The sequence below is a fragment of the Paraburkholderia sp. SEWSISQ10-3 4 genome, assembly GCF_030464785.1.
Lineage (GTDB): Bacteria > Pseudomonadota > Gammaproteobacteria > Burkholderiales > Burkholderiaceae > Paraburkholderia > Paraburkholderia aspalathi.
Genome location: NZ_JALPRI010000003.1, coordinates 1 through 57,671 on the forward strand (window position 1 = coordinate 1; position 57,671 = coordinate 57,671).

Here is a 57,671-nt window from a genome sequence, read left to right on the forward strand (position 1 = left end):
CCGATGATAGTGCGGATTCCCGTGTGAAAGTAGGTAATCGTCAGGCTCCCCAGCAAGTCCAGAAACCCCACCCCGCAAAGGTGGGGTTTCTGCGTTTACGCGGCAAAAACGTGGACGCAGAAAACATCGCCGCGGTGAGACTTTGCCCGAAGCGCTCCGGTTCTTCTGGTCTCACCCCTATCAGCAATACCTCAAAATCGCCGACGGTACTCCGCCCACCGTCCTGCATCATCTCATCCGTTTAAGCCCTTTTCCGCACCGGCGTCTGATACGACAAGCCTGCGGTGAAGCGGTCAAGCCGTTCACTGGCGTCGGTGATCGCCCAAAGGGGTGCGCTGTGCAGTTGCCGATCGTAGTTCGATGCGATTTCGGCGAAAAGCGCGAACCCTGCGCTGTCCAATCTCCACTCGCCGGTCTCACGGCCGATATCGAAAACCGCTGACACCGCTCTCTCCGCCGCACCGATCTGCTCGCCAGTCGTCGAGCCAAAACCCGATTCAGCCAGAAAACCCGTCAACAGCATGACCTGGGTAAGCGTTTGCGCATCGCTCGTGCTGCCGGCACCCCGGCGCAAGGCATCGAGCGCCAGATGCACGCGCAGGGCAAGGTCGTCGGCGACCTGCCGTGCGATGGGCAACAGCATGGCTTTGTCATGCCGAGCACGTGCAGCGCCAGTTTTGCGGGAAAACGGAATAGGTTGTGCCATGACGGTCCAGTGTTATGCCTGTGCAGATGCAATAACGGCGCGGGCGGTAAAAGGTTGAGTCCTTATTGCGCGGCTATCACACCCCAATTTGGTCGTCGAAAGCGGTGGGATGGCTGTCTTAAGCCAATTGGCATAAATTGACCGGTGCACCCGAGCTTTCATCTCGATTGCGCGGTTTTTTCCGATTCCTCTGGTTTGTCGCAGTATCGGATCGAACAGTCTCTGGAACTACCGGGTCCCGCATCATGGCGATTTCGGACATACCGGCACTGCCTGGTCGTCGAGTCCCGGCGGTTTGGTCGACCGTGGACACGCTGTTAGTAAACTTCCGAGCTAAGCCGAGCACATTCCGTTGTAGGCGCCACGCCGTCCAGCCGCAGCACCTGTCAAATCGGCTTCACTCCTGATCCGGCTCATCAACCGGCGCCACACTGCGGGCCCTCACGCGTCGGCGAATCTCCGAATCGAGAATCAGCCGGCCGCGCAACTTGCCCTTCATCCGCTTCACATAGCGAGGTGCTTCGGTCATGTGAACCACCATTAGCTCGCGCACCTTTTCCACATCGCGTTCACGCGCCGCTTTCGTGATCGCTTTGTGAATCTTCACGTTGGCGAGACCGAAACGTTCATGTTCGACCTGCGGCGTGTCGTTACGAAACTCGATCAATTGCCGGATCATTTCGTTGATCAACTCGCAACTGAAGCGCAGGAACGGATTGGGATTCGCCGCCGCGAGGATGTCGTGAAAATTGACGTCTTCCTGACGTTGCCGAACGATGTCCTGTCCGCCATGTGACGAAGCCGGCCGGTCGCAGCACGCAATGCTTGCTTCGAGCGCCTCGAAGTCCTGCTCCGTCAGATGCGGCACCGCACCCGCCGCTAGCTCCGGCTCCAGCAATTTACGCACGGTGTAAATGTCGTCGATCGATACGTCCTTGAAGAACAGGTAGTTCTGCAAGAGCTGTAGCGTGCGATCAAGCGGCACTTCAACCACCATGCCGCCGCCGCTTGGGCCCGTGGTCACCTTGATGAGACCTTGCACCTCGAGAGACTTCAGTGCCTCGCGAATCGTGCTCTTGCTCACCGAAAAGAGCTGCTGCAATTCCACCTCGCGCGGCAGGCGGTCACCCGGTTTCAGGTCTTTCTCTGTGATGAGCCGCTTGATCTCTTCGGCGACCAGATCGCCACGCTTTTGCTGCTTGATCTCAATCGCGGCGCCAGCCTTGGCGCGGTCGATGGCCATTTTCGTTACTCCCAGTTTTGTCCTGCGCGCTTTCGACGGGCCGCCGGGCCCGTCATGGCGCGGAAAGCCGCGCCGCTGCCGCCAGGAATTTTGCCTTATTGACACTCGAATTTATTGTACCTACGATCGAGTCCAACCTATTTATCATGATAAATAGAACAAAGCCGGTGTGGTGGAAAACTTCTCGGCGGCCAGCAAGCTTTCGTCGTCGTTCGCGCAGTCTTTCAGTTTCGCAGTCGGTCAGTGTGTGTCTCTTTCTTAAGGAGCGTCATTTTGAATCGCCGAAATATGTTGAAGCTGGCCGCGTTGTCGGCCGTTCCGGGGACGTTGGGCTCGCTGGTCGCGCGTAGCGCGTTCGCGCAGGCCGGCACCTTGCAGTTCGCCTGTCCGGTACCGATGTCGGGCCCGTTCGCGGCGAACGGCAAGTATGCCGACCTCGGCATGAAGCTCGCTATCGAGCAGTACGGCAAGGTACTCGGTCAACCGCTTGCGTACACGGTGCTTGACACGGAAGGCAAACCCGCAACAGCCGTGCGCCGAGTGCAGGAAATCGCGCAGCAGAAGAATGCACGCTTCTTTGCCGGCGGTATTTTGTCATCCGAAGCATTGGCAATGGGCAAGGAAGTCCAGAAAGCTGGCGGCATCTTTATCACCACTGCAGGCGCGGACGAAATCACCGGCAAGGACTGCAACGACGCGACTTTCCGCTGGTCCGTGCCGACTTACGGCGCGATCGAACAGACCGTGCGTCCGTTGATCCAGATGATGCCGAAAGCCAAGCGCTGGTACACCATCACGCCGCAATACGTATTCGGCGATGGTTTGCTATCGGCGGCCAAGGCGATTTTCAAGGAGAAGGGCATTGAGCACGTGGGCAATAGCTACCACTCGCTCAACGAGAAGGAATTCAGCGGCTATCTGACGAATGCAGTCGCCGCGAAGCCTGACGTCCTGCTGATTCTCAACTTCGGTTCGCAATCGTCCGATACGTTGCGCCAGGCCGTGAGTTTCGGCATGAAGAACAATTGCACGATTCTGCTCGCGTGGGCTTCCGGGTTGGAGCAGTTCGAATCGCTCGGTGCTGACCTGTGCGAAGGCGTCTATTTTGGCGCACAGTATTGGCACGACATCGACTCGCCGCTCAATCGCGATCTCGTCAAACGCAGCAATGCCGCGTTCAAGGCCAATCCCAACTACAGTCTCGCAGGTTCTTACATCTGCACAAAGATCCTGCTCGACGGCATCGTGAAAGCGGGCACAGTCGATCCGAAGAAGGTGGTCGCAACGCTCGAGGGGATGAAGTACGACGGCTTGACCGGTCCGGAGGAAGTCCGCAAGGGCGACCATCAGGTGCTGAAGAACTACTATTTGTTGAAGGGCAAGGCGAAGAACAAGATGAAAAACGCCGACGACTACGCGGATATCGTGAGCTCCGGCCAGTCGTTCCTCCCGCTCGACAAGACCGGCTGCAAGATGGCCTGATGCATCAGCGCCGCAAGCAACGCGGCACGCTCATTAGCGAAACTCCATCGCTACACCCTTTAGACGGACGCCATGAACGTTTATCTCCTGCAGATCGTCAACGGCATCGGAGTGGGAATGCTGTATTTCCTGCTCGCGGTCGGTTTGTCGATCGTGTTCGGCCTGCTGCGCTTCGTGAATTTCGCGCACGGCGCGTTCTATCTGCTCGGCGCGTACTTTTGCTATCAGGCCATGCAGTGGTCGATGAATTTCTGGACCGCACTCGTCGTCGTACCGATCGTCGTCGGTGCGCTTGCGTGGATCGTCGAGAAGCTGATTCTGCGGCACGTCTACGCGCAACAGCATGAGTTTCATATTCTGGTGACGGTCGGCCTCGCCCTCGTCGTGCAGGAATGTGCGATCCTGGTCTGGGGGCCGCTCGGCGACAACGTACCGGTTCCCGACATGCTGAACGGCGTGGTGATCTGGGGCAGTTTCGTGTATCCGAAGTACCGCCTGTTTGTGATCGGCTTCACGGCTGTGCTGGCTGCGCTGTTGTGGTGGGTGCTGGAGGGCACACGGCTCGGTAGCGCGGTGCGCGCCGGCAGTGAATCGACGGAAATGGTGTCGCTGCTCGGCATCAACGTGATGCGCGTTTTCAGTCTGGTGTTCGCACTAGGCGCCGCCACTGCCGCTTTGGCCGGTGTGCTCGCCGCGCCGATTCGCGGCGTCGATCCGTTCATGGGCATCGAGGCGCTCAGCGTCGCGTTCGTCGTGGTGGTAGTCGGCGGAATGGGCAACTTTCTAGGCGCGCTGGTTGGCGGGTTGCTGGTCGGCATCGTGCAGAGCGTAATGAGTACCTTGTGGCCGGAAGGCGCACGGCTGATGATTTATGTCGCGATGGCCGCCGTGCTGCTGCTACGGCCGAACGGCCTGCTTGGGAGAGCGGCATGATCGATACCTCGAAACCTGCTGTTCATGATGCCTCTTCCCGGCCGGCTCAACGCAGCTTGAAGCATGCGTTGCATCGCTATCGCTTCCTGTTGCTTGCGTTACTGGTCGTGTGCGTATTGCCGCTGACGTTACGTTCCGGATCGTTAGCCACAGAAGTACTCGTGTTCGCGCTCGCCGCGCTCGGTTGCAATCTGCTGCTCGGCCATACGGGTTTGCTCTCTTTCGGGCAGGGTATCTTCTTCGGACTCGGCAGCTATTGTGCGGGCCTCGTCCTGACCAAAACGGGCATGCCGATACCTGTGGCGCTGCTTGCCGCGATCGTGATCGGCGCGGCTGCCGCGGCGCTGGTCGGCTGGTTTTCGATTCGTCAACGCGGCACGTACTTCGTCATGTTGACGCTTGCATTCGGGCAGTTGTTCTACTTCCTCGCCTACACCACGCCCGATCTGACCGGAGGTGACAACGGCTTGCTCGACATCCCACGCCCGGCGCTGGGGTTATTCGGCAAGGCACTCTTACCGTTGACTTCGCCGTGGCAGTACTACGCTTTCGTCGCCGTGCTGTTCCTCGTGGTGTTCTGGTTGCTGATGCGTGTCTCGCATTCGGTATTCGGCCGCACGTTGCTGGCGATCCGCGACAACGAGGCGCGTGCGGCCGCAGTCGGCTATGACGTCAAACGCTTCAAGCTCATGGCGTTCGTGATCTCCGGCGCAGTGACGGGCCTCGCTGGCGCGTTGCACGCGCTGATGACCGGCATCGCGCCACTGTCCAATATCGATTACCACACGAGCGAGATGATTCTCGTGATGACGGTGATCGGTGGCACGGGCAATCTGTTCGCGTCGGTGCTGGGCGCGGCGTTCTATGTGCTGTTCGCCGACTGGTTGTCCACGCTATGGCCGCGCTGGCTGTTGCTGCTCGGCATCGTGCTGATCGCCGTTAGCCTTTTCATGCAGCGCGGGCTATGGGGCTTGGGCGAACGAATCTGGCAGGCGCTGCGGCGTAACTCATCCGCAGACGCTGACAACGATACTGGCAACCACGCAACTGAGGAGCGCATATGACCGAAGCGATTCTGCAAGCGAGCGACGTGGTGAAGCGGTACGGCAAATTCACGGCGCTCTCCGAAGTCAATCTGCGCGTTATGCCACGTACCGTGCATTCGGTAATCGGTCCGAATGGCGCGGGCAAGACGACGCTGTTTCACGTGTTGACGGGTACGTTGCCCATCACCGACGGGAAGATCATCTTCGACGGTCATGACGTCACACATGAACCCGACCATAAACGCGTGCGCCGCGGCGTCGCGCGTTCGTTCCAGGTGACGAGCCTGTTCGCCAATCTGAGCGTGCGCGAAAATCTGCGGCTTGCCGCGCAAGGTGTCGACGCGGTGCGTGCATTGAACGCATGGACGCCGCCGCATGGTGCACTCACTCACGCGGACACCGTTGACAGTGTGCTTGAACGCCTCGCATTGCAGCGCTTTAGCGAGGTGCCGGCGGGCGCGCTATCGCACGGCCAGCAGCGACGGCTTGAAGTCGGCATGGCGCTCGCAGCGCGGCCCAAGGCGATCTTTCTGGATGAGCCGACTTCCGGCATGGGCATCGACGACCTCGACGACATGAAGCAGTTGATCCGTGGCCTGCGTGACGATTACACCGTCGTGCTGATCGAACACAACATGGGCATCGTGATGGATATCTCCGACACGATCACCGTCATGCAACAAGGGCGCGTGCTGGTGGAAGGGCGCCCGGACGATATTCGCGGCGACGAGCGCGTACGCAGCGCTTATCTCGGCAACATGATTACCGGAGGCCGCGCATGATTCTCGACGTTCAGCAGATTCACGGCTTCTACGGCAAGAGCCACATCCTGCAAGGTGTCTCCTTGCAAATCAACGATGGTGAAACGGTCACGCTGTTGGGTCGTAACGGCGCAGGTAAGTCGACCACACTCAAGGCCATTGCCGGTGTTGTCACACCGCAGCGCGGTACGGTGATGTTCAACGGCACGACAATCAACGGCATGCCGCCGCACAAGATAGCTTCGCGAGGCGTGTGCTTCGTGCCCGAACATCGCGGCGTCTTTCGCCTGTTGACCGTCGAAGAAAACCTAAGGCTCGGCGCGCGCAAGGATTCGCCGTGGCAACTCGAAGACATCTACCGCATATTTCCACGGCTGAAAGAGCGGCGCACGAACGGTGGTGCACAACTCTCCGGCGGCGAACAACAGATGCTCGCGATCGGCCGTGCGTTGATGAATCATCCGCGACTGTTGATGCTCGACGAACCGGTTGAAGGCCTCGCGCCAGTGATCGTCGAAGAGATCGTCGCGCAACTCAAGTTGATCCGTGAAGCGGGCGTCGCGATTCTGCTGGTTGAGCAGAACCTGGAAGTCTGCACACAACTCGCGGATCGCCACTACATCATCGAACAAGGTGTGATCGTCTACGAAGGCGACAACGCTTCCTTCGCCGCCGACGATTCGATCAAGGACCGTTATCTGGGCGTGGGCGTCGTCTAACGCCCACGCTGTCTTCATTACGAGTACGAGGAAGCATCGATGCAAGTTCATGAATCAACAACCGTCGCGACGCTCGCTGATCTGCGTGTCGACGGTGCGCGGCTCTGGGACAGTCTCATGCAACTCGCGCAAATCGGCGCGACGGAAAAAGGCGGTGTATGCCGGCTCGCGTTGACTGACCTGGATCGCAAGGCGCGTGACCTCTTTATCGCGTGGGCAAAGGAGATTGGCTGCAGCGTGCGGATCGACGCGATCGGTAATATCTTCGTGCGTCGTGCGGGGTTGCGTGACGACCTGCCACCGGTGATGACCGGCAGCCACATCGATACGCAGCCCACAGGCGGCAAGTTCGACGGTAATTACGGCGTACTGGCTGGTCTTGAAGTGTTGCGCACATTGGCCGACGCCAACGTGCGGACGCTCGCACCGCTGGAGGTCGCGGTGTGGACCAATGAAGAGGGCTCGCGTTTCGTGCCGGTGATGATGGGTTCAGGCGTGTTCGCCGGTGCGTTCACATTGGAGCATGCGCTCGATCAACGCGATCGCGAGGGTATTTCGGTGCGCGACGCGCTCGCGGCAATCGGTTATGCGGGTGACAGTGGGAAGCCTCATGTAGTCGGCGCGTATTTCGAAGCGCATATCGAACAAGGGCCGGTGCTGGAGGCGCATGACACGACGATCGGCGTCGTACAGGGCGCGTTAGGTCAGCGCTGGTACGACGTGACAGTGCACGGCATGGAAGCGCACGCCGGCCCTACACCGATGGAACTGCGCCGCGACGCATTGCTCGCTGCGGCCGATCTGATTCACGCGGTGAATCGCATTGCCCTCGATCACGCGCCGCATGGGCGCGGCACGGTCGGCTGGCTCAACGTGCATCCGAATTCGCGCAACGTGATTCCAGGCCGCGTGACCCTGACGGCCGATCTGCGGGCCGCTGACGATGCCTCGCTCACAGAGATGGATGCCGCACTACGCGCTGCCTGTGCGACCGCCGGTGAGAAGGCCGGCATTACGGTCGACGTCGAACAAGTGGTGTATTTCCCGCCCCAACCGTTCGCGGCGGATCTGGTCGCCGCGGTTCAACAGGGCGCGGACACGCTCGGCTTTTCGTCGATGGACGTCATCAGCGGCGCGGGCCACGACGCCGTTTATCTCGCACGCGTCGCGCCAGCAGCGATGATCTTCGTACCGTGCAAGGACGGCATCAGCCACAACGAAATCGAAGACGCACGCGCGGACCATCTGGAAGCCGGCTGCAACGTGCTATTGCAGGCGATGCTGAACGCCGCGCAAACGGCGGGGGGCACGGAAGCATGAAAGTCCTGATTGCAAGGATGAACCACGAGACCAATACATTCTCGCCGGTGGCCACGCCGCTTGCAGCGTTCGGCCGCAATGGCCCGAGCTACGGCGAAGACGCGTTCAACGAAAACAAGGGCATGCAGACGGCAATGGCCGCGTTCATCGACGCAGCCGAGCGCGAGCATGCCGGGATCGTGACGCCCATTTCCGCATCGGCGAATCCGAGCGGACCGGTCGAAGCCGCTGCGTACGACGCGATCTGCGAGGCAATCGTTGCGGCCGCAACGGGTTGCGATGCCGTGATGCTTGACCTGCACGGTGCCATGGTCGCCGAAAATACGAACGACGGCGAAGGCGATCTGCTCGAACGCGTGCGCGCCGCGTTGCCGAACGCGCCGATTGCCGTCGCACTCGATCTGCATGGCAACGTCACGCAGAAGATGGTCGATAACGCCGACGTGATCGTCAGTTTCAAGACCTATCCGCACGTCGATATGTACGAGACCGGCGCGCATACGGCGCGTCTGCTGTTCGACCTGGTCCACGGCAGGGCGAAGCCGGTGATCGCATGGCGCCAGCCGCCGCTGCTCACGCATACGCTGCGCAGCGCGACGGCCGAAGGTGCGATGAAGCGCGCGGTAGACGCTGCACGCGCGGCAGAGGTCGATGGCGTGCTGGCTGTGTCGGTGTTGTCCGGCTTTTCGCTCGCTGACATCGAGGCGCCATGTATCAGCGTCGTCGTGGTGGCGAACGGTGACCGTGCGAAAGCGGAATCGGTAGCGGAGCGCATCGCGCGACAGATCTGGAACGAGCGCGAAGATTTCGTTTATCGCAGTGCGGCGCTGGCCGAATCTGTCGCACAGGCCGCGGCGCTCGCACAGGGCACGGACAAACCGGTACTGCTGCTCGATCACGGCGACAACTGCATGTCGGGCGGCACGTGCGACACGATGGACCTGCTGGAGGAAGCGCTCAAGCAGAAGCTCGAAGGGGTTGTGAGCGGCCCGTTGTGCGATCCGCAGGCCGTCGCGGCGCTGATGGCTGCGGGAGTCGGCAGCACGGTGACGGTGACGATCGGCAACAAGGTCGCAAGCAGCGCGGTGACGCCGCGGCCGCCGGTTGCCGTGACCGGCGTAGTGCGCGCGCTGACCGATGGCGAATACGTGATCAGCGGTCCGACCTACACAGGCCAGCGTGCATTCATGGGGCGCGCGGCCGTGCTCGACACCGGCACGGTCAAGCTCGTGATGACCGAGCGCACACACGAACCGTGGGACCTCGGCGTGTTCGAGAGCGTCGGCATCGATCCGCGCCGCGCGCGTTTCCTGTTGCTCAAATCACGCATGTACTGCCGGCCGGTTTTTGTGCCGATCGCCGCCGGCTTGGTGGAGTGCGACAGCCGTGGTGTGACGAGTTCGGATTACGGACTGTTCAGGTTCGAGCACGTGAAGCGGCCGGTGTTTCCGCTGGACGCGCAGACCGAATGGGCGTCGACAAACTGAAGCGGGTTGAACAACGATCCACACGACGAATCGACGGACATTCGCCCATGAACATACTTGTCCCGCAGGGCTTGTGCGACGCGTCCGGAGTCTCTATAATTCGCGCCTCTAAAGGCTCGTAGCTCAGTTGGTTAGAGCACCACCTTGACATGGTGGGGGTCGTTGGTTCGAATCCAATCGAGCCTACCAACGCATATGTGACGTAGACGAAGGCGGCTCCGCTTTCGTCTACTGTCATGTTCTCGCATCACATCGGCGCACTTCATCATCGTGCGGCTGTCCTGTCAGTTTATCCCCTTCGTATTGCCCGTATTTCGCCACAGCGTGATTCGTTCGCTGTTCGAATCCGTAAAACAACGCGGGGGTCGTGCATAGAATCGTGTCGACCATCGATGCGTCCAGGCCGAGTTCCAATAGCGTCGATAACGACTGGCCGTAGTTCATCACCTGCTCGTACTGAGTATGGGGCCAGTCGCTTCCCCACATCAGCCGCTCAGCGCCGAAGTGTTCGACAAGCAGGCTCGTCGCCTCACGCACAAAACCCGAACCCGGAACTGCACATCGGTACGCGCCCGAGACCTTGACCCACACGCGACCGGTTGCGCCATAACCGAGCAACCTCTTGAAGCCGGGATCGTGAATTCCTTTCTCAGGGTCGGGGCGTCCGAAATGATCGACGACCACGGGTACGCCAGCTTCGAGCAAGCGGTCGAGCATCGGTGCCAGGTCCTGCGCATTCCGGTGCAGTTCGACGTGCCAACCCAACCTCGACAATCGCTCAAGCAACGGCGTCCATGATTTCGCGCCCAGATCCGGCAATGCCTGCTCGATCAGATTGAGCCGTATGCCGGTTACGCCGCGACCATGTAGGTCCGCCAGCGTTTCCTCTGAAGCATCGGGCGCAACGACCGCTACGCCCCTTAAGCGGTGCGTATCTCGCGACAGTGCTTGTAGCAGGTAGCGATTGTCCGTCCCGAGAAAACTCGGCTGCACGAGAACCGCGCGCCCGATGTCGTGCGTGTTCAGCAGTTGCAAATACGTGTCGAGCGTGGCGTCGTAGCCCGGCGCGTAGCGCCGGCTATCCGTGAGCGGCAAACCTCTCTCGAAGACATGCGCGTGAGTGTCCACGCGGCAGGAGTGGGACTGGGCGACGGATACGGGAGCACTCATGATCAACCCCGCGGCGGGTCCAGGGTCAATCGCGCGTTGTCGACGGTATCGGGAGCCGATTCAGGCACCACGCCACGCAGACGTTTGCCGCGCGTCTCGGGCAGCAGCAATACAGCGAACATCGCGAGGCCGTAAGCAATGGCCGCGTCGATTCCGATTGCCATGCCGAGCGACATCGAATGACTCATGTAGCCGACGAGCACGGGGAAGCCCGCCGAGGCGATCCGTCCGAAGTTGTAGCAGAATCCGACGCCTGTGCCGCGCATGTCGGCCGGATACAGTTCGTTGAAAAGCGGGCCGAGACTCGCTGGAATGCCTGCGGCGAACAAGCCGAGTGGGAAGCCCAGCACGAGCATTTGCGTGTTGCTCAGCGGCAGCATCACGTAAGCGAGAACTGTAACGATGCAGCAGAACGCGAAGAGGGCGACATTGCGCCGACGGCCAATGCGGTCGAGCAGATAGGCGCTCGCCATGCAGCCGCACCAGAAAGCCACGATGACGACCGCCAGATAGCCACCGGTGTTCAGAACCGACAGGTGCCGTTCTTTGGCGAGGAAGGTGGGCAGCCAGGTCATGATCGCGTAGTACCCGCCATGTGCGCCAGTGCCCAGCACGGCGCCGATCACGGTGGTCCGGAGCACACGCGGCTGGAAGACCTGGGTTATCTGCCCGAGCACCGAGACCTTAGGAGCAGCGCTTGCCGGCGCGACGCGTGCCGGTTCCTTCAGATTGCGCCGGACGAATAGCACCAGGCCGGCGGGCACGAGGCCGACGGCGAACATCACGCGCCATGCGGTGTCCGACGGCAACCAGGAGAACGCCGCGGCATACACCAGCACGGCTGCGCCCCAGCCGACCGCCCAGGCGCTTTGCACGGCGCCCATCGCTTTGCCGCGGTGTTCGGTGCGAATGGTTTCCGCCATCAGTACCGCACCTGCCGCCCACTCGCCACCGAATCCGAATCCTTGCAGCGCCTTGAGAACCAGGAGTTGCGGGAAGTTTTGCGCGAACGCGCAGAGAAAGGTGAAACCGGCGAACCAGAGGATCGTTATTTGCAAGGTCCGGACCCGTCCGATGTGGTCCGACAACGCGCCTGCGATCCAGCCGCCGAGCGCCGAAGATATCAAGGTCACGCTGCTGATCGCGCCGGCCTGCGTGTGGTCGATGCCGTACGCGGCAATGATCGCGGGGATGGCGAGGGTGAACATCTGCACATCGAGCGCGTCGAGCCCCCAACCCGCAAAGCACCCCCAGAAGGTGTTGCGTTCGAGGGGCGTGCCTTGCTTGTACCACGTGAACATAGCCGTCTCCGTCGTGCTTATCATGTAGTCATATATATGACTGTATGAATGGTGGTCGCAAAGCCACCAAAAGTCATTGAGTATTAACCCTTGCTCACGTCGCCGCCGCGGGATGTTGTACAGTAGTTACTCCTCTGAACAACTATATGAATGCTATGGACGCAACCTCTTTCGTGACCAAGCCGGATGGTCGGTTGCCCCGTTATCAGCAATTGCGTGACGACCTGGTTGGCCGCATTGCCGCAGGCGAATGGGCGCTGGAGGAACCCATCGCCACGGAGGCGGAGTTGGGGCAGTTCTATAACGTCTCCACTGGCACGGTTCGTAAGGCGATCGATCTGCTCGTTGTCGACGGCGTGCTCACGCGCAGCCAGGGCAAGGGCACGTTTATTCGCCGGCCCCGTTTCGATTCGTCGCTGTTTCGTTTCTTCCGTTTCAAGTCGCGCGACGGCGAGCCGGTGCGGCCGACCGCGCGCGTGCTCAAGCGCGAGATCGTGAAACCCGGCGAAGAAATTCGCTCGACTTTGGGCATGAAAGCCTCCGAGAAAGCGATCCACCTCTCGCGTGTGCGCCTGATCGAAGGCCAGGCGGTTCTGTCTGAAGAAATCTGGTTGCCGCGTGCGCGTTTCGAACCCCTGGCCACGTTGCCGCTCGGTGATTTCGAGGACTTGTTGTATCCGTTGTATGAACGTCTTTGCAGGCAGATCGTGGCGTCCGCTACGGAAATCTTAAGAGTAGAACAAGCCACATCCGACGATGCCTCGCTTCTCGATGTAGCGGTCGGCAGCCCTGTCATCCAGGTCCAGCGTGTCGCATCGGACTTCGCGGGCACGCCGTTCGAATGGCGTAGCACGCGCGGCGCAGCCACGACGTTTCAGTACCAGGTGGAAATCCGCTGAGTCAGTGACCCGCTGGAATACCGCGGAACTGATCCGTCCCAACCTCACCTCGTTTTTTAAGCACCGCGGCTCCAGGATCGCTGGGGCTGCACGCGCCTATCCGGGTATCACCCCATGGTGTCCGATGCTAGTTCATATAAACATATATATGACTACATCAATCTGGCCGTTTCCCTGGGCGTAGCGGCTGCCATGCCGCGAAGCGAAAGGCGAAGGCGGCCGGCGAGAAAACCGGAGCGGACATGTCTACGCAGGCAGGATTTGAGCAGCAGGTAATGAGGAAGATGGCGTGGCGTCTGATGCCGCTTCTGATCGTCATGTTTCTGATTTCGTTTATCGACCGCCAGAACGTCGGTTTCGCCAAGCTGGAGATGGTGCATGCCCTCGGCATGACGGAGGCGTCATATGGCCTCGGCGCTTCGCTGTTCTTCATCGGCTACCTTATCTTCGAGGTGCCCAGCACGCTGGCATTGCATCGCTTCGGCGCGCGGACCTGGCTCGCGCGGATCATGATGACCTGGGGTGTGGTCACGGTGCTGATGGCGTTCGCGCGCTCGCTGCCCGTTTTCTATTCCTTTCGCTTCGCACTGGGCGTTGCCGAAGCCGGCTTCTATCCCGGCGTCATCTACTACCTCACGCAGTGGTTCCCGCAAAGCTATCGCACCAAAGTGCTGGGGTTCTTCACGCTGGGTAGCTCGCTCGCCAACATGCTGGGCTCGCTGGTCGGCGGTCTTCTGCTGACGTTAGGCGGCACGTGGGGTTTCGCGGGTTGGCAGTGGGTGTTCATCGCCACCGGCATTCCCGCCATTCTGATTGCGTTCGTCGCGCTCAAATTCTTGCCGAATTCGGTGCAGGAAGCGCCGTTCCTTTCGCAGCAGGAGAAGGATGTCGTCATCGCCGCGCTCAAGCGGGAAGCGTCGGATGATGCCAAGGCGACGCGGCCCTGGGGCGCGTTGCTCGATCCGAAGGTTCTCATGTTCGCGTTGACGTACATGCTGATGTCGACGTCGTTGTACGGCGTGACCTACTGGATGCCGACGTTGCTGAAAAGCGATGGCGTGTCGTCGTCGCTGAACGGTCTGCTGAACATGATTCCGTGGGCGCTCGCGACACTGCTTCTGCTGTGGCTGCCTGGGAAGCTCAAGCGTGAGCGCGTCGTGTTGAAGGCGATGAGCGTGGTGGCCGGGATCGGCGTCGCTTGCTTTGCGTCGAGCCTCGTTCTGCCGACCGCGTCGTTGCGTTTTGCGGCGCTGTGTCTGGGCGGGGCGTGCATCCCCTTGCTCTATCCGTGCTTCTGGTCGCTGCCCCCGCGATTCTTCTCTGGCGCAAGGGCCGCAGCGAGCGTGGCGGCGATCAACGCAATCGGCAATCTGGGCGGCTTTGCCGGGCAGAACCTGATGCCTTATGTCGGCAAGGTGGCGCACAGCCATGTTGCGCCGATGCTGGTGCCGACGGCGTGCCTGTTTGCGTTGGGGATCGGCACGGCTCTGGCCGCGCTGATCGGCGCGCGTCGCAGGATGACGCTCGAGTCTGCGACGATTCGTCCGACGTAGATCCCGTCAGGGACGGAGCAGGTCGAAGCCGGCCAGCACGACAACCCCGCTTACCACGATCAGCGCTACCGAATGCTGTCCGAAGTAAAGAAGGGCCGCGGCCGACCAGCTCGTCGCTGCAAATGCTGCAATACGTTTCATGCTTTAAAACCCCAATGCGATAGCCAGCAATCCGCTGACCACCCCGCAAACCACCACGGCCAGCGCCACGACCGTCAGCACGCGCCTCGGGAACGAGCGCCCAAGCATGGCCATCGACGGCACGCTGATTAGCGGCAGCGTCATCAGCAACGCGCCAGCCGGACCCGCGGCCATGCCGAATGAGAGCATGGCCTGAATGATCGGCACTTCGCCCGCGGTCGGAATTACGAACAAGGTTCCGGCGATCGCCAAAGCGACGATCCACAGCAGGCTGTTATCGATGCTGGGTCCGATGTGCGGGAACAGCCATGCTCGCGCGGCGCCGAGAATCAGCACCAGGACGATGTATTCGGGAATCAGCCGCAGCGTCATTGTTCCGAGGATTTTCACCCAGCGTGTGAACGCGGTGCCCGGGTCGTCGGTGGTGACGAGTTGTGCCATGGCTTCGCGCGACGCCTCGGCTTCCTTCGGCGTGACCATGCGGTTCACCAGATAGCCGAGGCCGAACACCATCACGAGGCCGAGGGCGAGCCGCAAGCCCATCCATTGCCAGCCGAGCACGAAGCCCATGAAAATCAGCGTGGCCGGATTCAAAGCGGTATTGCCCAGCCAGAACGCGATCGCCGCACCCGGTGCCGCCTGACGGGCGCGCAAGCCGGCCACGACTGGCGCCGCGCAGCACGTGCACATCATGCCCGGCAACGACATCAAGCCGCCCTTCACCACGCTGCTGAAATCGGTCCTGCCGAGCGCGCGCGCGACCCATTGCGGCGGAATCAGCGCCTGCACCGCCGAGCCCAGCAGAAGCCCTAGCACCATGGCTTGCCAGATTGCCTTGCCGTAGGCCAGCGCGTAATCGATGGCGGCCTGCCACGAGGCTGCAGGCGCGTTCGACGCCGTACCCATCAGGATCGACTTGCCGATGGAATGCTGACTTGCGGCGACGAACGCCCGGTTGTAGTACGGAAACCACTTCACATAGAAGAGCCCGACGACGGCGATCAGCAGAAACACGATCCAGCCGAGGGCGACGCGGGGCTGTCGAAGGGTTGATTGCATAGTGGATGGTCTTGAACGTTAATTTTTTTGGTCAGATGACGGCGAGCGCGCTGTTATCGAGTTGGGCAAGCAGGGCGTTGGCCTGCTCAACGACATCGGCGTCGTTGGGCCGAAAATTCATTTGCAACGCCTGCGGTAATTGCACGAAATGCTGATGGCTGCTGCGTGCATACGCCGGATCATAGTGCCGTTCGATCAGCTCGCGCGCGAGCTCGGCCCGGCTATTTTCATCGACGAGGTGTTGCCAGCCCGTGACACGTTCGCGGCTATGCAAACCGATCATCTTCTGCAACTGCGCTTTCAACGATTCAGGATCGTCGAACAGATGCGCATAGTCATGCAGCAGGAACGCCGCGCGGTCTTCGTGGCTCGATAGCACTTCGACGCAAGCGCCCTGATGAAACGTGTCGAGGAGCGCGAGCGGCAGTGCGATCGAACCGATCCGCCGGCTCTCCGCTTCGACGAACACCGGCCGTTTGGGATCGAATGTGCGCAGGGCGGTCACCAGCAGCGTGTCGAAGAGCTTTTGCGACGGCTGCTCAATGCCTGCCCATGCGCCGAGCAGCGAGCCCCGATGGGCAGCCAGCGCTTCGAGATCCAGCGTCTGCGCGCCCGCCTGGCGCAGCGCTTCGAGCAGGCGTGTCTTGCCGCTGCCGGTCGGGCCCACTAGCGCGATGTAGTTGAACTTTTTCGGCAGCGTCTCGAGGGTGTCCAGCGTTGCGCGCCGATAGCTTTTATAGCCGCCGTCCAGCTGACGTGCCGGCCAGCCGATCATATTGAACAGCGTCGTGACCGAACCCGAACGTTTCCCGCCGCGCCAGCAGTAGATGAGCGGCCGCCAGTTGCGCGGCCGGTCGGCGAAGGTGGTTTCCAGGTGGTGCGCGATGTTGCGCGCAACCAGCGCCGCGCCGATCCGCGTGCCTTCGAACGCTGAGACCTGCTTGTAAGTTGTGCCGACCAGAACACGCTCTTCGTTGCTCAGCACAGGTGCGTTGAGCGCGCCGGGGATGTGGTCTTCGGCGAATTCCAGAGGCGTGCGCACGTCGATGATTTCATCGAAATCACCGGCTTGATCGAGGCTGACGAGTAGGTTTTTCAAGGGGTTACGGACGAAACGGACCGGCGGGGGAAGCGAAATTATCGCATGCGGCGTGAATACCGGCTGGCGAGCCGCGCAGGCCTGCGTCCTGGACCTGCGTCTCGCCTTGCCTGGCCTGGCTTCGCCGATGAAACCCGCTTGCGCCTCAGCTAACCTCGACTCGCTTGTCTCCGCTGACCATTTCGCCGATCACGCACGCTTCGTTGAAACCGTCGGCGCGGAATAGGGCGAGCACCTCGTCGACTACTTCCGGCGCGCACGAAACCAGCAGGCCGCCCGAGGTTTGCGGATCGGTGAGCAGAGTACGGGCCGTCGACGGCAATGAGGAAGGCAAAATAATGTCTTTACCGTATGCGTCCCAGTTGCGCCCCGAGGCGCCGGTAAAAATGCCGGCTTCCGCGAAGTTGACCACGTCCGGCAGCCAGGGCAGATCCGCATAGCGCACGCGGGCGGTCAGATTCGAGCCGCGGGCCAATTCCAGCGTATGGCCCAGCAAGCCGAAACCGGTGATATCCGTGAGGGCATGCACGCCGTCGAGCGCCGACAGCGGCGCGCCCGGCCGGTTGAGCTTGGTCGTGGCAGCGATCATCGCGGCATAGCCGTTTGAATCGAGCCGATCCTTTTTCAACGCCGCCGACAGCACGCCCACGCCCAGTGGCTTGCCGAGGATCAGCACGTCGCCCGCGCGCGCACCGGCATTGCGTTTGACGCGCCGCGGATCGACCACGCCGATCGCAACGAGGCCGTAGATGGGTTCCACCGAATCGATCGAGTGACCGCCGGCGAGGGGAATGCCGGCTTCGGCGCAGACGGACTCGCCACCCTTTAACACCGCCGCGATCACGTCGTGCGGCAGCACATTGATCGGCATGCCGACGATCGCCAGCGCCATGATCGGTTTGCCGCCCATGGCGTAGACGTCTGACAGCGCATTGGTTGCGGCAATGCGGCCGAAGTCGAACGGATCGTCGACGATCGGCATGAAGAAATCGGTGGTGGCGACGATCGCCTGCTCGTCGTTGAGCCGGTAGACGGCGGCGTCGTCGGCGGTATCGTTGCCGACCAGCAGGTCGGGAAAGAACGGCAGCGGCGCGCTGCGCTTGAGCAGGTCGGCGAGCAGGCCAGGAGCGATCTTGCAGCCGCAGCCGCCGCCGTGCGACAGGCTGGTCAGGCGGGGCGAAGGGTTTGCGGCGGGGAGGGTGTCGGTCATGTGTGGCGCGGATTTCAGGCTTCGAATGACCACATTATGGCGGTTGTTCGAGCGCGGCGCAGGATAGCGGCCACCCACGGCGTGGGTCGTTGCGGACGCAATCAACTGATGCAAGAGGAATAGTGCTGCTTCCGTTAAACCGGCTGCGGCGCTTCATATTTAACAACTTTAAAGAGATGGGCAGTCTGGCTGCAGGACTTCATATCGGCCTCTATAATCGTTATTAGTATCCCAAAAAGAGCCGAGGCCATTACATGACCCACATGTCCCGGCGACAGTTTCTGAAGGTCTCCGCCACCACGCTCGCCGGATCAAGTTTGGCCCTCATGGGCTTCTCTCCGGCACCCGCGCTGGCCGAGGTTCGTCAGTACAAACTGTCGCGCACAACCGAAACCCGCAACACCTGCCCGTACTGTTCGGTGGGCTGCGGCATCCTGATGTACGGACTTGGCGACAACGCCAAGAATGCAAAGTCCAGCATCATCCACATCGAAGGCGATCCTGATCATCCGGTGAACCGCGGCACGTTGTGCCCGAAGGGCGCAAGCCTGATCGACTTCATTCACAGTCCGAGCCGTCTGAAGTATCCGGAGTACCGCGCGGCCGGATCGAATGAATGGAAGCGGATTTCCTGGGAAGACGCGCTCGATCGCATCGCCAAACTGATGAAGGAAGACCGCGATGCCAATTTCGTCGAGACGACGGAAGACGGCAAGAAGGTCAACCGCTGGCTGACCACCGGCATGCTCGCAGCATCGGCCGGTAGTAATGAAGTGGGATATTTGACGCACAAGACTGTCCGCAGTCTTGGCATGCTCGCATTCGATAATCAAGCACGTGTTTGACACGGCCCGACGGTGGCAGGTCTTGCCCCGACGTTTGGCCGTGGAGCGATGACGAACCATTGGGTCGACATCAAGAACGCGGATGTGATTCTCGTGATGGGCGGCAATGCGGCCGAAGCGCACCCGTGCGGTTTCAAGTGGGTCACGGAAGCGAAGGCGCATCGCAAGGCAAGGTTGGTCGTGGTCGATCCGCGCTTTACGCGTACGGCCTCGGTCGCGGATTACTACGCGCAGATTCGCACCGGCTCGGACATTGTGTTCCTGGGCGGGGTGATCAACTATTTGCTCACCAACGACAAGATTCAGCACGAGTACGTCAGGAATTACACGGATATGCCGTTCATCGTGCGCGAGGATTTCTCGTTCACGGACGGCCTGTATTCCGGCTACGACGCGGATAAACGCAGCTACGACAAGAGCACGTGGGACTACGAGATCGGCGACGACGGTTACGCCAAAATCGACCCGACGCTACAGCACCCGCGCTGCGTCTACCAGCTGATGAAGCAGCACTACTCGCGCTATACGCCCGAACAGGTCGAACGGACCTGCGGTACGCCGAAGGACAAATTCCTCAAGGTGTGCGAGATGCTGGCGTCCACAGCTGTTCCGGGGCGTGCCGGCACGATCCTGTACGCGCTCGGCTGGACGCATCACTCGATCGGCGCGCAGATCATCCGCACCGGCGCGATGGTGCAATTGCTGCTGGGCAACATCGGCATTGCGGGCGGCGGCATGAACGCGCTGCGCGGTCACTCGAACATCCAGGGTTTGACCGACCTGGGTTTGATGTCGAACCTGTTGCCGGGCTACATGACGCTGCCGATGGAAGCCGAGCAGGACTTCGACGCTTTCATCAAGAAGCGCGCGAGCCAGCCGTTGCGGCCGAACCAGTTGAGTTACTGGCGCAACTACCGCGCGTTTCACGTCAGTTTCATGAAGTCGTGGTGGGGCGATAACGCGACCGCCGAGAACAACTTCGGCTATGACTATCTGCCGAAGCTCGATAAGTCATACGACATGCTGCAGGTCTTCGAGCTGATGAATCAAGGCAAGATGACCGGCTACATCGCGCAGGGCTTCAACCCGCTCGCCGCGGCGCCGAACAAGGCGAAGATCGGCGCGAGTCTGGCGAAGCTTAAGTGGCTCGTCATCATGGATCCGCTCGCCACTGAAACTTCGGAGTTCTGGAAGAACTTCGGCGAGTTCAACGACGTGGATCCGTCGACGATTCAAACGGAAGTGTTCCGTCTGCCCACCACGTGTTTCGCTGAAGAACGCGGCTCGCTGGTCAGTTCCAGCCGCGTGCTGCAGTGGCACTGGCAGGGCGCCGACGGCCCGGGCGAAGCGAAGAGCGACCTCGAGATCATGTCGGGGCTGTGGCTGCGCATTCGTAAGGCTTATAAGGAGAACGGCGGCAAGTATCCCGATCCGATTCTCAACATGAGCTGGCCTTACTCCGATCCGGAAAGCCCGACGCCTGAAGAAATCGCCATGGAGTTCAACGGCAAGGCGCTCGCCGATGTGACCGACGCTACCGACAAAACCAAGGTGCTCGCGAAGAAAGGCGAGCAGCTGGCGGGCTTCGCGCAGCTTCGCGACGACGGCAGTACTGCGAGCGGTTGCTGGATTTTCTGCGGTGCGTGGACTCAGGCGGGCAACCAGATGGGCCGTCGCGACAACTCGGACCCGACCGGCATAGGCAATACGTTGAACTGGGCATGGGCGTGGCCTGCGAACCGGCGGATTCTGTACAACCGCGCTTCCTGCGACGCCAGCGGCAAACCGTTCGACTCCACGCGCAAGCTGATCGCGTGGAACGGCAAGACGTGGAGCGGTGCCGACATTCCCGACTTCAAGGTGGATGAGCCGCCTGAAAACGGCATGAATCCGTTCATCATGAATGCGGAGGGCGTGGCGCGCTTCTTCTCGCGCGACGGTCTGGTGGAAGGGCCATTCCCCGAGCACTACGAACCGTTTGAAACGCCGCTCGGCTATAACCCGCTGCATCCGGATAACAAGGCGGTCGTCAGCAGTCCGGCGGCGCGCGTGTTCCCGGACGATCGGGCCGCCTTCGGCACGCATGAGAATTTCCCGCATACGGCCACCACGTATCGTCTGACCGAGCATTTCCACTACTGGACCAAGCACGCGCGTTTGAACGCGATTGTGCAGCCGCAGCAGTTCGTGGAGATCGGCGAAGATCTGGCGAAGGAAGTGGGCGTGGTCGCGGGGGATCGTGTGAAGGTGTCGTCCAATCGCGGGCACATCATCGCCGTGGCGCTCGTCACCAAGCGGATCAAACCGTTGATGATCGAAGGGAAAAAGGTCCAGACGGTCGGCTTGCCCTTGCATTGGGGCTTCAAGGGGCTCGCGAAACCGGGCTATCTCGTCAATACGCTGACGCCCTCCGTGGGCGACGGGAATTCGCAAACACCGGAATTCAAGTCGTTCCTCGTCAAGGTCGAAAAGGCATAAGGAAAAGAGATGGCACTGCAATCACTGGATATCAAACGCCTCTCGGCCACGACCTTGCCTGAACCGCAAGTGCGTGAGCCGGTGACGGGCACGGTCGCCAAGCTCATCGACGTATCGAAGTGCATTGGCTGCAAGGCGTGTCAGACGGCCTGCATGGAGTGGAACGATCTGCGCGACGAGATCGGTACCACGACCGGCATCTATGACAACCCGCGCGATCTGTCTGAGCATTCGTGGACCGTCATGCGGTTCTCGGAGTACGAGAACACCGAAGGCGATCTCGAGTGGCTGATCCGCAAGGACGGCTGCATGCACTGCGAGGATCCGGGCTGTCTGAAGGCCTGCCCCTCGCCGGGCGCGATCGTGCAGTACACGAACGGCATCGTGGATTTTCACGAGGAAAACTGCATCGGCTGCGGCTATTGCGTAACCGGCTGCCCGTTCAACGTGCCGCGTATTTCGAAGAAGGACAACCGTGCGTACAAGTGCACGCTGTGTTCGGACCGCGTGGCTGTCGGCCAGGAGCCGGCGTGCGTGAAGACCTGCCCGACCGGCGCGATCATGTTCGGCACCAAGGAGGACATGAAGCAGCAGGCGGCGGATCGAATTGTCGATCTGAAGGAGCGCGGTTTCCAGAACGCCGGTTTATACGATCCTGCCGGCGTGGGCGGCACGCACGTGATGTACGTGCTGCATCACGCCGACAAAGCCAACCTGTATCACGGCTTGCCGCAGAATCCGAAAATCAGCGTGATGGTTTCTCTGTGGAAAGGTCTGGCGAAACCGCTGGCGCTGGCAGGTATCGCGTTTGCTGCGGTGGCAGGGTTCTTCCATTACACCCGTGTCGGTCCGAACGAGGTGACGGAGGCGGAAGAAGCCGAAGCACAGCACGAAGCTGACGAAGCACGCCGTTCGCGGGAGGCATCCGATGAAGCACGCTGAAAATCATGAGCACGTTGTGCTGAAAGACGTGAAGGGCAACAGCCTGATCCAGCGCTACACGCCGAATGAACGGACGAATCACTGGATCACTGCTATCACGTTCGTTCTGCTGGCGCTCTCCGGTCTCGCCATGTTTCATCCGGCGATGTCGTGGCTATACGCGATCTTCGGCGGCGGGCAATGGACGCGGATTCTGCATCCATTTGTCGGCTGTGTGATGTTCCTGTCGTTCCTGATTCTTGCGTTGCGTTTCTGGCATCACAACTATCTGGACAAAGCCGACATCCAGTGGATGAAGCAGATCGACGACGTGCTCAACAATCGTGAGGAAAAGCTCCCCGCGATCGGAAAGTACAACGCCGGTCAAAAGCTGCTATTTTTCACTATGGTGATTTGCCTGCTGCTGTTGCTGGCGAGCGGCATTGTGATCTGGCGGCGCTATTTCTCGTTCTATTTTCCGATCGAGATCATTCGCCTCGCGGCGCTGGTTCATGCTGCGGCTGCGTTTGTGCTGATCGTCGGCATCGTCGTGCATATTTATGCGGCGTTGTGGATCAAGGGCTCGATCGGTGCGATGACGCGCGGGACGGTGACCTACGGCTGGGCAAGAAAGCATCATCCGAACTGGTTCAAGGAAATCATCGGCAAGTAGGATGGCAACAAGCGTGGCGCAGCTTGCCACGCACCCCGAGCCGCCGCCCCTGTTCGACGAACTGCGGCGGCTCTTCAGTTTTTAGCGCAGTTTTCAGAGGTCGATACTTTGGTTCAACGCATTCTTGAGGCCGGCGATATCGAATCGCTCGATCACTCGGCGATTCCCCGCATCCGTACGCCGGAACGGCTGGCGGTCTTTTCGGCGCGCGCCGCGCGGCTGCGCCAACTGGCGGCGCTCAGCAATCCGATCGCCGGCTATTTGCGTCTGATGGCTGTGCTCGCGGACGCGCAGCAAGCCGTGATCACCGGCTTCAAGGCAAAGCCGCCCAGCGCCGAGTTGATCGCGAGTGCACAGCAGCATTCCATGCCGCTGATTCCAGCGCTTTCCGGCGTGCGCGATCCCGCGTGGCACGAGGTTTTGCTGCATCTGCTCGACAAGGTGCAAGCCGCCGGCCCGCTTACACCGCCGCTAGAAGCGCTCATTGAAAAGCTGCGAACGCTGGATCAGGCCACGCTCGACACCCAGGCCGACGCGATCTTCGCGCAGCGCTTCGAGGAAGTCGATCCGGCGAGCGCGCCGTTCATCATGGCGGCGCTGCAAGTCGTATGGACCGACCTTGCTGCCGACATCGACAAGCGCGAGGTGCCGTACATCGAGACGCTGGGCTTGTGTCCCGTGTGCGGATCGCATCCGGTGGCAAGCATGGTGCGCGTGGGCGGTGCGTATGACAATTACCGTTACCTGCAATGCGGCCTGTGTGCGACGGAGTGGCACATGGTCCGCGCGAAATGCTCGAACTGCGATTCGACCAAAGGCATTGCCTATCACGCAGTCGGCTCGCAGGACACCGACGATGCCACGCGAGAAGCCGATTCGAAGAATGCATCCTTGAAGGCGGAGTCGTGCGACGAATGCCATACTTACCGGAAGATCGGCATTCAGTCGAAGGACTACGATTTCGAACCGTTCGCGGACGATCTCGCCAGTCTCACGCTGGACCTGCTGATGGGAGCGGAAGGTTACCGGCGCGCGTCGCCGCATCCGTGGCTCTGGCCGGAACAGGCCGAACCTGCGGCTGATGATTCTTCCGGCGAGTCCGACTGAGAATGAGGATTGCCTCGTGAGCGATGTAACCGGCTCTGAATTGCGGGCGCTGATGGCGCGTGTGCCGTCGGTAGAAAAGGTGATGGCGTCGGCCGAGTTTGCGGCGTTGCTGACCGAGTTCGGCCGTACTCAGGTGTTGGGTGCTCTGCGTGACGCACTCGACGCCTGGCGCGTCAGCGCGCAGTCCGGCGATGCGTCGGTGAGCGCGCTTGATATCGCGCAACTACAGGTCACCGTCGAGGCCACGCTGCGCCGCCGCAACGCGGCCCGCTTGCGCAGCGTCTTCAATCTGACCGGCACTGTGCTGCATACCAATCTCGGTCGCGCATTGCTGCCCGACGAAGCGGTGCAAGCCGTCATGAAGGCGCTCACGCAACCGGCCAACCTCGAGTTCGATCTCGGCACCGGCAAGCGTGGTGATCGCGACGACCTGATCGACGAACTCATCTGCGAACTGACCGGAGCCGAAGCGGCGACCGTCGTCAACAATAATGCCGCGGCAGTGTTGCTTACGTTGTCCGCATTGGCGTCGAAGAAGGAAGTGATCGTGTCGCGTGGCGAGCTGGTTGAAATCGGCGGCGCGTTTCGCATTCCCGACATCATGAACCGTGCGGGCGCGAAGTTGCGCGAAGTCGGCACCACCAACCGTACGCATCTGAAGGACTACGACGAAGCGATCAGTCCGCAGACTGCGCTGCTGATGAAAGTCCACACGAGCAATTACGCGATCAGCGGATTCACCAAAGAGGTAGGGGTCGACGCCATCGCGCCGCTCGCCCACGCACGCGGTCTTGCCGTTGCGGTTGACCTCGGCAGCGGCACGCTGGTCGATCTGACGCAATGGGGCTTGCCGCGTGAGACGACCGTGCGCGAAACCATCGAAGCCGGCGCCGACCTCGTTACGTTCAGCGGCGACAAACTGCTTGGCGGTCCGCAGGCGGGGTTGATTGTCGGCCGGCGTGATCTGATCGCCAAGATCAAGAAGCATCCCCTCAAGCGCGCGCTGCGGGTCGGCAAACTGACGCTCGCGGCACTGGAGCCCGTGCTGCAGATGTATCGCGCGCCGGAAAAACTCGCTGAGCGGCTGACCACGCTCCGTTTGCTTACGCGACCGAGCGACGATATCCGGCTCACCGCGGAGCGGGTGCAGCCTGCGTTGCAGCGTATGGCCGGCGATCGCTGCGTCATCGCGGTCGAGCCGATGTTCAGCCAGATAGGCAGCGGCGCATTGCCTGTCGATGTGCTGCCGAGCTACGGCCTTGTCGTCAGGACCGCCGACGGCAAGCGCAGCGGCCGTCAATTGCTCGCGCTTGAGAAGCGCTTGCGTGAGATGGCGCGGCCGGTCATCGGCCGTATTGCAGACGACGCATTGCGTCTCGATCTGCGCTGTCTCGAAGCCGCCGATGAAGCGCAGTTGATCGAGCAACTGAAGGACGTGCAGGCATGATCGTAGGTACGGCCGGGCATATCGACCACGGTAAAACGAGTCTGGTGAGAGCGTTGTCGGGCGTCGATACGGATCGACTCAAGGAAGAAAAGGCGCGCGGCATTTCGATCGAACTGGGCTATGCGTACGTGCCGCTCGACAACGGCGACGTGCTCGGCCTGATCGATGTGCCGGGTCACGAAAAGCTCGTCCATACGATGACCGCGGGCGCAAGCGGAATCGATTTCACGTTGCTCGTGATTGCTGCTGATGATGGCGTCATGCCGCAAACACGTGAACATCTGGCGATAGTCGAGCTACTCGGCATCAAGCGCGGCGCGATCGCGCTGACCAAGATAGATCGCGTTGATGCTGAGCGACTGCAGGAAGTGCATGACGAGGTGGCAGCGTTTCTGAGCGGCAGCGTGCTGCAGGACGCACCCATGTTCGACACCTGCGCGACGCGTGAAGATGATCCAGGCGTGGCCGCGTTGAAAGCGCATTTGCACGCCGCGGCAGTTGAGTGGCGCATGAGACGCGACGACGGTCTGTTCCGTCTCGCGGTCGACCGGGTCTTCACGCTCTCAGGCCAAGGCACGATCGTGACCGGGACCGTGGTGTCGGGACGCGTAGCGGTGGGCGACACGATGCTGCTTACGCCGAAAAATCAGCCGGTGCGTGTGCGCAGTATTCATGCGCAGAATCGTCCAGCCGAGACTGGAAGGGCCGGTGAGCGCTGCGCGTTGAATCTGGCGGGCATCGAGAAGAGCGCAATCGATCGTGGCGACTGGATTGTCGATCCACGTCTGTCAGAAGGCTCGGAGCGCATCGACGTCATGCTGACGCTGCTCGCCGATGCACCGTTGACGCTGGAGCATTGGGCGCCGTTGCATGTGCACCTGGGCACGCTGCATCAGGTAGCGCATGTCGCGTTGCTCGATGGCGAGACGCTTGGCGCAGGTCAGCGGGCGCGCGTGCAACTCGTGTTCGAACGGCCGGTGTGCGCCCTTCCTGGCGACCGCTTTGTCGTGCGCAATGCCCAGGCTAATCGCACGGTTGGGGGTGGTCATGTGCTCGATCCGTTTGCGCCTTCGCGGAAACGTCGCTCGGCGGAGCGGCTGGCGTGGCTCGATGCGATTCAGGTCATGCTCGACACCGGCGCGCTGGATTCGCTTTTGGCAAGGGCGCCGCATGGATTGTCCCGTTCGTTGCTGGAACGACTGACGGGTATCCCGGCGGCCGTGCTCGCGTTGCCATCTGACACACGCGTGGTGGAACTCCCCGGCGGTAATGACGCGTTGTTGATCGCCGATGCGTCATGGCGTGCCTTGAATGCGCGCCTGATTGCGGCGCTAAGGCAATACCACGAGCGCTCGCCAGACGAACTCGGCCCGGATGTCTCGCGCTTACGGCGGATCGCAGCGCCGCTCGTCGACGACGCACTGTGGCGTGCACTAGTCGACGATTCAGCGGCGCGCGGCGAGATCATCAGGCGCGGGCCGTGGTTGCATCTGCCGGACCACGCAGTGACACTCGACGACGCCGATCGCGCACTCGCGGCAGCACTGCTGCCGGCGCTGAAAGACGGGCGTTTCGATCCGCCCTGGGTGCGTGATCTGGCAAACGCACACGGCGTATCCGAAGACCGCGTGCGGCAGTTACTGCGCAAACTCGCGCGACAAGGCGAGCTTTTTCAGGTTGTGCGTGACCTCTTTTATCACCATGAGGTGATTCGCGAACTGGCTTTGATTGCGGGTTCCGAAGCAGAAAAGAATGCGGGTACGGTAGCGGCCGCGCCGTTTCGCGATGTCACTGGGCTCGGGCGAAAACGTGCGATCCAGCTTTTGGAATTCTTCGACCGGGTTGGATATACTCGCTTCCACCGTGGCCTCCATCTGATGCGCACGGATAGTCGTTGGCTCGAACTGAATTGATTCAGTGTTTGAGTTGCAGGGCGTGGTTCAGGTAGTTCAATTTGTTCAATCACCGTAGGAAGGCATTCGCATCCGGTGGTGCGGCTGGACTTCAAATCCAGTTGAGGGCGTCAGACGCTCTCAGGTCGGTTCGACTCCGGCTGCCTTCCGCCAGGACATTCCCGGAGCGAGGCAACGCTCGCTGTCGAGGCATGGAATCACAGTACCTGGTTTTCGATCGACATTCTGCTTCTGCTACACAAAGAAGTCAGGATCAAGCGTCTCGATTGCGAGCCCGGTGCCGCGAATAACACACGTCATCGGTTGTTCAGCGACCGCCACGGCCAGTCCCGTTTCCTCGCGCAGGCGCTGATCAAGGCCTCGCAGCATGGCGCTCCCACCGGTCAGCATGAACCCGCGATCGGCGATGTCGGCGGCAAGTTCCGGCGGGGTGCTTTCCAGGACGCGTCTTAGCAGCGATACGATTTGCCCGAGTGGCTCGGCGAGCGCTTCATATACCTCCTGGCTCGATAGGGTCATGGAGCGTGGTATGCCTTCCGCCAAGCTGCGGCCGGTCACCCCCAAAAACAGGTCGTCCCTTGGCGGAAGGGCGCAGCCGATCTCCAGCTTGACCCGTTGCGCGGTGTGTTCGCCGATCAGCAAGCCGTGCGTGCGGCGAACATAGTTAACAATGGCCTGGTCAAACGTGTCGCCTCCCACGCGGGCGGATGCTCCACGCACGACGCTGCCGAGCGCAATGACGCCGATTTCAGTCGTGCCGGCGCCAATATCGACGACCATGCAACCCGTGGCATCGGAAATAGCGAGCCCAGCGCCGAGGGCTGCGGCCAGCGGTTTCGCGAGCAGCGCAACGTGGGACGCACCGGCACCATGTATCGCTTCCTTAAAGGCTCGGCGCTCCACCTGGGTCGCGTCACCCGGAACGGTGACGGTGATTCGTGGCGCGTTCGCCCGCCATCGGCCTTTGCAGGCGTGACGCACGAATTGCCGGATCATCTGCTCGCTTGCCGAGAAGTTTGAGATGACGCCGCCGCGAATTGGCGTGACGGCTTCGATGTTCTGCGGCAGCCGGCCGAGCATTCTCCTCGCCTCGTCACCCACGGACAGCGTCGGACGACCGCGCGCTCTTAACGAGTTGTGTCCATGAGTACACAGCACAGACGCCTGATTCAGAACGACGCCGGCCCCGGAGATGTGAATTCGCGTGTTCGCTGTTCCTACGTCGAGGGCGAGGTCAGTTGGACGAAGGCGCAACAAGCCCCTTATTGACATGAAAAGTGCGTAGCTGTGACCCGATGATTCATTCTTGGCTTTCCGGATGCGTTGTTGAGTGGTTATGTGTGCGGAAGCGTCATAGATCCAGGGCGTGTTTAGCGCTATTCCGCGTTTCGCGGCAGACGGTAAGACGAAGTTCCACACGCAATGCCTTCACAACCGGCTTACGGCCCAGGCGAAGTTGCAATCAAGGGCGATTTACGTAGGTGTTTTCTGAAATTTATGTCAGTTAATCCCGCTCTTGGGTAGTCAGGATTTTTCGGGCAAGTGAACTTGAATATGCTTCATGCTGACGCAAAGCGGCTGAGCAAAAAGGGCGCGACGTCAAGTTCGGGCGTACGTTGGAGAATGAGATCGGTGACCAACTGCGACACGATTGGGGCAAGCGTGTAGCCGTTCGACGTCACGGCATTGAAGAAGCCGGGAACACCTTCAACGGGGCCGACAATGGGCGCGCCGTCGATGTCGATATTCATGCCGGCCCAGGCGCGCACCATGTGCATTCCTTTGAGCGCGGGCAGCACGTGGCTCGCGACCCAGGCATTGCCTTCGATGCTCTCGCGCATTGCGTGATTCATGCGCCGCGCGGGGTCGAACGCGGCGGTCCAGCCGCCGCCGATCAGGATGCCGCCGGTCGCGGTCTGCTTCAGGCTCAAGTGGCGGTCGGCGTGGGCGATCAGATGGTCGACGAGCTTCGGCGCGGGTTCCGTGGCGATCATCTGCAACGGCGTGCCCGCCACCGGGACGTGCACGCCGAGCATCGCGCCGATTTCTTTCGCCCAAGCGCCAGCGGCATTGACCACGACACGTGAACGAATCCAGCCGCGGTTCGTGTCGACAGAAAAGCCGTCGCGATCACGCATGATCGCCGTGACGTTGGTCGCACGCTGGAAGCGCGCGCCCTGCGCGCTGGCAAGGCGCATGACGGCATACGTTGCGCGCAGCGGATTGATCTTGCCTTCCATCGGGCAATATTCGGCGCCGAGCAATGCGGGCGAAAGATGTGGCGACAACGCGAGCAGGCTGCGCGTATCGAGTAGTTCCGCTTCGATGCCGAACTGTTTCTCGAGCGCGATCTTCTGCTCGAGGAAGCGCATGCCAGCCTCGCTGTCGGCCACCATCAAACCGCCGGTCACACGAATTTCGAGGTTGTCGCCGCTTTCGCGTTCGAGCTGCTGCCAGAGCCGCACTGACGCAGGGCCGAGCGCAAGCGTGTTGGCTGCGGGCATCCCGCCCGCGCGCGCCTTCTTGCCGAAATCGAACGACAGGAGTTGCACGTGCAGGCTGCCCGCGTTTGCGCCGGACGCTTGCAGGTTGAGATCGTCGCGGTCTACCACCAGCACATCGCGGCCGGCACGGCTCAGAAAATGACCAAGACATGCACCCATCACGCCGCCGCCGATCACGAGAATGTCGGTCGTCTGATCGCCCAGTGCGGGTTCTTTTACAGGCCGGGCAATGTTCGGCGTGGACGCCTTGCGATGGCCACCCCATTCGGGCTTCTCGAACGCGAGCGCGGCGAGCGGCGTGGGACGTATTGGCACACGCGGTGCGAGAAAATGCATGACCTCGCGCGCACGGCCAGTCGATTCCTCGATGAGCTTCGCGCAACTCGCCGCGCAATTGCGGCCCTGGCAGCGGCCCATACCGAGGCGGGTGTTGCGCTTGATCGACGCAAGCGTGTCGTGGCCGGCGGCGAGCTGGTCGACGATCACGCCCTGCGTCACGTCCTCGCATCGGCAGACGATCGTGTCGCGCGGCACATTCGCGATATGCGGCGTCGGTGCGGCGAAAATCTTCCACAGCGCGGTCTGGAACCGGTCCGCGCGCCCCAACGCGCGGCGTGCCGCAGCACGCGATCTCTCGGCGTCCGCCGTTGACTGAAGACGTAGCGCATCCGCCGCCGCGTGGCCCGCGAGCGTCCCGCGCGCGAGCGCGACCCGGGCGCCGCCGATGCGTGCACCGTCGCCTGCCGCAAACACGCCTGCGATGCTCGTCTGCCCGTTTGCGTCGATGTCAGTGGCGAGATGTCCAATGCCTCTGTCGACGAACGAATGCGTGCAGCCGAGCGTCCGTGCGATATCGGTCGTCGGTGCGAAACCGTCACCAACGCACAGGGTGTCACAGGAGAGGGGGATGGTTTTGTCGTCGCAAATGTAGGTAACCTCTTCGAGCCGCTGCTTGCCATGCGCCTCGAGCCCGCGTGTGTTCCAGACCACCGGCACGTTCGCGGCGCGCAGCGTAGCGAGGTAAGCGGCGCCGTCGCGAATCAGGCTGGGCGCTTCGCGGGTCGCTATAAGCAGTTCGCGCCACAGGCGCAAGCCGGGCTGCGGCGCACTTTCGAGAACCGCCACGACGTTCGCACCGCCGGTCACCAACTCGGCGGCAAGTTGCAGGTTCAGCGGCCCGTTGCCCGCAATGACGATCCGCTCGCCCGGCGCCACGCGATACGCCCGCGCCAGCGTTTGTGCGCCACCGGTGGTCATCACGCCGGGCAGGGTCCAGCCCGGGAAGGGCGTGGTGTATTCGTATGCGCCGGGAGCGAGCACGATCTGCTGCGGACGGAACACGACGCTTGCGCCATTTACGATCACGCCGATTTCGTGCGGGCCGAATGTGCCCCAGACGAACGCCTCCGACGTGAGCGTGACGCCCATCGTTCGAGCACGCCGGATCAGCGCTGCGCCTTCGCGGAACTGTCGATCGAGTTTGCTGGCCTGCTGGCTCGGGGCGATCTGCTTGAAAAACTGGCCGCCCGCCATGGGGCGCTCGTCAATCACCTCGACCGATGCACCACGCGAGCGGGCCGCGCACGCCGCCGATAGTCCTGCGGGGCCGGCGCCTACCACCAGCACGTCGACAGTGACCTCGCGCGGCTGCGTGCCTTCAGGCGTCGGTGCGAGCGGCACATGAGCGCCGGCGTTGGCGCGCTCAGTGCCTTGCGCGGTGACCTGCATGCCGTCCGCCGCCTTCGTCATGCAGGCGCGTTGTCCCTGTTTGCCGTCCACGCACACGAGGCACTCGAAGCAGTTGCCCATGCCGCAATACAGCCCACGCCGCGCCCCATCGCGTGTCTCCCGATACATCCCACAGCCGGCGTCGGCAAGCGCCGCGGCAATGGACTCACCCTCCAGCGCGCGGATGCGCTCGCCGTCGTATTCGAACGAAATGAGCTTGCCGGATGGCGCGATGTGCGATTTTTTTAGACGCATCAGAAACCTTGTTGCATTGGGCTTTGCACGTCTTCCAGACGGAGGCCGGAATTTGAAAAACTTGACGTATGGAATTTGTATACAAATGCTATACAAACAATATGCAAACTCAAAGCGCTCAAAAAAACCGGATTTCAGCTCTACGATGAAAACTTTTCGCGGCACCTATACCGTTCTGATTACGCCCTTTACCGCCGACGGCAAGCATGTCGACGTGCCAGCTCTGCGCAAGCTTGTGAACTGGCAGATCGAAGAGGGGATTCATGGGCTCATTCCGCTCGGCAGCACGGGCGAATTCCTTTCGCTGAAGGATGCGGAGCGGCTGGAAGTGGCGCAGACCGTGATCGAGGCGGCGGCGGGCCGCGTGCCGGTGCTGCTCGGTACGGGGATGGAATGGACCGACGACGCCATTGCCCGCTCGCGGGAAGCGCAGGAACTCGGTGCGGACGGCGTGATGGTCATTCCGCCGTTCTACAGCACGCCTACCGAAGACGAACTCTTTGAGCACTACCGTCGGATCGGCGAGTCGATCGATCTGCCGATCATGATTTACAACAATCCAGCCACGGCGAACGTCGACCTCAAGCCGGAACTCGTCGCGCGCCTGTCGCACATCGACAACGTGAGCTACATCAAAGAGTCGACGTTGGAGGTCACGCGGGTGCGCGACATCGTCGAATTGTGCGGTGACCGCATGACCGTGTTTGCGGGGATTCTCGGCTACGAATCCATGTGTGTCGGTGCGCAGGGCTGGGTGGCGGTGTGTTCGAACCTGCTGCCGAAACTTTCCGCCCGGCTTTACGAATGCACTGCTGTCGAGCGTGATCTCGACGCGGGACTCGCGATTTATCGCGAAATCCTGCCGATCGTGCGTTGGGTTGGTGGTCATCGCTATGTCTCGGCAAGCAAGGCCGGCCTCGAGATGATGGGCTTGCCCGTGGGCGCGCCGCGCGCGCCGCGTCTGCCGCTGCCGCAGGCCGATCGCGAACTGCTACGCGCCGACCTTGCGGCGCTCGGCGTCCTGAACACGCTGTCCTGATTCTTTTCCCCCTGGAGAATTTCATGTCCTTCCGCTCGTTTGCCCGTCCGTTTCTGCTTTCAGGCGCACTCGCGCTTGCTGCCGCGTTGAACGCACAGCCGGCCGCTGCCGCGTGCACGTCGTCGATTCCCGCCGACGCGCTGATCAAGAAAGGCGCGCTCATCATGTCGACCAACCCGACGCTGCCGCCGCTGCAATACACCGACGGTTCCGGGCAACTGAAGGGCATGCGCATCGAATTGGGCGAAGAGATCGCCAGGCGTCTGTGCCTCACGCCCGAATACGTGAAGATCGATTTCGACGCGATGGTGCCGGGTCTGCAAGGTGGCCGCTGGGATGTCATCAATACCGGCATTTTCGTGACTGACGCGCGAACCCGCATCATGCAGATGATCCCGTACGAGAACCAGGCGATCAGCATTTCCGCCACCTCGTCGAATCCGTTGAAGATCACGAAGACGGACGACCTCGCGGGGCACACGGTGGCCGTCGAGATCGGTGGTTTCGAGGAGGCGCAGGCGCGCGCGATGATGAAGGATATGACAGCGCGCGGGTTGACGCCCTTCACGCTACGCACCTTCGACACGTTTTCGATTGCTTATCAGGCGCTGGCCGCCGGCCAGGTGGACGCGGTCGTCTCGATCGACGCGGTGGCCGGCGAATACCAGAAGCGCGGCGGCTTTGCGCGTGTCGTGTCCGGCATTCACCCGACGCCGGTCGCGCTTGCAGCGAAGAGCCCGGCTCTCGCGAGCGCGATCGCCGGCGTGCTCGACGAGATGCAGAAAGACGGCAGCTACCAGAAGCTGTTTGCGAAGTACGGCATGAAGCCGCTCGATGCGCCAATCGCAGTCGCACAACCGAAGTGATCGCCGCACGAACACGTTGACTACACCTGCAGGAGTCGAGCAATGAGCAAAGGATGGAGCTGGGACGGTTTCGCCTCGTACCTGATCAGCCCGTACTTGATCGGCGGCGCGTTTCAGACCATCTGGCTGACGCTCGTGGCGATCGCGGGCGGCCTTGTTCTCGGTTCGCTTATCGCGTTCGCGCGGTTGTCCGGGAAGCATTGGCTGTCAGCGCCGGCTGCGTTCTACGTTTGGGTTTTTCGTGGGACGCCGCTGCTGGTGCAACTGATCATCCTGTACACGGGGCTGCCGCAGGTCGGGCTGCGTTTCTCCGTGATCGAGGCGGCGCTCATCGGCTTGATCCTTAACGAGGCGGCATATCTGGCCGAGATTATCCGGGGGGGCATTATCGCCGTGCCGCGCGGGCAGACCAGCGCCGCGAAGGCACTCGGCCTGAATGGTGTGCAGACTATGAGCCAGATCGTCTTCCCGCAAGCGATGCGGCTCATCGTGCCGTCGCTTGGCAATAGCGTGAACAGCCTGCTGAAGACGACCTCGATCACGTCGGTGATCTCGATGGAAGAACTGCTCAGACGCACGCAGGAACTCATCCAGGAACGCTTCATGGTGCTCGAGCTGTTTGTCGTGGCCGCGCTTTACTACCTGCTGATGACGACAGTCTGGAACTTCTTCCAGCGCAAGATCGAAGCCTATTACGGGCGTGGCTATGCTGGGCACGCCACACACCGAAGCGGCTGGCGCGCATGGCTCTCGGCGCGCCGTACGCTGCGCGTAGCAGCACGCTCTCATTGATTTCGGAGAAACACTCGTGACCGCTATGTACCAGTCCAGCTTCGACACGGTGATTCTCAACGCGCGCATCGCCACGGCGGCCGATCTCTACACCGCCGATATCGGCATCCTCGATGGCGTTGTTGTCGCCATCGGCCGCGATTTGCCCAACGGCCGCGAGACGATCGATGCCAGGGGCCGCTTCGTCACGCCAGGCGGTGTGGACGCGCACGTCCATCTCGATCAGCCCACGTCCGACGGCTCGAAAATGGCGGACGATTTTCTGACCGGCACGCGCTCAGCAGCCTGCGGCGGCACCACGACGGTCATCCCGTTCGCGCTGCAGTTCAAGGGGCGCAGCGTGCGCGCGGCGGTCGAGGACTATCACACCCGGGCCAACGGTAAGGCCTCGATTGACTATGCGTTCCACCTGATTGTGTCGGACCCGACAGAGGCGGTGCTGAAGGACGAACTGCCGGCACTGATCGCGGACGGTTATACGTCGATCAAGGTCTATATGACCTACGACGACATGAAGCTCGACGATCGCCAGATCATAGACGTGCTCGCCTGCGCGCGTGTTCATGGTGCGATGACGATGGTCCATGCGGAGAACAGCGATTGCATTGGCTGGTTGACCGAACGGCTGCTCGCGGCCGGGCTCACCGCGCCGAAGTATCACGGCGATTCGCGGCCGATGCTGGTCGAGCGGGAAGCGACTCATCGGGCGATTGCGTTGTCCGAGGTGACGGAGGCGCCGATTCTGATCGTCCATGTCTCCGGACGGGAGGCGATCGAGCAGATTCACTGGGCGCGCGGCCGGGGTCTGCCAATCTTCGCGGAAACCTGTCCGCAGTATCTTTTCCTCAGCGAAGAAGACCTCGCGCTCGAAGGCTTCGCCGGCGCGAAGTGCATCTGCAGCCCGCCGCCGCGCGACAAGGCGAACCAGCAAGCCGTATGGACCGGATTGCAGAACGGCATGTTCACGATCGTGTCGTCGGACCACGCGCCCTTTAACTACGACGATCCGCACGGCAAGATGCTGCACGGTGCCGCTGGCGGCTTCCATCAGGTGCCCAACGGCATTCCGGGCCTCGAAACACGACTGCCTTTGCTGTTCTCGGAAGGAGTGCTGGCAGGCCGGATCGACATCAACCGCTTCGTGCAGCTCACGTCGACGAACGCGGCGAAACTGTACGGACTGTATCCGCGCAAGGGCGCGATCGCGGTCGGCAGCGATGCCGATCTGGTGATATGGGATACGGGTATTGAACGTACGATCCGCAACGACGAGCTTCACCATGCAGCCGATTACACGCCCTACGAGGGGCGCGAAGTGCGTGCGTGGCCCGCGATGACGCTGAGTCGAGGCGTGACCGTGTGGGCGGATGGGCAGTTCCGCGGGCAGGCCGGTCATGGACAGTTCCTGCGATGCGAGCGCCCCGACGTTGTAACATCGCAGGTCAAAGCCGGGACTGCCGCCATCTGAAGGCGGATCCGGCGGAAAAGAGAACTACCCGCAATCATGAAAAAAACAGACACGAAGGCAGCCGTAACGGGCGTGAAGAAGGCGACGAGGAAATCAACAGGCAAGCTGCCGCAGCCGGATACGCCGTCCATACAGACAGAGGAAACGCTCTCCGAAACGCGTGTCGCGAGCCTCGGCGAGCGCGCCTACCGGCGTTTGCGCGAGATGATCCTGGATCGTGAGCTGGAGGCGGGCGCGCTACTCAATGAGTTGCGTGTCGCCGACCAACTGGAAATGTCGCGTACACCTGTTCGCGAAGCGCTGATCCGGCTCACCGGCGAAGGTCTGCTGGTGCGCGCCGACGCGCGCAGTTTTGCGGTGCGCACAGTGTCTACCCGCGAGTTTTTCGAAAGCATGCGGGTTCGTGAAGTACTCGAAGCACAGGCGATCGATCTCGGCATCCAGCGGCTCACGCCCGCGGCGATCGAGGCGCTGGAAGAGAAGGTTCACGCGCTCGAGGTCGGCAAGCATACGGAAGTCGAGCATCGTGAACTGGATGATCTGCTGCACAGGACGATTGCAGAGGCGTCGGGCAATGCCGTTCTCGTCCAGATGATCACGATGATGCGGCTGAATGCACGGCTCTTTCGCGTGACGAGCCATCTTCACCGGCAGCAGGAGAATCACGTCGAACACCTAGCGATCCTCGCCGCGCTGAAGTCGCATGACAAGGTGGAAGCGCGCAATGCGATGATCAGCCACATTCGCGGACTTCAGGACGACGTTATCAAGGCGATAACGGGGTAACCGCCGCTGGGTCTTACGTTCGAAGATCCGAATTCAAATATGGATAATTAGTATATCTATTAGAAAAAAGCCAGTATTCAAGCGAAAAGGCTGAGTCCTGTACGGTACAGGACTCAGCCCAGTCAACTTTGGCTCTGCGAATCATCCAGCTTCGCGAGAGCCGTTTAACAAAGCGGGCTTTTCGCTAAGCCGGATTCAATCAGAACCTGTGGCGAATACCCACTGTCACGGTAGCCTGCTTGTTGGAACCCGAGTCGCCGGTTGCCGAGCCAATAACAGCGACAGCGGCCGTGCCCGACGAGTCTTGTGTTCCCGATGCGGTCGTGTAGCCGGCCCATGCGTAGAAATCCGTACGCTTGCTGATCGAATAGTCTGCTGCAACAGCGAACTGGTTGTACTTTGCCGACGAATTGCCGCTCGACTTCAGGTACACGTAGCCAATCTGCGTCTGCAGCGGCGCCGATACCTGCCACACGGCGTACACCGAACCCGTGTTGTACTTTTCCGCCTGCTTGAATGTCGAGCTGGCATCTGCAGTGTATTCGGCATAGCTGTAGTAGCCACCCAGGGTCACCGAGCCGAACACGTAGTTGCCGCCGATACGCGCATTGTTGATCGACGCCGCAGTGGAATACGCCGCGTTGACAGCCGTGTTGAACAACGAATCCCACGTCGTCGTACCGCGGTTCGCGCCGCTGCCGTTGCTCAGGTGATAGTAGCCCGCTGCCAGGTTGACCGGACCGTTGCTGTATGCAGCTGCGGCGGCGTAGCTCTGACCCGAGCCCGTCGCGCCAGCCACTCCGCCCAGCGAGTACATGGTTTCGAACTGGAAGCCGGACCAGGTCGGCGACGTGTACTTGATCGAGTTATTGACCCGCGCGCTGTTGTCGGCGTTGTCGATGTCACCCGGCGAGATGAATACGCCACCGAGGAAGCCGTCGCCCTGCACCGGCTGCACCAGATCAACCAGCGGATCGTATTGACGCCCGGCCGTGAGCGTACCCAACTTGTCACTGCTCAGGCCAACGAAAGCCTGGCGACCGAACATGCGGCTACCCTGGCCGAGCTTGCCGTTCGTCGAGTTGAAGCCGTTTTCCAACTGGAAGATTGTTTTCAGGCCACCACCGAGGTCTTCTGAGCCTTTCAAGCCCCAACGGCTACCGGACTCGTTGCCCGAACTCATGCTGAAGGACTTGCTGCCGCCGTCGTTCGAAACGTAGGTCAGGCCGGTATCAATGATGCCGTACAGCGTGACGCTGTTTTGTGCGTGAGCTACGCCGGTTGCGCCGAGCATGGCCAGCGAAAGAGTTGCCAGTGTGGTCGTCTTCATCTGCATCCTTGGGTTTTGGTTGAAGTGCGGGGTGCAGAATAGCGGCCACGAAATTCTTACAAAAAAGTGTTGGCAAAAAACAACCGTCGATTAGGAATGGAAACTATATGTATTTTTTCGACATGCAAAAGAGGCTATGCAACGTACCTTTCTTAACTCTCTCGGCTTCACCGAAGGATTTCCTTAGCGTAAGTAAGATCATTCCTAAGGAGTCTGGATTGTCGTTGGTCAGGGTATCCCTACAAAAGAATCATCCACACCTGCTTGGATCAAGTAAACGAGAGAGTGAGAATCACATCACGCAAAATGGTGAGAGGTGTTTTTGTTCTGTCAAACTTGGTCTCCAATCTGACACGGAGTGAGAGCGCGGAGTCTGCATAGTCGCCTACTGCCTGCTGTGCGATCGATCGGACATGAGGTTGTGGCTTACCTGAATTGCAGAAGGATGTGAATGGACATGTTGCAAAGTATCCGCGCCTTCGTGGCCGTCGCAAATGCAAACGGCTTTACCGCAGCAGCGCGACAGATGCGAGTTGGGACGCCGCAGGTATCGCGCGCCATCGCAGAGCTGGAGACACACCTGGGTTTGCGCTTGCTAAGCCGCACAACCCGCAGCGTGGCATTGACCGCGGCAGGTGACCGATATCTTGCGCACTGCAAGTTCATCCTTGACCGGTTAGAACTGGCGGAAGCCGAGGCGGCTGGTCTGTGCGCCAAGCCCGTTGGTACGTTACGAATCGGTGCGGATCCGACGTTCGATGCTCACCATCTCGCGTGGCTTATTCACGGCTATCAAGCGCGCTATCCTGAGGTAACGGTCCAAACGTCGCTCCTGAGCGGGAGTTTGGATGCAGCTTTGGATATTCACGACACGATACTTCTTTGCAATCCCGTCCCGCAAATGGAGCGCATGGTGTTTGAGCGCGTCGGCGCAACCAGTACCGTGCTGTGCGCATCACCGGTTTATCTGGCAAGCCATGGTGTCCCTGAAACAGTCAGCGAACTTCGCCGTCATAGGTGCTTGCAAGTCAGACATATGGACGACGCCTCCGAGCAATGGCTGTTCGAAGGACTTGCCGGACCCGAAGTGTTTTGCTGCGATCAGGCGCGGGTATTGACTGATACGACCGACGTACTGGTCAACGTAATACAGGAGGGGGGCGGCATCGGTCAGCTGTCTCTATCGCGGGCGCTGCCGGCATTGCGCAGCGGTGTGCTCGTTCGGGTTTTGCCGCAGTATCGGCTAGCAGCCCGAAACGCGTACGTGTTGTGTCCTTCTGCCCACTATGGCGAGCCCAAGGTTCAGACATGGTTCGAGTTCGTGAAGGCTGCTTTACCGGGACGGCTTGCAGAAGATCAGGTTTCGTTGATTTCCCATAATTCGAACCACTCCGAATCGCCTAGGGCTTTTGAAGCTGATGTCGCCGCGGAGGTCCAGTCATAAAACGTAGACCGTACACGGCCAGGCCTGATCCAGATTTATCCATCACGTCATCACGCAGGAAGCCGTTCGGCAACAACAGTGATTACCGGCGTGGAAGCATTGGTAATCAACACCGTCTTTGTCCCGGGTATTTGTCCATTCTGCGCCGAAGCGCGCTGGTTACACTCGCCTCTGCGTTTTCGCGCTTGCTGACCATCGAGGACAGAGGGGAAAAACATGATTCACATTAGTCGACACTGCCTGGTTGGGCGCAACCAGGTCCGGCAAATTCTTCTGGCCGCTGCGCTTGCGGTTGCCTGCAGTCTGCAAGGCTGTGCCACGTCGCTCGAGACGTTCGGGCTCGGCGCGGGTGTGGGGATAGTCGGCGCTTTCGGTCTGATCACCTGCGCTATCGGGTGCCATTGAGCATCGTCAACAGTATTCCTGCAGCGCTTCCCGATAGATGCGACTGCGAATGATCAATCGCAGTCGCCGCGCTCAAGCGCTCGTGAACGGCTTCAGGCCATCGCCGCGGTTGACGCTGCATTGGACCGCCCAGCGGCCGCCGAGCGCGGGCGCAATATAGCCGATCTTTTCCACCGGTTGCCTGGTGACGGGATGGCGTCCGTTGAATTCGATCCACCCGCCGCCTTGTTCGACCGCGCGCCAACTGGCCTCGCGGATCGCGGATTGGTCGTCGCCCGGCAGCGCCTCTTTGCGCAGCTTGCCTGCCTTGCCCGGATCGGAACCGAAGGCACGGAAATAGTCGTCCCGGTCCGCAACCACGATATAGAGATCGCGATCGCGAAAGCCGCCCTTGGGGTCGTGAAATTGGCGCACGGCATTTTCCGGCCCCTCGGTGTCGACCAGTCGGGCCGCACGCTCCGCCATGGCTCGAGCCTCGTTGGCACAGCCCTGCCGCAACCGGATATATTTAACCCCGTCGCTTAGTCGATCGGCACGGGCTTGCAGCAGACTCGCCGTTTCCACCGAGCCGCCGACCATCTCGCCATTGCTGTGAGTGATGTCGTCCAGCACCTCGACCGCCTGGGCAATCTCCTGCAAGCCGGTGGTCTGCTCGCTGCTCGAACGGGCGACGTCGCGCAGCAAAGCGGCCACTTCGCTGACCGCGTCGACCGCGCGCGACAGCAGATTCCGGCTGCCTTCGATGGCTTGCACCCCGTCGCTCACCTCGTCGCGAGAATGCTGGATCAGTTTCTTGACTTCCGCTGCCGCTTGCGCGCTGCGCTGCGCCAATGCCCGCACTTCGGTGGCGACCACGGCAAAACCGCGGCCGGAATCACCGGCTCGGGCGGCCTCGACTGCCGCGTTAAGCGCGAGAATATTGGTCTGGAATGCGATGCCGTCGATCACACCGAGTATCTCTCCCATCTCGTGCGAACGTTGCTCGATGCGCTCGATGCTTTCGACCGAAGCGCGCACCGCTGCCTGCCCCGCGACTGCATCGGCATGCGCACGGGTGGAGCGCTCATCGGCTTGCTGCGTCTGATCGGTGTTGTAGCGCACGGCTTCCAGCAAGGCCTGAAGCGAGGCACGGGTCTGCTCCAGGCTGGCAGCCTGCGATTCGGTGCGCTGCGACAGCAAGGTGGCATGTTCGGTCGCCTGTGCGCCGCCCATCGCGATCAGTTCGGCTTCGCTGCGGATGCGCGCAACTACCTGCGATAACTGGTAAGCGAGCAAGCGCGCCTGTTCACCCAGTGCCGCCAGCTCGTCGCGTCCAGGCAAAGACACGTCCTGCATCAGATCGCCATCGCACAGCGCATTTAACTGGGCTCGCAAGGTCGAGATCGCGTGGATCAGGCCGGCCCCGAACAGCCCGAAGATCACCAGGAACTGCGCCAATCCCAACGCGGCGCCATAGCTGCCGTACCAGCGCGTTGCCACGACGGCGCCGATGGCGCTCAGTGCGACGATCGTCCACTGTACCCGCAGGTTCCAGCGGCGTAGTGCCGACCTGAGAAGGAGAGAAGGGGCGTGTGTAGGGGACTGGCCGGCCGTAGCATGTGGCGTCTTTTTATTGGTTGACATGGATATTGCCCGAACCGTATGTTGGCTTTTGCCTTCGATCGCTGGACAGGTGCATGGAATGCAACCCGAGAGCACGTCGATGGTGTGTATGTTCTTGTGTGCCGGAAGACGCCTCCTTAAGCGCGGTTGTCACGGACCGCATCGCTCCGGCAAACCACAGTCTCCCGTGAGTAGCTGCGCTCACCGCAAAAGGCAAAAGGCCCCGCTCACGTGGCGATTCTCCCATGGCGGAAAGAGCGTGATTATCGAAAACACTCGCACTTCACTTCTATTCTGCTTATCGGATTTGAACAGTCGCTTCGTAGCCCGGAACAAGGGCCGCCAGTCGTTACGCTTCTGTTTTGATGGCACGACTTTGCATCACGAACTCAGCGGCAGATGTGTAGTGCGCGTTGTTTGCGCTACCGACGAAAGTTCGAGACCCGGCCCGCTCCGCCGGTTGCGCCGACTCCGAAATCACCTCCAACACCGTCAAAGGCGGCGGAACTTCCGTCCGGTAGATTTCGCGAGAAGGCGTTAGCACGCACACTGATGGCACCCACAGGGCGGCCTCGATCTGAATCCGGTTGAGGAAGGTTGGGCCAATGGCCGTAGGCGTTTATTTGGGTCGCTTGAATCATGACACTGACGCCCGGATTGCAGCCGTTATGCACTACAACGCTTTCTTCGGAAAATGCGCCCCTCGTGCCTATGCCTGTGGCGACCATGCCGTTGGCACGTACCACATCGCACTGGAATGAGGTGAAAACGATGGCGTTGACCGGGATGTCGACATCGACGATATCCGTCTCGCCGACACGAACGCTCAGAAGCCTTCCCGCCGCAAGCACGCCGTCCTGTATTGGACCGGTCTTGACGAAGTCCACCTGGAGTGAGAATCCGGTTAAACGGTCCGCTTCAGTGGGGACTGAAACTTTGTAGGGTACGGGGCGCGAAGTATCGTCAATGCCCGCAAAGTTTCCGCCGCTTGCGCTGACACGCAGACCTACGCCGATAACATTAGTAGCAAACACCCGGCTGAAGCCCGGCACGGGCGCGAAGATGTCAGTGAGTTTTGCTTCGCGTACATTCGATGTGCCACTACAGGCGAACGGGATATCGCGCTCCGCTGCGACGCGAACCGATCCTATCGTCGACCCCACGGGCATATCCGGAGACGCAGTAAGCGTTTTCGACGGGAGTACAAGATCCTGTGGCGCTGTGGCTTTGAGTCGACAATCGGCGTGTGCAACCGCGGCACCCAGCAAACAGGTGGCAAAAATTGAAGCCTTCCCGAGTAGCTGGATGCGAAGCAACGTAGATAGTCGTGTCAATTTGAAGCTGCCTTATGCGTCGAATTCTCCTTGCGCAATAGTACAGATTCCACATTGAACCGAGCGTCGTTGATCCTTACCAAACCTGACCGGCATGATCCCGTCCTGGTCAGGGATCTGATCTCAGGTCCCTGCTTCCTGGGTTCAACGGCCCGTCAAGCGCTTGGCGAAATTTCAGCACTCGACGGCTCGGTCTTTGTCGCCGACTCATCTGCGAGCGCCCAGCGCCTCACGAGACCAGCGATGATGAGTACGGCTACCGCACCTGTCAGCGGCGCAAAGGCCATCATCGGGAGGATCTGACCGAGCCCCAGTCCCGCACTTAGGATTGCTGCGCCGGCAAACGCGCTGCCAATGGCTCCAAATCGCCCGAACGCGTGCATCCAACTCAAGCCGGTGGATCGGGCAACGGTCGGGTAGAAGCGCGCTGTCAATGCGTTCATTCCTGTGTTTGTTCCCGGAATGAACCATCCCCAGGCGAATGCAAGTATCTGCAAAGCCCAGAATGTCGACTCTACGCTATGGACTGCCCAGAGCGAAATTGCCGCCATGCAAAAGCTCACTGCGACCGTATAGTATCGATCGAAGCGATCCATCAGCCAACCGATGGCAATCGAGCCCAGTGTGCCCCCCCAATTCAAAACCCCTACCATGACGGCGCCCTCGGCACTCGTATATCCCGCCTCCTTCGCCATTGTGGGTAGCCAGTTGTAAAGCAGATAGGTGACGAACAGCCCGACGAAATAGCAAAGCCAGATGAGGACCGTGCCGGCTACATAGCGCTTCGAAAGGATTGTCCCGATAGCGCCACCTTTCACCACCGGTTGTGCTGGCAGGAAGAATTGCGTATCAGCAGGCACGTTCGTACGACCGATAGCAGAAAGAATCTTGCCAATCAGTTCAGGGCGCCTGTTCTGGACCGTCAGGAATGCAACTGATTCGGGTAGCCAGAGTATGAGAAGAGGCACGCAAAAAATTGCAAGCGTGCCACCGACCATGAGCATGGTGCGCCATCCGTAGCCTGGAATGATCCAGGCTGCGATGAATCCGCACAGGGCGGCGCCAACTGTGAACCCACTGTACACACAGTCACAAGGAAGGAGCGCCGACGTTCAGGAACGTACTCGGACCACAGGGCCACCACGTTTGGCATGACTGCGCCCAGACCGAGCCCTGTGACAAACCGGATTGGCAACATCATCCCGAGAGATGTAGCGTACGCAGTGGCAAGTGTCCCAATGCCAATGATAAAAACACTGGTGGTGAGGACGCGTTTGCGTCCAAACCGGTCCGCCACCGGGCCACCGACAAAAGCACCGAGAGCGAGGCCGAACAATGCAGCGCTGAGTATCGGAGCCAGCGCTTGCTTGGTCACGCCCCATTCCCTGATGAGCTCCGGCACGGCAAAACCAATAATAACGGTGTCCCAGCCGTCCAATGAAATGATCAGGAACGCTAAAAACCCGACCAGCCATTGAAATGGACTAACTCTGCGCTCATCGATGAATTCGCGAACATTGATTGATCTTCCTGCTGCCGGCATTGTGTCTCCCAACTATGGACAATGTTTATGGATCTATATTCAGCTCAATGTTCACCCGAGACGGATCTGAAAATCCGTTCGTCACCGTGTTGCAGGTCCCTCCCTTCCCTCGACCGCAAGCGGGCCAGTATTTGATCGCCGAAATTCAGCGTCCAGCAAAAAATTCCGTTCAGCATCGACAAATAAAATTTATCGCCCATCTCATCCGACGTCACATAACCATCGCGCGCGGCAGTCCTGGCCGCGCTCGACAAGAATTTCTATGGGTAAGCCGGAAGCCTTTTTACTACGCCAGCCGGTGCGTCAGGCTAAACTGCGGCTCAATCCCGCATAAAGTTGGGTCGATTCGATATGAACATACGTTTTCTGGAGACCTTCGTCTGGCTGGCGCGCCTGCGCAACTTCCGCCTGACTGCCGAGCGCATGCATGCAACCCAGGCGGCCATATCGAGCCGCATTTCCGCACTCGAACAGGAAATGGGTGTGCAGCTGTTCGACCGGGGGTCACGCGAGGTCACGCTGACACAGGTGGGCACGAAAGCACTTCCATTTGCCGAGCAGATACTCAAGCTGAACCAGGCCATGCTCGACAGCGTCGGCGACCGGTCGAAGGTTTCCGGGCTGCTGAGGCTAGGAGCAGTGGAATCGATCATTCATACGTGGCTGCCGGATTTGCTCAAGCGCGTGCGCGAGGAATACCCGAATCTCACGATTGAGCTGACCGGTGACACCTCGTCGCATCTCGTTGCCCAGCTAGCCAGCGGTCATATCGACGTAGCACTACAGCTCACACCGACAACCGCCGCGGAAACGTCAGGCATTGCACTTGGCAGTCTGCCGATGTGCTGGATCGCGAGCCCGTCGCTCAATATTTCGGACGAAACCCTGACTGAAGCGGAACTCGCCGCGTTTCCGATCATCGGATTTGCGCGGCACTCGCTACCACATACCTTTCTTGTCGGTCTGTTCGAATCGGTAGGCGAACCGGCTGTGCAAATCAATTGTATGTCGTCCGTCGCCGCGATCATTCACATGGTGATCGACGGCTTCGGCATCGCGGTGCTGCCGTGCGCATTCGTGATGAAAGACCTCGCGGCCGGGCGGCTGCAGATGCTGAAAGTCACGCACCGCGTTCCGGCATTGCCATTGATCGCCGCGTATCGCCGTCATCCGGACAGTCTGTTGCCAGAATCAATCGCGCGACTGGCGCTCACCGTCATGCTCGACTTCGCTCTCGCGAACGGCCCGCAATTCGCACTGCTCCCCGAAACCGACAGCGCATCGTCGCAGCATTTCTGATCCGGGACGACGCCGACGAGCACCACGCCGGTCATTCCAGTTCAGCGCAAATAGCGCTTGCGGAGGGGTCTGTCAGCTTGGCGGGGAGGCGGATGCGTGCACCGTCTTCCTCATTGCGGTAGTCAACGGTGCGGATGGCATTCCCAATCGTTATAAGTCGGTTTGTCGATCGGCGTCAGCCCGGGGATCATAAACACTGTGCAGGTAAAACGCCGTCCCTTGCCGGTGGTGGCGTCGTAACTCACTTGCTGGCCGCCCAGGCCGTTCTTCTGCCCATACTGGACGTTGGCAATGACAATCTCGTCCGAAGAAGCCAACCCTATTGTTTTGGCGGTGGACGCCTGAACATCGATCATGTTCATCTGCGTCGTTCCGCAGGCCGACAAAACCAAACTGACGGCCGCCATTCCGATGACAGTCCGCATCGCGGGATACAGTTCTTTTTGCATGGTCATTCCTTATCGATTTGTTGAATCTTCACTCTGTGCGTTTGCTCGCTAACGGCGATGCATTCCGCCTTCGCCGAGGCATCCGGCGAAGGCAGTTGGATGACGTCTACGAATCAATTACGTCCCCGGGGTATAAAAGCTGGCCTGCAGTTCCGAGCCGACGTTCTGGATGTACGACTGCCAGATGAGCGCCATCGCCCCGGATGCGTTGACGGCCAGCGCGGGCCAGGAGGCGTCCTGCGGGTCCTGCCCGAACAATGTCGACGTACTCCACGCACCGTTCCGATAGCTGGCAGCGAGAACGTCCGACGAACCCGCCGTACTCGCGTCCTGCCACGCAACCGTCACGTTGCCTGCCGCATCGATCACAAGGGGCGGATACTGTTGCGCCGTCGTATCCAGGTGCTCCGTCAGTTGATGCAGCGGCCCCCAGGTCCCGCTGGCGTCCGCAACACTCGCCTGCAGAACGACGCCGCCCTCTGCCCACATGACGGCCGCTACACCGTTTGCATTGACGGTCAGCATTGGCGTGGCGATGAAGCCACTCGGCTCCGTAATCTCCGGGGCGACGGCCTGAGCCGCCTGCCAGCCGGTTCCCGCTACGTAGCGCTGCGACATGGTGGTGGTGGAGATTTTCCCGCTCGTCACATCGAGTTGCCCCCACACCAGCGTGATGTTGCCCTTCGTATCCATGCCAGCCGCGGGGAACTCGATCGTCGTGAACAGACTCGTGTCCGATACGGCTTGATTGACGTTGGTCCAGCCGTTGGTCGCATCGAACGTGGCCGTCCAGAGCGCCGACTGCGTCGTGTTGGTCTGCCTCCACGCGAGCACCGCGCTGCCGGACGGTAGGACCGAAATCATCGGCCTTACATTGTTGGTATCACCGGTGACGGCACCCGGGCCGGTCTGCGCCGGCATTTGAATCAGTGCCGTCGTCGACCACGTCCCGTCCGTCGTATAGCGCGTCCATGCGATTCGGGAATTGAGCAGGTCAATCGCCTGCGGCCAGGCGACGATGGCGTTGCCCTGGTCGTCGATCCCTGCTGTATACGTGGAGCTCGTGACGCTCGGCGCCACTTCGAATGGCGTTCCCCATCCTGTAGTTGGGCTATATGGGCGCGCCCACAGCGCATAGGCATTGGGCCCCGGCATCCATTCCGTCCAGAACGCAACCGCTTGGCCGCTGGCGTTGCCGACCAGTTGCGGCTGAATCGTGCCTGGCCCTGTCATCGAATGGCTGCCATCGCCCGTATCCAGACGCGTCGGCGTTCCCCAGCCCGACCCGGGCACATAACGCGCGCCCCACATCTCGTTGCCGAGCCCGCCCGAGGGACCACTCGTCATCCACGTGACGAGCGTGTTGCCGTTCGTATCGATGGTTGTGCTGGGCTCGATTTCCGGGGCTTTGCCGTCTATTGCGGCTACTTTCGACCAGCCGGCCTGCGCTTTGGAGGTGCCTCCGTCCCCGGGCGACGACGGCGTGGAGGGCGATCCGGGGTTGGTCGCCGATGACGAGGAACCGCCGTCTTTTGAAACGTCGCTACCGCCGCACGCTGTCAACGTGAGGCAGGTAGCCATAACAATCCACGCTATGGGTTTCATAAAAGTCCTTTTTTATTCAATCCCAACTGGTTTTTCCCAGCTATCAACTGACACAAAGCACGACATCTATCGATAATCGGGACACCCGTTGCTCGATTGCTTGCTCTATCACCTCAACTGAAAGGCAAGCAGGGGCTATACGGCACATCATTTTCATGTGCGCCAGATACTTATTTATTGGTAATCCTAATCGTGTAATGCAGCACCCACCGTCTTCACAAGTCGTCAAGATCAACGGCGATGGTGGGTTACATGCGCGTCAGGCCAAACAGCTCTCGCGGGTATTGCACATTCGTTATCGGGTGCCGCAGATCACGCGGCAGGATGAATGCGAGCGGTGTCGTGGCCCGAATCAGGTTGCGCGGCTGCAGTAGAGCATCGCGTTCACTGCATCGGTCCTGCCTGGCGGGGTTGGCCTTTCCGGTTGCAAGCCGGCGGGTTGGTCATGCCGAAAGTGAGTATGTTTCCGCCGTTGATAGTGCATGTGTATTCTTTGCCATCTTTCGCTTTCAGATTGACATAGGGGTTCGTCCCTTCCGTGCGACGGCTGGTTATCGCAATATCGTCTGGCGAGTACCCCAGCGTGCCCGAGGTGCTCGATTTAATCTTGTCGTCGGTCAGCATGTTTGTACTGCTGGCAATGCTTGAACAGGCTGATAACACTGAAACCATGATGCCTATGAGTAAAACGCCTGCAGACCGCATAAACCCTCCATTACTTGTTCTGATTACTGTTAAATTTTGGGCGCACGAATACTCCCGCTCGTTGCCGGCATATTCGCACATCAACTGTCTTCGGACTTTCAGCCGTATTTGTTGATCTCCTGGCGCAGCGCAATCTATTACGGACGAAATTGATTCAGGCTGAGCCGATGAAGCTCACCTGTATTTATGGAGCTGTAGCCTTTGGTATCGCCATGACCAAAGCGACCCCGCCGCCGATCCTGAATAGAATTGCCGCAGCCCTTATTGAATCCGGGTTAGCTAATTTTTCCGTCAGCGGTTTGCATGGCACCACGCCTGAAATGTTAAAAATACATTCGATTTGAATGTTCAGACATTTCCCGTCGATCAAATGATATAGATCGTTCTAGTATAAAGTCAACGGGTTTCGAAGCGCATATTGGAGTCGTGAAACTCGACGGGTGCGTCTCAAGCCGTTGAGCGACGCAGTACAAGGGGCCTCACGCTTCTGGATGCGCGGGATGGTTTGCCGTGATAACTCGGCGGCTTGCGGGAGAGTCGCCGATGCTTGCTGCTGCGTCTGCAGCCGCTTCAGCACATCGGCGACTTCGCGGCGATGAGACGTGGCCAATGGCACGGATGCCGTTTACGATGGCAGAATTCAGGGCGCGAATTTTTTTGGAGGTACCGAGACATGAGCACTGAGAATCAACTGCAGTTTGTCATTGAGCCGCACGCCAACGCTACCCCCGCTGACCAGATCGCCGCCAAGCTGGTCAACCCGGCGTTTGGGCGCGTCTTTTCCGATCACATGGTCACGATCCGCTGGACCGAGGGTACGGGCTGGCATGACGCCAAGGTCGAAGCCCGTCGTCCGTTCGAGATCGACCCAGCCTGCGCGGTGCTGCACTATGCGCAGGAGATTTTCGAAGGCATGAAGGCGTATCACGGTGAGGACGGCAAGATATCGCTATTCCGGCCGCAAGCTAACGCCAGGCGTTTCCGTGAATCGGCCGAACGCATGTCGATGCCGCAACTGCCCGAAGCCGCGTTCCTTGAAGCGGTCGAGAAGCTGGTTGACATCGACCGCGCATGGATTCCAGCCGCCGAAGGTGCGAGCCTGTACATCCGCCCGTTCATGTTCGCTTCGGAGAGCTTTTTGGGCGTGCGCGCAGCGCACGAGTACATCTTCTGCGTGATCGCCTGCGCGGTGGGTCCGTACTTCAAGCCCGGCAAATCGGCCGTCACCGTGTGGGTGTCGGATAAATACACGCGCGCCGCTTCGGGCGGTACCGGTGTCGCGAAATGCGGCGGCAACTACGCTGCGAGCCTGATTGCGCAGACCGAAGCGTCTAACAAGGGCTGCGACCAGGTCGTGTTCCTCGACGCCGCGGAACACAAGTGGATCGAAGAACTGGGCGGCATGAACGTGTTCTTCGTGCTGGACGATGGTTCGCTGCGCACCCCGCCCCTGTCGGGCACGATCCTGCCGGGCATCACGCGCGCCTCGATCATCGAATTGGCCGCGCGTGAAGGCATCGCTGTCGACCAGTCGCCGTACTCGTTCGAAGCATGGCAAGCGGACGCCGCCAGCGGTCGCGTTAAGGAAACATTTGCCTGCGGCACCGCGGCGGTCGTCACGGCGATCGGCGAGGTCCGTCATGCCGGCGGCGAGTTCAGGATCGGCGATGGTGGCGAAGGCCCCGTCACGCAACTGATTCGCACCAGGCTCACCGGCATACAGCGTGGCAGGATCGCCGATCCGTTCGGCTGGGTCCATCACGTCGCTTGAGCGATCTGGCCGAATAATATGGGCTGGGTAATTTGTCTGACGCGCGCCGCCGGGAGACGCTGGACTACCACCGCAAGTAGAGCGGAGCAAATACAGCACCTATACCAGCGGTTATGACAATGCCCAGTACGTACCAGGTACCCCAGAACGGTACGGACATCTCCGAGCAGTAAAGGGAGTACACGAGCGAACCTTGCGCGCCGGCGAGCAGCCCGGCGCCGGCGCCCGCCAGTGCCAGGCGGGTAGGTGCAAGCCCCTTCATGGCATGCATCACGGCGGCAAGTGAAGGCAGGGAGAGCAGCACGATATTCGCTGTGGCGACCCGCCATGTTGTGCCCAGCATCAGCTCCAGGCGATAGCCTGGCGGAGTCGCGATCAGCATGAGCGAGGCGACGAACAACATGGCAATGAATGGCAGTGTGACCGCGAACCATGCGAGCTTGACGGGTACGCCGGGGCGCCCAAGACGTCCGGCCAGTTTCAATGCGGTGATGAGTGTTGCCACCGGGAACGCGAGCCGTATCCAGAACATCGTCGTCAACAGCAATTCCGGCATGTCGCTGCGGATGCCGTAAATGATCACCAGCATCGCCATGCTGCCGGCAAGCCCCACGCTCAACGACCGATTGAGTCTCCTCGAAACGGAATTCGGCTCAATCGTCGTAAGACCATTCGTCAGCCTGAGTATCAGATCCGAAGTTCTCATGTTGTTCAGTGGGGAGGCCGACGATTCGACGAAAACTTCGGGTCAGGGTCTGAACGACCTGTCACCCAGCAGATAGTCAATGGATATCCGGCCTGGTCCCCAGGCTGCGATTCCCAATGCCATGGCTACCCAGGTGAGATGGATAGGCCAGCCGTCCGGCACCGTCAGCTCGATGATGCACGTCATCAGTATCAGGCCGGCTGCGGCGAACCGCGTTCCGAAGCCCAGCACGAGCAACACTGGGAACGTCACCTCGCCGCAGCCCGACAAAAATGCAAACACGGCCGGAGCAGGAAACGGGTACGGGCCGCCTGGCAGATGCAACTGAAACTCCTGAGTGAACAGATCGATTGCCGTGTCGTTCAGTTGAAGGAAGCCATGCCATTTGAGAATGCCCGATTTCCAGAACGGTACGGCCAGCGCAATCCGAAGCACGAGTTGAACGAGCCACGGTTGCGCGAGGCTTTGGATCAGCCGCTTCGCCGCACCAATCGCAGATATCACTACGCCTGGAAATGGCAGTTTTGCCTGTTGAGTGTCCGGTGTCATCTTGATCAATCTCCATGTTGAATGGCAGAAAAAACGCCAGCCGAGATCATCCCTGCCATGTTGGCCTGGAGATCGAAGGAAGAGGTTTCGTCAAATGCAGCAGCGACCGCTTCGCCCAGTGAGGCGCCCGCGAGAAGGGTGATAAGGAACGTTGCACCGCCCGCCGGCAGACGCGAGACGATGACGTCCTGCTCCGGTCGTGTCACGAGTGCATCCTCGGGTTCGTTTGACCTTAGCGGGGACACAGGACCATCCGTGCGGTTCATCGCGAAGATTGCGACGGCCGGATAGCCTGAGCGCACGATCCGCGCCGCGGGGTGCGGTCTGAAACGCAATCCGGCCAGCGACGCGGGCTCGATATCTCCAAGCGCCTCGGTAGCGAGCACAGGCAGGTCCGCAGCGTGATAGGCATCCAGCCACGCACGCTCGACGCGCGCCGTATCCGCAAGCCACGGCATTTCGCGGGCATATTCGTAGGACTCGATGAAAGCAGGAAAATCCCGCCCGTACTCGAACAGTAACGGCGAAACGGGAGGCGTCTCGCGGATATGGAAACGGGCCATCGCCCTGAAGAAATCGACGCCGGTGATGCTCTGAATAGCGGGGTAGATCGCTGCCAGTGCGTCAATGAGGCTGACCGTGACGTTGTTGCGATAAACGTTGTAGCGCTTCACTACGCGCTTCCCTGGTGCGGCTACGAGGTCTTCAGGCGCTGCGATCGCTGGGTCTATCAGTCCCGGCGCAAACGCTGTGGCGTACTGGCACGAACGATTCTCAGACGTCATGGCTGAGCTCCTGTGCGAGTGACATTCCGTGCTCTGCCATGATTTGCCGTGCTGTCGTTGCCTGATCCCGCAACACGGGCCATGCGGGAAGATTGCTATCCCATTCGATCAGTGCCGGCCTCGGGCCAATCCGCGATACGACATGCCTATAGAGATTCCACACTGGGTCGGAGATGGCGCGGTCGTGGCTATCGATAAGCAGCAGTTCGTTTTCATCGTCGCGTTGCTCGCTGTGCCCGGCCAGATGTATTTCGCCCACGGTCCCAAGGGGCAATCCGTCAAGGTATGCGGCGGCGGAGAAACCGTGATTGATTGCCGAAACAAAAACGTTATTGACGTCCAGTAGCAAGCCGCAGCCAGTACGTTGAACGACGGCCCGAATGAATTCGGTTTCGCTCATTGTCGACGACTCGAAAGCCACATAGGTCGACGGATTCTCAAGAAGCATGGGGCGTTTGATTGCGTGCTGAACCTGGTCGATGTGGTCGCACACATGCTCGAGCGTTTCTTTCGTGTACGGCAAAGGCAGAAGGTCGTTAAAAAACGTTCCGCCATGTGAAGACCACGCCAGATGCTCGGACACCAGCTTGGGTTCGTAGCGTGCAAGCAGATCGCGAAAGCGTGCGAGATGAGCAGCGTCCAGCGCATGAGGGCCGCCGATCGACATACACACGCCGTGAATGGAGATCGGGTAGTTCTCGCGGATAGCCGCAAGCGCCCGATGTGGCGGACCGCCAGCGCCCATATAGTTTTCAGCGTGGACTTCGAAGAAGCCGTCTTTCAACCCGTCCGCGAGAATCGAGGCAAGATGTTCATGCTTGAAACTGGTGCCGACAAACTGCCGTTCCGCAGCGGTCACACCGGAGGGGCAGCCGCGCTCGTCGATTCCGGCTGGCGTTGTTCGGGTGAAATCGGTCATGGCCGCCCCTTTCCTGTTGTCGTTTGCCGGATCAGGACTTCAGAGCGGTGAGCGAGCCATGGCCACCACCCGGCACGGCGATACTCGTGCAGGTGCCACCTTGAACGAACTTCCATGAGTTACCCTGGAAATCCATCGCGGATGTACCTTGACACGTGGTGCCAGGACCAGCGGCGCAATCGTTCTGCCCTTTCAGGGCGACGCCGTAGCACTTCTCCTTGTGCGCGGCGACAGCGGCGCTTGCCTCCGCGCTCGTCAGCGGTGCTGCGTGGGCGACGGATGCGAGCAGGCTCGCGACTACGCCGGCGAGGAGGGCGGAACTGACAGTGGCTTTAGCGGACATGGAATTTCTCCAGAAGTTGAGATAGAGGAGTACCCGTGCTGGATACATCATCTAATTCGTGGACTGGAGACGTCCGGTTACAGGCAAGTCATCTTTTTTTTGCTTTCGACTTGCGCGCAACGAAATCAAGCCGCTCGCTCAACGAGAGGCCTGAGCATTCACCACCGAAGCAGTTTGGGACCCAGCACCGCTCCGAGCGCGACTGGAAGCAGCATGCCGACCACATACCAGATGCTCCAGAACGCAGGGTTCATCTCGGGGCAATGAAAGCAGTACGCGACCGTGGCGACTGAGCTTGCGAGCAGACCCGAGATGGCGCCGGCGAGCCGTAGACGGGTCGGCGCCAGTCCTTTGACCGCCCAGAAGATCGCAATGAAACCTGGAACGGCCAGCAGAAGGATATTGAATGGGCATGTGCGCCAGGTCTGCCCGAGTATTGCGGGCAACCGCTCTTGCGGTGCGGCACTGACGAGCACCGCTATGGCTGCAATCCAGACGATTACAACCGGTATCGCGATGACGGGCCATCCGGTTCCGACCTTGGCGCCGGGGCGCGCGAGCCGAACGGTTGCAATCAGGGCGCCGATTGCGAGGCACAGCGGAAACGCGAGTTTTTCCCAGAAGATTGCGGTTTTGGCGATGGTGCTCAGATCGGGGCGAATGCCAAATACGGCAGCCATCAACGCCGTCGCGCCAAGGGCGGCAACGGGCAATGAGATGCCGAACCGACGGGCCACCGTGCCGCTTTTTACGGGCGTTATGCCGGTTGAGAGCAATCCGACGAGTTCATCTGTTCTCATGCCATTCTCCGGACGTATGTGGCCAGAGCCTTGAGACCCCTATGGATGCTGACCTTGACGGCCGACTCCGATAGCCCCGTCAAGCGGGAGGCTTCGGCGACTGAAAGTCCCTGCAGCTTGACGTGCACGATCGAGAGCCGCTGCTTGTCCGGCAGGTGATCGAGCAGTTTCCCGATATCGCGATGGGCATCGGTCGGCTCGTCGGCGGACTCGGCGAAAATGTCGTCGTGCTCGTCAAGGGGGTCATGCAGCGACTCCCGTCGCGCACGCGTTCTGAAGAAATCCATCAGTTTATAGCGCGCGATCGCGTGGACCCACGCGGTCAGAGGCTCATCCGGCCGGTATGTATGACGTGCATTATGCACGGCCAGCAGGATTTCCTGAACGAGATCCTCGACGTCGTCGTGAAGTTGGGGAATCCGTTTGCGAAGGTAGCCACGCAGGTGACGCGTCAGTTCGGACAGAAACGCGCGGTACTCGGATGCGTTGCCTGCCAGGCCCGAGACGAACAACGTTTTCAGACGCTCCTCTGCGGAGTACACGGTCATGATGTTCCTGTGCGTTGCGTTCTCAGACCGCCTGATGCGCGCGTGCTGGCTGTCGTGCGGCACCAAAGCAGGTTTGCTATGGCTCCAGGTTGTTTTAGATCGGATGATTTAGAATATCGCAACGTGTGTGACGTTGCAATCCCGACCGGGAAGACGTTGCGCGATGGCTGGAGTAAGCATGGTCCGACCACGGGAATTCGACGAAAATGCGGTCCTCGATGCAGCCGCCCACCAGTTCTGGGTCTATGGCTACGAGGCGACTTCTGTGCGGGATCTTGCGCAGTGCATGGGTATTACGGGGGCGAGCCTCTACAACGCGTTCGGAGATAAACGTTCGCTGTTTCAGCGGGCGCTGACCCACTACATAGAAAATAGCTTCGGCGACCGGGTGTCGAGATTCGAGCGGAGCCTGCCGCCTCTTGATGCCATCAAGGCATTCTTTCGGGAGATCGTCGAGCGATCGGTCAGCGACAGGGATCGTAAGGGATGTCTGCTGGTGAATTCGGCACTTGAGGTTGCACCGCACGACGCCGGTTTCCAGACGATGATCGCCAATGTGCTGGTGGCGGTAGAAGCGTTTTTCCGGCGCTGTGTGCACGCGGGTCAGCAGGCTGGCGAGATTTCGACTGCCCAGTCTGCGGACGATCTTGCGCGCTTGCTGCTAGGACTCCATCTCGGCATACGGGTGCTTGCCCGGACAAGGCCGGAACGTGCGCTCTTGGAGGGCGTTGTACGGCCGGCGCTGGCGCTTCTCGAGCCCAACAAACTCGACTGACGCCTGCATGCGCTTCAGCGGCCTCTCGCCAACCCCTGGCTCGGCATCGAATTCGGTTTGAAGCGCGAACCGAGCCGATACCGCTTGCCGGGATGCACGAAGTGGGCGAGTGTGACCGGCGTGCCGCCGGTCCACGTGCGCCGCGTCAGCATCAAGCAAGGCTCGTCGGTTCGCATCTCGAGCAGCGCTGCCTGTTCAGGCGTCGGCAAACAGGCGTCGACGATATGCTCGATTTCCAGTTCGTAGTGGGACACGTTGTTGTAGAGATACTGCGATGGCGGCTCGGCCGTGAAATCCTGCGTGAGGAAATCCGGCGCGGCGGCGGGGTTCACATACCGGTCTTCGAACTGAATGGGCCGCCCGTTTTCCAGATGTACGCAGGTCAGATGAAACACCGGCGTATTCCTCGGCAGCCCGAACGCCGCGGCGACCTCGACCGAAGCGGCTTCGCGCACCAGCGTAATGACCTTGCAGGCATACTCGTGCCCTCGCGAGCGAATCTCATCGCGAATATGAGCGATCATCAGCAGGTTCGACTGCGGTTTGCCTTCGGCGACAAACGTGCCGACGCCGGCCACGCGTTCGAGTTCACCCTCGGCGGTCAGTTCGCGCAATGCGCGATTGACCGTCATGCGTGCGACCCCGAACGCCGTCGCCAGATCGATCTCCGACGGGATGCGCTCGCCAACGCCCCATTCGCCTGCACGAACCTTGTCGCGTACAACGGCCTTGATCTGCTGAAACGGCGCACCGGGTTTTTGAGCCATATGTACTACCCTTCGATTCCGAATTGAGCGACACCGATTCTATTACGCTTTCAGTCTCGCCCAAGCGCCGCGAACAGCGCGCGCAGAAACATATCATTTTCCTCTTCGGTACCGACGGTCACGCGGACAAGGTCGTCCAGTTCGTATGCGCCGAGCGGCCGGACCACGATGCCGGCTTGTAGCAGCCGTTGGGCCACCGTTTTTGCGTCGTTCAGGCCAATCGCAATGAAGTTCGCGTGTGTAGGGATGAACGGAATGCCCTGACGCTCCAGCGCCTGGGTGATTTGCGCAATGCCTGCACGATTCAGACTCTGCGTGCGTTGCAGAAACGCGCGATCGGCGAGCGCCGCCAGTGCCGCGCGCTGCGCGAGTGCATTGACGCTGAACGTCGGGCGGATTCGAGCAATGGCATCGACAAGATCGGGATGCATGATGCCGTAACCGACTCGCAGCGACGCTAACCCGTATGCCTTCGAAAACGTTCGCGCGACGACCAGTTGCGGATAACGCGCAAGCAGTGAAATCGAATCGGGGCGCAGCGTGGGATCGACGTAGTCGATATACGCTTCATCGAGTACCACGAGCGTATCGGGGCCGACCGAATCCAGAATGACTTCGATCTCTGTCGGGGACAGCAACGTACCCGTTGGATTGTTGGGGTTGCAGATGTAGACGAGGCGCGTTGCGGGGGTCAACGCCGCGCGCATCGCGGCAGGATCGTGACGGTAATCGGACGCCGGTACTTCGATTGCGGTGGCGCCGCGCGCCTTGATACTGATCGGATAGGCCTGAAATGCGTACTGCGAATAGAGGCCGGCGGTGCCGGCACGCAGACTCAACGCGGCGCACAGATCGATCAGTTCGTGGGAACCGTTCGTCACCGCGATGTGGTTGGCCGGCACACCATGATAGCGGGCAAGCGCGTTACGCAGATCGAATGCATCGCTATCCGGATAGCGCGCGAGAGCGGTATCCGCGCCGCTGAACTGCTCGGCCAACGCTTGCGCGACATGTGGGCTGCAGCCGAGCGGATTTTCATTC

General features: G+C 60.6%; 51 protein-coding genes, 2 tRNA genes and 1 pseudogene (1 of these 54 running past the window's edge). 28 read left to right on the plus strand and 26 right to left on the minus strand.

Translation table 11 applies throughout. The annotated features are described in order from the left end of the window. Window positions 1-245, plus strand: a 245-nt coding sequence (locus M0D68_RS08530; protein ID WP_266224189.1) for a hypothetical protein, incomplete at its 5' end; no start/stop codon positions are given. On the opposite strand, the gene M0D68_RS08535 is transcribed toward M0D68_RS08530, so the two are convergent. Further along, window positions 242-706 carry a hypothetical protein gene (locus M0D68_RS08535; RefSeq protein ID WP_093646656.1) on the minus strand — a complete coding sequence of 155 codons (465 nt, stop codon included), beginning with the start codon at window positions 704-706 and terminating at the stop codon, window positions 242-244. The genes M0D68_RS08530 and M0D68_RS08535 overlap by 4 nt on opposite strands. 397 nt (window positions 707-1,103) lie before the next feature. Continuing rightward, window positions 1,104-1,949 (minus strand): FadR/GntR family transcriptional regulator, encoded by an 846-nt coding sequence (locus M0D68_RS08540; protein ID WP_093646658.1) that lies wholly within the window; start codon window positions 1,947-1,949, stop codon window positions 1,104-1,106. Between the two features lie 273 nt (window positions 1,950-2,222). Between M0D68_RS08540 and M0D68_RS08545 the strand changes: the two genes are divergently transcribed. From M0D68_RS08545 to M0D68_RS08580, 8 genes are all read left to right on the plus strand, one after another. Continuing rightward, entirely contained in the window at window positions 2,223-3,431 is a 1,209-nt protein-coding gene (locus tag M0D68_RS08545; protein ID WP_093646660.1) for an ABC transporter substrate-binding protein, read from the plus strand. Between the two features lie 72 nt (window positions 3,432-3,503). Next, window positions 3,504-4,364 carry a branched-chain amino acid ABC transporter permease gene (locus M0D68_RS08550; RefSeq protein ID WP_093646663.1) on the plus strand — a complete coding sequence of 287 codons (861 nt, stop codon included), beginning with the start codon at window positions 3,504-3,506 and terminating at the stop codon, window positions 4,362-4,364. Continuing rightward, window positions 4,361-5,428: a branched-chain amino acid ABC transporter permease gene (locus M0D68_RS08555; protein ID WP_200653908.1), complete on the plus strand. Its 1,068-nt coding sequence runs from the start codon at window positions 4,361-4,363 to the stop codon at window positions 5,426-5,428. Before M0D68_RS08550 ends, M0D68_RS08555 begins: the two co-directional genes overlap by 4 nt. Beyond that, on the plus strand, window positions 5,425-6,192 hold the full coding sequence (locus M0D68_RS08560; protein WP_093646668.1) for an ABC transporter ATP-binding protein: 768 nt from the start codon (window positions 5,425-5,427) through the stop codon (window positions 6,190-6,192). The genes M0D68_RS08555 and M0D68_RS08560 overlap by 4 nt, the downstream gene beginning before the upstream one ends. Beyond that, a complete protein-coding gene (locus M0D68_RS08565) occupies window positions 6,189-6,890 on the plus strand; it encodes an ABC transporter ATP-binding protein (protein ID WP_200621988.1) in 702 nt (233 codons plus the stop codon). The genes M0D68_RS08560 and M0D68_RS08565 overlap by 4 nt, the downstream gene beginning before the upstream one ends. 39 nt (window positions 6,891-6,929) lie before the next feature. Continuing rightward, entirely contained in the window at window positions 6,930-8,210 is a 1,281-nt protein-coding gene (locus M0D68_RS08570; RefSeq protein WP_200653907.1) for a Zn-dependent hydrolase, read from the plus strand. Continuing rightward, complete coding sequence (locus M0D68_RS08575; protein ID WP_200653906.1) at window positions 8,207-9,697, plus strand: M81 family metallopeptidase; 1,491 nt, start codon at window positions 8,207-8,209, stop codon at window positions 9,695-9,697. The genes M0D68_RS08570 and M0D68_RS08575 overlap by 4 nt, the downstream gene beginning before the upstream one ends. A 112-nt stretch (window positions 9,698-9,809) precedes the next feature. Beyond that, window positions 9,810-9,886: transfer RNA gene (locus M0D68_RS08580), tRNA-Val, on the plus strand. Between the two features lie 45 nt (window positions 9,887-9,931). Here M0D68_RS08580 and M0D68_RS08585 read toward each other — a convergent pair. Beyond that, window positions 9,932-10,867, minus strand: a complete 936-nt coding sequence (locus tag M0D68_RS08585; RefSeq protein ID WP_200653905.1) for an amidohydrolase — start codon at window positions 10,865-10,867, stop codon at window positions 9,932-9,934. 2 nt (window positions 10,868-10,869) lie between these two features. Beyond that, a complete protein-coding gene (locus M0D68_RS08590; RefSeq protein ID WP_266224190.1) occupies window positions 10,870-12,168 on the minus strand; it encodes an MFS transporter in 1,299 nt (432 codons plus the stop codon). 155 nt (window positions 12,169-12,323) lie between these two features. Between M0D68_RS08590 and M0D68_RS08595 the strand changes: the two genes are divergently transcribed. Together M0D68_RS08595 and M0D68_RS08600 are read left to right on the plus strand one after the other, a co-directional pair. Continuing rightward, window positions 12,324-13,067 (plus strand): GntR family transcriptional regulator, encoded by a 744-nt coding sequence (locus M0D68_RS08595; protein WP_200621983.1) that lies wholly within the window; start codon window positions 12,324-12,326, stop codon window positions 13,065-13,067. Window positions 13,068-13,309: 242 nt separating this feature from the next. Continuing rightward, on the plus strand, window positions 13,310-14,620 hold the full coding sequence (locus M0D68_RS08600) for an MFS transporter (protein ID WP_266224191.1): 1,311 nt from the start codon (window positions 13,310-13,312) through the stop codon (window positions 14,618-14,620). A gap of 6 nt (window positions 14,621-14,626) precedes the next feature. Here M0D68_RS08600 and M0D68_RS08605 read toward each other — a convergent pair whose 3' ends face one another. From M0D68_RS08605 to selD, 4 genes are all read right to left on the minus strand, one after another. Further along, window positions 14,627-14,761, minus strand: coding sequence for a hypothetical protein (locus M0D68_RS08605; RefSeq protein WP_266212432.1), 135 nt, complete (start codon window positions 14,759-14,761; stop codon window positions 14,627-14,629). 3 nt (window positions 14,762-14,764) lie between these two features. Next, window positions 14,765-15,820, minus strand: a complete 1,056-nt coding sequence (locus tag M0D68_RS08610; RefSeq protein WP_211708229.1) for a permease — start codon at window positions 15,818-15,820, stop codon at window positions 14,765-14,767. Between the two features lie 31 nt (window positions 15,821-15,851). Beyond that, on the minus strand, window positions 15,852-16,919 hold the full coding sequence (gene mnmH / locus M0D68_RS08615; RefSeq protein ID WP_093646689.1) for a tRNA 2-selenouridine(34) synthase MnmH: 1,068 nt from the start codon (window positions 16,917-16,919) through the stop codon (window positions 15,852-15,854). A gap of 145 nt (window positions 16,920-17,064) precedes the next feature. Beyond that, on the minus strand, window positions 17,065-18,129 hold the full coding sequence (gene selD / locus M0D68_RS08620; RefSeq protein ID WP_266224192.1) for a selenide, water dikinase SelD: 1,065 nt from the start codon (window positions 18,127-18,129) through the stop codon (window positions 17,065-17,067). A 254-nt stretch (window positions 18,130-18,383) separates the two neighbouring features. On the opposite strand from selD, the gene fdnG reads away from it, so the two are divergent. The 7 genes from fdnG to M0D68_RS08655 all read left to right on the plus strand — a co-directional run bounded on the left by fdnG (window position 18,384) and on the right by M0D68_RS08655 (window position 27,666). After that, complete coding sequence (gene fdnG, locus M0D68_RS08625) at window positions 18,384-21,452, plus strand: formate dehydrogenase-N subunit alpha (protein WP_266224193.1); 3,069 nt, start codon at window positions 18,384-18,386, stop codon at window positions 21,450-21,452. A gap of 9 nt (window positions 21,453-21,461) precedes the next feature. Continuing rightward, window positions 21,462-22,394, plus strand: a complete 933-nt coding sequence (fdxH, locus tag M0D68_RS08630; RefSeq protein ID WP_093646694.1) for a formate dehydrogenase subunit beta — start codon at window positions 21,462-21,464, stop codon at window positions 22,392-22,394. Continuing rightward, entirely contained in the window at window positions 22,381-23,046 is a 666-nt protein-coding gene (locus M0D68_RS08635) for a formate dehydrogenase subunit gamma (RefSeq protein WP_097394618.1), read from the plus strand. Before fdxH ends, M0D68_RS08635 begins: the two co-directional genes overlap by 14 nt. Before the next feature lie 108 nt (window positions 23,047-23,154). Further along, entirely contained in the window at window positions 23,155-24,153 is a 999-nt protein-coding gene (fdhE, locus tag M0D68_RS08640) for a formate dehydrogenase accessory protein FdhE (RefSeq protein WP_266224194.1), read from the plus strand. 16 nt (window positions 24,154-24,169) lie between these two features. Then, complete coding sequence (gene selA, locus M0D68_RS08645; RefSeq protein WP_256457415.1) at window positions 24,170-25,600, plus strand: L-seryl-tRNA(Sec) selenium transferase; 1,431 nt, start codon at window positions 24,170-24,172, stop codon at window positions 25,598-25,600. Beyond that, a complete protein-coding gene (selB, locus tag M0D68_RS08650; RefSeq protein WP_266224195.1) occupies window positions 25,597-27,513 on the plus strand; it encodes a selenocysteine-specific translation elongation factor in 1,917 nt (638 codons plus the stop codon). Before selA ends, selB begins: the two co-directional genes overlap by 4 nt. A 57-nt stretch (window positions 27,514-27,570) precedes the next feature. After that, a tRNA-Sec gene (locus M0D68_RS08655) sits at window positions 27,571-27,666 on the plus strand. Between the two features lie 81 nt (window positions 27,667-27,747). Here the strand turns inward: M0D68_RS08655 and M0D68_RS08660 are convergent. Both M0D68_RS08660 and M0D68_RS08665 read right to left on the minus strand, forming a co-directional pair. Beyond that, on the minus strand, window positions 27,748-28,785 hold the full coding sequence (locus M0D68_RS08660; protein WP_200653909.1) for a rod shape-determining protein: 1,038 nt from the start codon (window positions 28,783-28,785) through the stop codon (window positions 27,748-27,750). Window positions 28,786-29,072: 287 nt separating this feature from the next. Then, complete coding sequence (locus M0D68_RS08665; RefSeq protein ID WP_266224196.1) at window positions 29,073-32,000, minus strand: FAD-dependent oxidoreductase; 2,928 nt, start codon at window positions 31,998-32,000, stop codon at window positions 29,073-29,075. A gap of 145 nt (window positions 32,001-32,145) precedes the next feature. Here M0D68_RS08665 and M0D68_RS08670 point away from each other — a divergent pair, with 145 nt between their 5' ends. The 5 genes from M0D68_RS08670 to M0D68_RS08690 are packed head-to-tail and all read left to right on the plus strand — an operon-like array spanning window position 32,146 to window position 36,951. Further along, window positions 32,146-33,039, plus strand: coding sequence for a dihydrodipicolinate synthase family protein (locus M0D68_RS08670; RefSeq protein ID WP_266224197.1), 894 nt, complete (start codon window positions 32,146-32,148; stop codon window positions 33,037-33,039). A gap of 23 nt (window positions 33,040-33,062) precedes the next feature. Further along, window positions 33,063-33,905 carry an ABC transporter substrate-binding protein gene (locus tag M0D68_RS08675; protein WP_200653183.1) on the plus strand — a complete coding sequence of 281 codons (843 nt, stop codon included), beginning with the start codon at window positions 33,063-33,065 and terminating at the stop codon, window positions 33,903-33,905. A gap of 42 nt (window positions 33,906-33,947) precedes the next feature. Next, a complete protein-coding gene (locus M0D68_RS08680) occupies window positions 33,948-34,697 on the plus strand; it encodes an amino acid ABC transporter permease (RefSeq protein WP_093635307.1) in 750 nt (249 codons plus the stop codon). 25 nt (window positions 34,698-34,722) lie between these two features. After that, the gene (hydA, locus tag M0D68_RS08685; protein WP_200620258.1) at window positions 34,723-36,165 is read left to right on the plus strand and encodes a dihydropyrimidinase; all 1,443 of its coding nucleotides are present in this window, start codon (window positions 34,723-34,725) and stop codon (window positions 36,163-36,165) included. A gap of 36 nt (window positions 36,166-36,201) precedes the next feature. Further along, a complete protein-coding gene (locus M0D68_RS08690) occupies window positions 36,202-36,951 on the plus strand; it encodes a GntR family transcriptional regulator (RefSeq protein WP_093635309.1) in 750 nt (249 codons plus the stop codon). Between the two features lie 199 nt (window positions 36,952-37,150). Here M0D68_RS08690 and M0D68_RS08695 read toward each other — a convergent pair whose 3' ends face one another. Then, window positions 37,151-38,281: a porin gene (locus M0D68_RS08695; RefSeq protein ID WP_200620227.1), complete on the minus strand. Its 1,131-nt coding sequence runs from the start codon at window positions 38,279-38,281 to the stop codon at window positions 37,151-37,153. A 451-nt stretch (window positions 38,282-38,732) separates the two neighbouring features. Here M0D68_RS08695 and M0D68_RS08700 point away from each other — a divergent pair, with 451 nt between their 5' ends. Next, a complete protein-coding gene (locus M0D68_RS08700) occupies window positions 38,733-39,725 on the plus strand; it encodes a LysR family transcriptional regulator (RefSeq protein ID WP_093635311.1) in 993 nt (330 codons plus the stop codon). 477 nt (window positions 39,726-40,202) lie between these two features. On the opposite strand, the gene M0D68_RS08705 is transcribed toward M0D68_RS08700, so the two are convergent. From M0D68_RS08705 to M0D68_RS08715, 3 genes and pseudogenes are all read right to left on the minus strand, one after another. Beyond that, window positions 40,203-41,753: a methyl-accepting chemotaxis protein gene (locus tag M0D68_RS08705; RefSeq protein WP_256457524.1), complete on the minus strand. Its 1,551-nt coding sequence runs from the start codon at window positions 41,751-41,753 to the stop codon at window positions 40,203-40,205. A gap of 401 nt (window positions 41,754-42,154) precedes the next feature. Then, window positions 42,155-42,895: a hypothetical protein gene (locus M0D68_RS08710; RefSeq protein ID WP_266224198.1), complete on the minus strand. Its 741-nt coding sequence runs from the start codon at window positions 42,893-42,895 to the stop codon at window positions 42,155-42,157. A gap of 326 nt (window positions 42,896-43,221) precedes the next feature. Next, window positions 43,222-44,504 (minus strand): annotated as a pseudogene (locus M0D68_RS08715) (MFS transporter); the annotation flags it as partial. Between the two features lie 456 nt (window positions 44,505-44,960). Here M0D68_RS08715 and M0D68_RS08725 point away from each other — a divergent pair. Beyond that, window positions 44,961-45,908, plus strand: a complete 948-nt coding sequence (locus M0D68_RS08725; protein ID WP_200653176.1) for a LysR family transcriptional regulator — start codon at window positions 44,961-44,963, stop codon at window positions 45,906-45,908. A gap of 122 nt (window positions 45,909-46,030) precedes the next feature. On the opposite strand, the gene M0D68_RS08730 is transcribed toward M0D68_RS08725, so the two are convergent. From M0D68_RS08730 to M0D68_RS08740, 3 genes are all read right to left on the minus strand, one after another. Beyond that, a complete protein-coding gene (locus M0D68_RS08730; RefSeq protein WP_093635317.1) occupies window positions 46,031-46,357 on the minus strand; it encodes a hypothetical protein in 327 nt (108 codons plus the stop codon). 117 nt (window positions 46,358-46,474) lie between these two features. After that, window positions 46,475-47,962, minus strand: coding sequence for a hypothetical protein (locus M0D68_RS08735; RefSeq protein WP_093635318.1), 1,488 nt, complete (start codon window positions 47,960-47,962; stop codon window positions 46,475-46,477). A gap of 384 nt (window positions 47,963-48,346) precedes the next feature. Continuing rightward, window positions 48,347-48,586: a hypothetical protein gene (locus M0D68_RS08740; protein WP_266224200.1), complete on the minus strand. Its 240-nt coding sequence runs from the start codon at window positions 48,584-48,586 to the stop codon at window positions 48,347-48,349. A gap of 248 nt (window positions 48,587-48,834) precedes the next feature. Here M0D68_RS08740 and M0D68_RS08745 point away from each other — a divergent pair, with 248 nt between their 5' ends. Both M0D68_RS08745 and M0D68_RS08750 read left to right on the plus strand, forming a co-directional pair. Further along, window positions 48,835-49,011 (plus strand): hypothetical protein, encoded by a 177-nt coding sequence (locus tag M0D68_RS08745; RefSeq protein WP_167378411.1) that lies wholly within the window; start codon window positions 48,835-48,837, stop codon window positions 49,009-49,011. Window positions 49,012-49,340: 329 nt separating this feature from the next. Continuing rightward, window positions 49,341-50,438 carry a branched-chain amino acid aminotransferase gene (locus tag M0D68_RS08750; protein ID WP_093635320.1) on the plus strand — a complete coding sequence of 366 codons (1,098 nt, stop codon included), beginning with the start codon at window positions 49,341-49,343 and terminating at the stop codon, window positions 50,436-50,438. Between the two features lie 64 nt (window positions 50,439-50,502). Here the strand turns inward: M0D68_RS08750 and M0D68_RS08755 are convergent, their stop codons facing one another. From M0D68_RS08755 to M0D68_RS08785, 7 genes are all read right to left on the minus strand, one after another. After that, a complete protein-coding gene (locus tag M0D68_RS08755) occupies window positions 50,503-51,144 on the minus strand; it encodes a DUF1109 domain-containing protein (RefSeq protein WP_200653174.1) in 642 nt (213 codons plus the stop codon). 42 nt (window positions 51,145-51,186) lie between these two features. After that, complete coding sequence (locus M0D68_RS08760) at window positions 51,187-51,693, minus strand: DoxX family protein (RefSeq protein ID WP_200653173.1); 507 nt, start codon at window positions 51,691-51,693, stop codon at window positions 51,187-51,189. Window positions 51,694-51,698: 5 nt separating this feature from the next. Next, window positions 51,699-52,478 (minus strand): DNA-binding domain-containing protein, encoded by a 780-nt coding sequence (locus M0D68_RS08765; protein WP_200653172.1) that lies wholly within the window; start codon window positions 52,476-52,478, stop codon window positions 51,699-51,701. Next, complete coding sequence (locus tag M0D68_RS08770) at window positions 52,468-53,397, minus strand: DUF692 domain-containing protein (protein ID WP_200653171.1); 930 nt, start codon at window positions 53,395-53,397, stop codon at window positions 52,468-52,470. Before M0D68_RS08770 ends, M0D68_RS08765 begins: the two co-directional genes overlap by 11 nt. A gap of 31 nt (window positions 53,398-53,428) precedes the next feature. Then, window positions 53,429-53,740, minus strand: coding sequence for a DUF2282 domain-containing protein (locus M0D68_RS08775; RefSeq protein WP_054041172.1), 312 nt, complete (start codon window positions 53,738-53,740; stop codon window positions 53,429-53,431). 158 nt (window positions 53,741-53,898) lie between these two features. After that, the gene (locus M0D68_RS08780; protein WP_266224201.1) at window positions 53,899-54,540 is read right to left on the minus strand and encodes a DUF1109 domain-containing protein; all 642 of its coding nucleotides are present in this window, start codon (window positions 54,538-54,540) and stop codon (window positions 53,899-53,901) included. After that, window positions 54,537-55,088 (minus strand): sigma-70 family RNA polymerase sigma factor, encoded by a 552-nt coding sequence (locus tag M0D68_RS08785; protein WP_093635326.1) that lies wholly within the window; start codon window positions 55,086-55,088, stop codon window positions 54,537-54,539. The genes M0D68_RS08780 and M0D68_RS08785 overlap by 4 nt, the downstream gene beginning before the upstream one ends. A gap of 178 nt (window positions 55,089-55,266) precedes the next feature. Here M0D68_RS08785 and M0D68_RS08790 point away from each other — a divergent pair, with 178 nt between their 5' ends. After that, window positions 55,267-55,863, plus strand: a complete 597-nt coding sequence (locus M0D68_RS08790) for a TetR/AcrR family transcriptional regulator (protein WP_200653169.1) — start codon at window positions 55,267-55,269, stop codon at window positions 55,861-55,863. 14 nt (window positions 55,864-55,877) lie between these two features. Here M0D68_RS08790 and hutC read toward each other — a convergent pair whose 3' ends face one another. Together hutC and hisC are read right to left on the minus strand one after the other, a co-directional pair. After that, window positions 55,878-56,630: a histidine utilization repressor gene (hutC, locus tag M0D68_RS08795; protein WP_200621261.1), complete on the minus strand. Its 753-nt coding sequence runs from the start codon at window positions 56,628-56,630 to the stop codon at window positions 55,878-55,880. A gap of 50 nt (window positions 56,631-56,680) precedes the next feature. After that, window positions 56,681-57,671: the 3' portion of a histidinol-phosphate transaminase gene (gene hisC, locus M0D68_RS08800; RefSeq protein ID WP_200653168.1), read on the minus strand. It continues 149 nt past the right edge of the window; the window shows 991 of its 1,140 coding nt (coding positions 150-1,140); its start codon lies off the right edge, out of view; the stop codon is at window positions 56,681-56,683.

Bases quoted from the DNA above. Each gene is read 5' to 3' on its own strand.
- M0D68_RS08535 (WP_093646656.1), bottom strand. From the start codon at position 706: ATGGCACAACCTATTCCGTTTTCCCGCAAAACTGGCGCTGCACGTGCT.
- M0D68_RS08540 (WP_093646658.1), bottom strand. From the start codon at position 1,949: ATGGCCATCGACCGCGCCAAGGCTGGCGCCGCGATTGAGATCAAGCAG.
- M0D68_RS08550 (WP_093646663.1), top strand. From the start codon at position 3,504: ATGAACGTTTATCTCCTGCAGATCGTCAACGGCATCGGAGTGGGAATG.
- M0D68_RS08555 (WP_200653908.1), top strand. From the start codon at position 4,361: ATGATCGATACCTCGAAACCTGCTGTTCATGATGCCTCTTCCCGGCCG.
- M0D68_RS08560 (WP_093646668.1), top strand. From the start codon at position 5,425: ATGACCGAAGCGATTCTGCAAGCGAGCGACGTGGTGAAGCGGTACGGC.
- M0D68_RS08565 (WP_200621988.1), top strand. From the start codon at position 6,189: ATGATTCTCGACGTTCAGCAGATTCACGGCTTCTACGGCAAGAGCCAC.
- M0D68_RS08570 (WP_200653907.1), top strand. From the start codon at position 6,930: ATGCAAGTTCATGAATCAACAACCGTCGCGACGCTCGCTGATCTGCGT.
- M0D68_RS08575 (WP_200653906.1), top strand. From the start codon at position 8,207: ATGAAAGTCCTGATTGCAAGGATGAACCACGAGACCAATACATTCTCG.
- M0D68_RS08585 (WP_200653905.1), bottom strand. From the start codon at position 10,867: ATGAGTGCTCCCGTATCCGTCGCCCAGTCCCACTCCTGCCGCGTGGAC.
- M0D68_RS08590 (WP_266224190.1), bottom strand. From the start codon at position 12,168: ATGTTCACGTGGTACAAGCAAGGCACGCCCCTCGAACGCAACACCTTC.
- M0D68_RS08595 (WP_200621983.1), top strand. From the start codon at position 12,324: ATGGACGCAACCTCTTTCGTGACCAAGCCGGATGGTCGGTTGCCCCGT.
- M0D68_RS08600 (WP_266224191.1), top strand. From the start codon at position 13,310: ATGTCTACGCAGGCAGGATTTGAGCAGCAGGTAATGAGGAAGATGGCG.
- M0D68_RS08605 (WP_266212432.1), bottom strand. From the start codon at position 14,761: ATGAAACGTATTGCAGCATTTGCAGCGACGAGCTGGTCGGCCGCGGCC.
- M0D68_RS08610 (WP_211708229.1), bottom strand. From the start codon at position 15,820: ATGCAATCAACCCTTCGACAGCCCCGCGTCGCCCTCGGCTGGATCGTG.
- selD (WP_266224192.1), bottom strand. From the start codon at position 18,129: ATGACCGACACCCTCCCCGCCGCAAACCCTTCGCCCCGCCTGACCAGC.
- fdxH (WP_093646694.1), top strand. From the start codon at position 21,462: ATGGCACTGCAATCACTGGATATCAAACGCCTCTCGGCCACGACCTTG.
- M0D68_RS08635 (WP_097394618.1), top strand. From the start codon at position 22,381: ATGAAGCACGCTGAAAATCATGAGCACGTTGTGCTGAAAGACGTGAAG.
- selB (WP_266224195.1), top strand. From the start codon at position 25,597: ATGATCGTAGGTACGGCCGGGCATATCGACCACGGTAAAACGAGTCTG.
- M0D68_RS08660 (WP_200653909.1), bottom strand. From the start codon at position 28,785: ATGTCAATAAGGGGCTTGTTGCGCCTTCGTCCAACTGACCTCGCCCTC.
- M0D68_RS08665 (WP_266224196.1), bottom strand. From the start codon at position 32,000: ATGCGTCTAAAAAAATCGCACATCGCGCCATCCGGCAAGCTCATTTCG.
- M0D68_RS08670 (WP_266224197.1), top strand. From the start codon at position 32,146: ATGAAAACTTTTCGCGGCACCTATACCGTTCTGATTACGCCCTTTACC.
- M0D68_RS08675 (WP_200653183.1), top strand. From the start codon at position 33,063: ATGTCCTTCCGCTCGTTTGCCCGTCCGTTTCTGCTTTCAGGCGCACTC.
- M0D68_RS08680 (WP_093635307.1), top strand. From the start codon at position 33,948: ATGAGCAAAGGATGGAGCTGGGACGGTTTCGCCTCGTACCTGATCAGC.
- hydA (WP_200620258.1), top strand. From the start codon at position 34,723: ATGTACCAGTCCAGCTTCGACACGGTGATTCTCAACGCGCGCATCGCC.
- M0D68_RS08690 (WP_093635309.1), top strand. From the start codon at position 36,202: ATGAAAAAAACAGACACGAAGGCAGCCGTAACGGGCGTGAAGAAGGCG.
- M0D68_RS08695 (WP_200620227.1), bottom strand. From the start codon at position 38,281: ATGAAGACGACCACACTGGCAACTCTTTCGCTGGCCATGCTCGGCGCA.
- M0D68_RS08700 (WP_093635311.1), top strand. From the start codon at position 38,733: ATGGACATGTTGCAAAGTATCCGCGCCTTCGTGGCCGTCGCAAATGCA.
- M0D68_RS08705 (WP_256457524.1), bottom strand. From the start codon at position 41,753: ATGTCAACCAATAAAAAGACGCCACATGCTACGGCCGGCCAGTCCCCT.
- M0D68_RS08725 (WP_200653176.1), top strand. From the start codon at position 44,961: ATGAACATACGTTTTCTGGAGACCTTCGTCTGGCTGGCGCGCCTGCGC.
- M0D68_RS08730 (WP_093635317.1), bottom strand. From the start codon at position 46,357: ATGCAAAAAGAACTGTATCCCGCGATGCGGACTGTCATCGGAATGGCG.
- M0D68_RS08735 (WP_093635318.1), bottom strand. From the start codon at position 47,962: ATGAAACCCATAGCGTGGATTGTTATGGCTACCTGCCTCACGTTGACA.
- M0D68_RS08740 (WP_266224200.1), bottom strand. From the start codon at position 48,586: ATGCTGACCGACGACAAGATTAAATCGAGCACCTCGGGCACGCTGGGG.
- M0D68_RS08745 (WP_167378411.1), top strand. From the start codon at position 48,835: ATGAAGCTCACCTGTATTTATGGAGCTGTAGCCTTTGGTATCGCCATG.
- M0D68_RS08750 (WP_093635320.1), top strand. From the start codon at position 49,341: ATGAGCACTGAGAATCAACTGCAGTTTGTCATTGAGCCGCACGCCAAC.
- M0D68_RS08755 (WP_200653174.1), bottom strand. From the start codon at position 51,144: ATGAGAACTTCGGATCTGATACTCAGGCTGACGAATGGTCTTACGACG.
- M0D68_RS08760 (WP_200653173.1), bottom strand. From the start codon at position 51,693: ATGACACCGGACACTCAACAGGCAAAACTGCCATTTCCAGGCGTAGTG.
- M0D68_RS08765 (WP_200653172.1), bottom strand. From the start codon at position 52,478: ATGACGTCTGAGAATCGTTCGTGCCAGTACGCCACAGCGTTTGCGCCG.
- M0D68_RS08770 (WP_200653171.1), bottom strand. From the start codon at position 53,397: ATGACCGATTTCACCCGAACAACGCCAGCCGGAATCGACGAGCGCGGC.
- M0D68_RS08775 (WP_054041172.1), bottom strand. From the start codon at position 53,740: ATGTCCGCTAAAGCCACTGTCAGTTCCGCCCTCCTCGCCGGCGTAGTC.
- M0D68_RS08780 (WP_266224201.1), bottom strand. From the start codon at position 54,540: ATGAGAACAGATGAACTCGTCGGATTGCTCTCAACCGGCATAACGCCC.
- M0D68_RS08785 (WP_093635326.1), bottom strand. From the start codon at position 55,088: ATGACCGTGTACTCCGCAGAGGAGCGTCTGAAAACGTTGTTCGTCTCG.
- M0D68_RS08790 (WP_200653169.1), top strand. From the start codon at position 55,267: ATGGTCCGACCACGGGAATTCGACGAAAATGCGGTCCTCGATGCAGCC.
- hutC (WP_200621261.1), bottom strand. From the start codon at position 56,630: ATGGCTCAAAAACCCGGTGCGCCGTTTCAGCAGATCAAGGCCGTTGTA.